General features: G+C 48.1%; 61 protein-coding genes (1 of these 61 running past the window's edge). 7 read left to right on the top strand and 54 right to left on the bottom strand.

Translation table 11 applies throughout. The features are described 5' to 3' along the window. Window positions 1-259: 259 nt before the first annotated feature. The 7 genes from AB1K83_RS09430 to AB1K83_RS09460 all read right to left on the bottom strand — a co-directional run bounded on the left by AB1K83_RS09430 (window position 260) and on the right by AB1K83_RS09460 (window position 7289). Window positions 260-1177: a DMT family transporter gene (locus tag AB1K83_RS09430; RefSeq protein ID WP_413057939.1), complete on the bottom strand. Its 918-nt coding sequence runs from the start codon at window positions 1175-1177 to the stop codon at window positions 260-262. 338 nt (window positions 1178-1515) lie between these two features. Beyond that, complete coding sequence (locus AB1K83_RS09435; protein ID WP_413057940.1) at window positions 1516-2637, bottom strand: polysaccharide deacetylase family protein; 1122 nt, start codon at window positions 2635-2637, stop codon at window positions 1516-1518. Window positions 2638-2724: 87 nt separating this feature from the next. Continuing rightward, window positions 2725-3342 (bottom strand): PolC-type DNA polymerase III, encoded by a 618-nt coding sequence (locus AB1K83_RS09440; RefSeq protein ID WP_413057941.1) that lies wholly within the window; start codon window positions 3340-3342, stop codon window positions 2725-2727. 121 nt (window positions 3343-3463) lie between these two features. Then, a complete protein-coding gene (locus AB1K83_RS09445; RefSeq protein ID WP_413057942.1) occupies window positions 3464-4762 on the bottom strand; it encodes an efflux RND transporter periplasmic adaptor subunit in 1299 nt (432 codons plus the stop codon). Then, the gene (locus AB1K83_RS09450; protein ID WP_413057943.1) at window positions 4759-5451 is read right to left on the bottom strand and encodes a hypothetical protein; all 693 of its coding nucleotides are present in this window, start codon (window positions 5449-5451) and stop codon (window positions 4759-4761) included. The genes AB1K83_RS09445 and AB1K83_RS09450 overlap by 4 nt, the downstream gene beginning before the upstream one ends. A 901-nt stretch (window positions 5452-6352) precedes the next feature. Next, complete coding sequence (locus AB1K83_RS09455; protein ID WP_413057944.1) at window positions 6353-6802, bottom strand: transcriptional regulator; 450 nt, start codon at window positions 6800-6802, stop codon at window positions 6353-6355. 127 nt (window positions 6803-6929) lie between these two features. Then, window positions 6930-7289, bottom strand: coding sequence for a hypothetical protein (locus tag AB1K83_RS09460; RefSeq protein ID WP_413057945.1), 360 nt, complete (start codon window positions 7287-7289; stop codon window positions 6930-6932). A gap of 189 nt (window positions 7290-7478) precedes the next feature. Between AB1K83_RS09460 and AB1K83_RS09465 the strand changes: the two genes are divergently transcribed. From AB1K83_RS09465 to AB1K83_RS09475, 3 genes are all read left to right on the top strand, one after another. Continuing rightward, complete coding sequence (locus AB1K83_RS09465; protein ID WP_413057946.1) at window positions 7479-7928, top strand: helix-turn-helix domain-containing protein; 450 nt, start codon at window positions 7479-7481, stop codon at window positions 7926-7928. A gap of 72 nt (window positions 7929-8000) precedes the next feature. After that, a complete protein-coding gene (locus AB1K83_RS09470) occupies window positions 8001-9575 on the top strand; it encodes a hypothetical protein (protein ID WP_413057947.1) in 1575 nt (524 codons plus the stop codon). Then, a complete protein-coding gene (locus AB1K83_RS09475) occupies window positions 9572-12307 on the top strand; it encodes a DEAD/DEAH box helicase (protein ID WP_413057948.1) in 2736 nt (911 codons plus the stop codon). Before AB1K83_RS09470 ends, AB1K83_RS09475 begins: the two co-directional genes overlap by 4 nt. Here AB1K83_RS09475 and AB1K83_RS09480 read toward each other — a convergent pair. Further along, window positions 12301-12462 carry a hypothetical protein gene (locus tag AB1K83_RS09480; RefSeq protein ID WP_413057949.1) on the bottom strand — a complete coding sequence of 54 codons (162 nt, stop codon included), beginning with the start codon at window positions 12460-12462 and terminating at the stop codon, window positions 12301-12303. The genes AB1K83_RS09475 and AB1K83_RS09480 overlap by 7 nt on opposite strands. 332 nt (window positions 12463-12794) lie before the next feature. Then, window positions 12795-13235, bottom strand: a complete 441-nt coding sequence (locus AB1K83_RS09485) for a single-stranded DNA-binding protein (protein ID WP_413057950.1) — start codon at window positions 13233-13235, stop codon at window positions 12795-12797. 263 nt (window positions 13236-13498) lie between these two features. Here AB1K83_RS09485 and AB1K83_RS09490 point away from each other — a divergent pair, with 263 nt between their 5' ends. Continuing rightward, window positions 13499-13936 (top strand): YwpF family protein, encoded by a 438-nt coding sequence (locus AB1K83_RS09490; RefSeq protein ID WP_413057951.1) that lies wholly within the window; start codon window positions 13499-13501, stop codon window positions 13934-13936. Window positions 13937-14369: 433 nt separating this feature from the next. Here AB1K83_RS09490 and AB1K83_RS09495 read toward each other — a convergent pair whose 3' ends face one another. From AB1K83_RS09495 to AB1K83_RS09600, 22 genes are all read right to left on the bottom strand, one after another. After that, window positions 14370-15320, bottom strand: coding sequence for a nuclease-related domain-containing protein (locus AB1K83_RS09495; protein ID WP_413057952.1), 951 nt, complete (start codon window positions 15318-15320; stop codon window positions 14370-14372). 466 nt (window positions 15321-15786) lie between these two features. Beyond that, window positions 15787-16158 carry a hypothetical protein gene (locus tag AB1K83_RS09500; RefSeq protein ID WP_413057953.1) on the bottom strand — a complete coding sequence of 124 codons (372 nt, stop codon included), beginning with the start codon at window positions 16156-16158 and terminating at the stop codon, window positions 15787-15789. A gap of 124 nt (window positions 16159-16282) precedes the next feature. Beyond that, window positions 16283-16675 carry a hypothetical protein gene (locus tag AB1K83_RS09505; RefSeq protein ID WP_413057954.1) on the bottom strand — a complete coding sequence of 131 codons (393 nt, stop codon included), beginning with the start codon at window positions 16673-16675 and terminating at the stop codon, window positions 16283-16285. 90 nt (window positions 16676-16765) lie between these two features. Next, window positions 16766-17203 (bottom strand): 3-hydroxyacyl-ACP dehydratase FabZ, encoded by a 438-nt coding sequence (gene fabZ / locus AB1K83_RS09510; RefSeq protein ID WP_413057955.1) that lies wholly within the window; start codon window positions 17201-17203, stop codon window positions 16766-16768. Between the two features lie 58 nt (window positions 17204-17261). Further along, a complete protein-coding gene (locus AB1K83_RS09515; RefSeq protein ID WP_413057956.1) occupies window positions 17262-17591 on the bottom strand; it encodes a DNA-directed RNA polymerase subunit beta in 330 nt (109 codons plus the stop codon). Between the two features lie 230 nt (window positions 17592-17821). Further along, window positions 17822-18661 carry a flagellar hook-basal body protein gene (locus AB1K83_RS09520; RefSeq protein ID WP_413057957.1) on the bottom strand — a complete coding sequence of 280 codons (840 nt, stop codon included), beginning with the start codon at window positions 18659-18661 and terminating at the stop codon, window positions 17822-17824. Window positions 18662-18692: 31 nt separating this feature from the next. Continuing rightward, on the bottom strand, window positions 18693-19532 hold the full coding sequence (locus tag AB1K83_RS09525) for a flagellar hook-basal body protein (RefSeq protein WP_413057958.1): 840 nt from the start codon (window positions 19530-19532) through the stop codon (window positions 18693-18695). Window positions 19533-19610: 78 nt separating this feature from the next. Further along, window positions 19611-20603, bottom strand: a complete 993-nt coding sequence (locus tag AB1K83_RS09530) for a rod shape-determining protein (RefSeq protein ID WP_413057959.1) — start codon at window positions 20601-20603, stop codon at window positions 19611-19613. 183 nt (window positions 20604-20786) lie between these two features. Further along, the gene (locus AB1K83_RS09535; RefSeq protein ID WP_413057960.1) at window positions 20787-21056 is read right to left on the bottom strand and encodes a sporulation transcriptional regulator SpoIIID; all 270 of its coding nucleotides are present in this window, start codon (window positions 21054-21056) and stop codon (window positions 20787-20789) included. 155 nt (window positions 21057-21211) lie between these two features. Then, window positions 21212-21874, bottom strand: a complete 663-nt coding sequence (locus AB1K83_RS09540) for a peptidoglycan DD-metalloendopeptidase family protein (protein WP_413057961.1) — start codon at window positions 21872-21874, stop codon at window positions 21212-21214. A 10-nt stretch (window positions 21875-21884) separates the two neighbouring features. Further along, window positions 21885-22853 carry a stage II sporulation protein D gene (spoIID, locus tag AB1K83_RS09545; protein WP_413057962.1) on the bottom strand — a complete coding sequence of 323 codons (969 nt, stop codon included), beginning with the start codon at window positions 22851-22853 and terminating at the stop codon, window positions 21885-21887. A 559-nt stretch (window positions 22854-23412) separates the two neighbouring features. Continuing rightward, window positions 23413-24708 (bottom strand): UDP-N-acetylglucosamine 1-carboxyvinyltransferase, encoded by a 1296-nt coding sequence (murA, locus tag AB1K83_RS09550; protein ID WP_413057963.1) that lies wholly within the window; start codon window positions 24706-24708, stop codon window positions 23413-23415. Window positions 24709-25052: 344 nt separating this feature from the next. After that, window positions 25053-25277 carry a DUF1146 family protein gene (locus AB1K83_RS09555; RefSeq protein ID WP_413057964.1) on the bottom strand — a complete coding sequence of 75 codons (225 nt, stop codon included), beginning with the start codon at window positions 25275-25277 and terminating at the stop codon, window positions 25053-25055. Between the two features lie 145 nt (window positions 25278-25422). Then, entirely contained in the window at window positions 25423-25827 is a 405-nt protein-coding gene (locus tag AB1K83_RS09560) for a F0F1 ATP synthase subunit epsilon (RefSeq protein ID WP_413057965.1), read from the bottom strand. A 187-nt stretch (window positions 25828-26014) separates the two neighbouring features. Next, on the bottom strand, window positions 26015-27430 hold the full coding sequence (gene atpD, locus AB1K83_RS09565; protein ID WP_413057966.1) for a F0F1 ATP synthase subunit beta: 1416 nt from the start codon (window positions 27428-27430) through the stop codon (window positions 26015-26017). Between the two features lie 43 nt (window positions 27431-27473). Then, window positions 27474-28328 (bottom strand): ATP synthase F1 subunit gamma, encoded by an 855-nt coding sequence (atpG, locus tag AB1K83_RS09570; protein WP_413057967.1) that lies wholly within the window; start codon window positions 28326-28328, stop codon window positions 27474-27476. A gap of 45 nt (window positions 28329-28373) precedes the next feature. Further along, window positions 28374-29882, bottom strand: a complete 1509-nt coding sequence (gene atpA, locus AB1K83_RS09575; RefSeq protein ID WP_413057968.1) for a F0F1 ATP synthase subunit alpha — start codon at window positions 29880-29882, stop codon at window positions 28374-28376. A 25-nt stretch (window positions 29883-29907) separates the two neighbouring features. Next, a complete protein-coding gene (locus AB1K83_RS09580) occupies window positions 29908-30447 on the bottom strand; it encodes a F0F1 ATP synthase subunit delta (RefSeq protein WP_413057969.1) in 540 nt (179 codons plus the stop codon). Continuing rightward, on the bottom strand, window positions 30444-30998 hold the full coding sequence (atpF, locus tag AB1K83_RS09585; RefSeq protein ID WP_413057970.1) for a F0F1 ATP synthase subunit B: 555 nt from the start codon (window positions 30996-30998) through the stop codon (window positions 30444-30446). The genes AB1K83_RS09580 and atpF overlap by 4 nt, the downstream gene beginning before the upstream one ends. Window positions 30999-31212: 214 nt before the next feature. Next, the gene (gene atpE / locus AB1K83_RS09590; protein ID WP_413057971.1) at window positions 31213-31437 is read right to left on the bottom strand and encodes a F0F1 ATP synthase subunit C; all 225 of its coding nucleotides are present in this window, start codon (window positions 31435-31437) and stop codon (window positions 31213-31215) included. A 66-nt stretch (window positions 31438-31503) separates the two neighbouring features. Further along, on the bottom strand, window positions 31504-32229 hold the full coding sequence (gene atpB, locus AB1K83_RS09595) for a F0F1 ATP synthase subunit A (RefSeq protein WP_413057972.1): 726 nt from the start codon (window positions 32227-32229) through the stop codon (window positions 31504-31506). Window positions 32230-32259: 30 nt separating this feature from the next. Continuing rightward, window positions 32260-32631, bottom strand: coding sequence for an ATP synthase subunit I (locus AB1K83_RS09600; RefSeq protein WP_413057973.1), 372 nt, complete (start codon window positions 32629-32631; stop codon window positions 32260-32262). Window positions 32632-33121: 490 nt separating this feature from the next. Between AB1K83_RS09600 and AB1K83_RS09605 the strand changes: the two genes are divergently transcribed. Together AB1K83_RS09605 and AB1K83_RS09610 are read left to right on the top strand one after the other, a co-directional pair. Next, window positions 33122-33259, top strand: coding sequence for a hypothetical protein (locus AB1K83_RS09605; protein ID WP_413057974.1), 138 nt, complete (start codon window positions 33122-33124; stop codon window positions 33257-33259). A 200-nt stretch (window positions 33260-33459) separates the two neighbouring features. Next, complete coding sequence (locus AB1K83_RS09610) at window positions 33460-33594, top strand: hypothetical protein (protein ID WP_413057975.1); 135 nt, start codon at window positions 33460-33462, stop codon at window positions 33592-33594. On the opposite strand, the gene wecB is transcribed toward AB1K83_RS09610, so the two are convergent. From wecB to AB1K83_RS09720, 22 genes are all read right to left on the bottom strand, one after another. Further along, window positions 33586-34683: a non-hydrolyzing UDP-N-acetylglucosamine 2-epimerase gene (gene wecB, locus AB1K83_RS09615; protein WP_413058126.1), complete on the bottom strand. Its 1098-nt coding sequence runs from the start codon at window positions 34681-34683 to the stop codon at window positions 33586-33588. The two genes, AB1K83_RS09610 and wecB, sit on opposite strands and share 9 nt — an antisense overlap. 40 nt (window positions 34684-34723) lie before the next feature. After that, complete coding sequence (gene upp, locus AB1K83_RS09620; RefSeq protein WP_413057976.1) at window positions 34724-35353, bottom strand: uracil phosphoribosyltransferase; 630 nt, start codon at window positions 35351-35353, stop codon at window positions 34724-34726. Between the two features lie 511 nt (window positions 35354-35864). Beyond that, the gene (gene glyA, locus AB1K83_RS09625; protein WP_413057977.1) at window positions 35865-37118 is read right to left on the bottom strand and encodes a serine hydroxymethyltransferase; all 1254 of its coding nucleotides are present in this window, start codon (window positions 37116-37118) and stop codon (window positions 35865-35867) included. Between the two features lie 58 nt (window positions 37119-37176). Next, entirely contained in the window at window positions 37177-37728 is a 552-nt protein-coding gene (locus AB1K83_RS09630; RefSeq protein WP_413058127.1) for a TIGR01440 family protein, read from the bottom strand. Window positions 37729-37746: 18 nt separating this feature from the next. Then, entirely contained in the window at window positions 37747-38184 is a 438-nt protein-coding gene (rpiB, locus tag AB1K83_RS09635; RefSeq protein WP_413057978.1) for a ribose 5-phosphate isomerase B, read from the bottom strand. 102 nt (window positions 38185-38286) lie between these two features. Beyond that, window positions 38287-39576 carry a methyl-accepting chemotaxis protein gene (locus tag AB1K83_RS09640; RefSeq protein ID WP_413057979.1) on the bottom strand — a complete coding sequence of 430 codons (1290 nt, stop codon included), beginning with the start codon at window positions 39574-39576 and terminating at the stop codon, window positions 38287-38289. Window positions 39577-39578: 2 nt separating this feature from the next. Continuing rightward, complete coding sequence (locus tag AB1K83_RS09645) at window positions 39579-40019, bottom strand: low molecular weight protein arginine phosphatase (RefSeq protein WP_413057980.1); 441 nt, start codon at window positions 40017-40019, stop codon at window positions 39579-39581. Between the two features lie 57 nt (window positions 40020-40076). Continuing rightward, window positions 40077-40577 (bottom strand): manganese efflux pump MntP family protein, encoded by a 501-nt coding sequence (locus tag AB1K83_RS09650; protein WP_413057981.1) that lies wholly within the window; start codon window positions 40575-40577, stop codon window positions 40077-40079. A 117-nt stretch (window positions 40578-40694) separates the two neighbouring features. Beyond that, window positions 40695-41723 (bottom strand): L-threonylcarbamoyladenylate synthase, encoded by a 1029-nt coding sequence (locus AB1K83_RS09655; protein WP_413057982.1) that lies wholly within the window; start codon window positions 41721-41723, stop codon window positions 40695-40697. Window positions 41724-41783: 60 nt separating this feature from the next. Further along, window positions 41784-42341 carry a stage II sporulation protein R gene (locus AB1K83_RS09660; protein ID WP_413057983.1) on the bottom strand — a complete coding sequence of 186 codons (558 nt, stop codon included), beginning with the start codon at window positions 42339-42341 and terminating at the stop codon, window positions 41784-41786. A 43-nt stretch (window positions 42342-42384) separates the two neighbouring features. Then, a complete protein-coding gene (gene prmC / locus AB1K83_RS09665) occupies window positions 42385-43290 on the bottom strand; it encodes a peptide chain release factor N(5)-glutamine methyltransferase (protein WP_413057984.1) in 906 nt (301 codons plus the stop codon). Next, window positions 43232-44308 carry a peptide chain release factor 1 gene (gene prfA, locus AB1K83_RS09670; RefSeq protein WP_413057985.1) on the bottom strand — a complete coding sequence of 359 codons (1077 nt, stop codon included), beginning with the start codon at window positions 44306-44308 and terminating at the stop codon, window positions 43232-43234. Before prfA ends, prmC begins: the two co-directional genes overlap by 59 nt. A 358-nt stretch (window positions 44309-44666) precedes the next feature. Then, window positions 44667-45275, bottom strand: coding sequence for a thymidine kinase (locus AB1K83_RS09675; protein ID WP_413057986.1), 609 nt, complete (start codon window positions 45273-45275; stop codon window positions 44667-44669). Between the two features lie 488 nt (window positions 45276-45763). Next, window positions 45764-45979 carry a 50S ribosomal protein L31 gene (rpmE, locus tag AB1K83_RS09680; RefSeq protein WP_413057987.1) on the bottom strand — a complete coding sequence of 72 codons (216 nt, stop codon included), beginning with the start codon at window positions 45977-45979 and terminating at the stop codon, window positions 45764-45766. Between the two features lie 167 nt (window positions 45980-46146). Next, window positions 46147-47430, bottom strand: coding sequence for a transcription termination factor Rho (rho, locus tag AB1K83_RS09685; protein ID WP_413057988.1), 1284 nt, complete (start codon window positions 47428-47430; stop codon window positions 46147-46149). A gap of 122 nt (window positions 47431-47552) precedes the next feature. Further along, a complete protein-coding gene (gene glpX / locus AB1K83_RS09690; RefSeq protein ID WP_413057989.1) occupies window positions 47553-48518 on the bottom strand; it encodes a class II fructose-bisphosphatase in 966 nt (321 codons plus the stop codon). A 108-nt stretch (window positions 48519-48626) separates the two neighbouring features. Beyond that, window positions 48627-49904 (bottom strand): UDP-N-acetylglucosamine 1-carboxyvinyltransferase, encoded by a 1278-nt coding sequence (locus tag AB1K83_RS09695; protein WP_413057990.1) that lies wholly within the window; start codon window positions 49902-49904, stop codon window positions 48627-48629. 19 nt (window positions 49905-49923) lie between these two features. Next, window positions 49924-50571 (bottom strand): fructose-6-phosphate aldolase, encoded by a 648-nt coding sequence (gene fsa / locus AB1K83_RS09700; RefSeq protein WP_413057991.1) that lies wholly within the window; start codon window positions 50569-50571, stop codon window positions 49924-49926. Between the two features lie 83 nt (window positions 50572-50654). Further along, on the bottom strand, window positions 50655-51512 hold the full coding sequence (locus tag AB1K83_RS09705) for a class II fructose-bisphosphate aldolase (RefSeq protein WP_413057992.1): 858 nt from the start codon (window positions 51510-51512) through the stop codon (window positions 50655-50657). 108 nt (window positions 51513-51620) lie between these two features. Then, a complete protein-coding gene (locus AB1K83_RS09710) occupies window positions 51621-51983 on the bottom strand; it encodes a response regulator (protein ID WP_413057993.1) in 363 nt (120 codons plus the stop codon). Window positions 51984-52640: 657 nt separating this feature from the next. Further along, the gene (locus AB1K83_RS09715) at window positions 52641-53297 is read right to left on the bottom strand and encodes a response regulator transcription factor (protein ID WP_413057994.1); all 657 of its coding nucleotides are present in this window, start codon (window positions 53295-53297) and stop codon (window positions 52641-52643) included. Beyond that, window positions 53275-55629, bottom strand: a complete 2355-nt coding sequence (locus AB1K83_RS09720; protein WP_413057995.1) for a sensor histidine kinase — start codon at window positions 55627-55629, stop codon at window positions 53275-53277. Before AB1K83_RS09720 ends, AB1K83_RS09715 begins: the two co-directional genes overlap by 23 nt. Window positions 55630-55847: 218 nt before the next feature. Between AB1K83_RS09720 and AB1K83_RS09725 the strand changes: the two genes are divergently transcribed. Then, the gene (locus AB1K83_RS09725) at window positions 55848-56360 is read left to right on the top strand and encodes a DUF2529 family protein (protein WP_413057996.1); all 513 of its coding nucleotides are present in this window, start codon (window positions 55848-55850) and stop codon (window positions 56358-56360) included. An 80-nt stretch (window positions 56361-56440) separates the two neighbouring features. Here AB1K83_RS09725 and AB1K83_RS09730 read toward each other — a convergent pair whose 3' ends face one another. After that, window positions 56441-57671, bottom strand: partial view of a CTP synthase gene (locus AB1K83_RS09730; RefSeq protein ID WP_413057997.1) — the 3' portion only. The gene runs 374 nt beyond the window's last position; only the last 1231 of its 1605 coding nucleotides appear in the window; its start codon lies beyond the right edge, outside the window; it ends in the stop codon at window positions 56441-56443.

The following is a 57671-nucleotide window of genomic DNA, read 5'->3' on the forward strand; positions in this document are numbered from 1 at the left end:
TGCAGGCTTCCAAAAGAATAAACTTATCTTATCTGATCCACGTCTTCTTATGAAGGTGTGGATCTTTTGACGCTTACAAACATTTCTGCACCGCCTCACAACGTTTCCTCTCTACTTCAAAACGTTACCGAAACACTTCATAACATTTGCAGTGGACCTCAAAACGGTTCTGCCCCCCCTCATAACGTTTCCTCTGTACTTCGAAACGTTACCGAAATACCTCGAAACGAAAAAACCGAATTGCCCTCGCTTCCCCAGGTCAATTCGGTTCGATCAATTCTTTCTTCTCCTTACGTTTCTTCCACAAATCCTCTGCGGCGCCTGATCCTAGGATAACGCCTGTGACGATCAATACTAGCCCGACTAGGTGGCGGGCGGTGATGAGTTCGCCGAGGAAGATGGCGGATCCGATCAGGGAGAACAGGGTGTTCAGATTGATGAAGATAGCGGCTTTGGACGGGCCGACTTGTCCGACGGAGTAGTTGTAGAGCATATGTCCGACGGCGGTTCCGAAGATGGCGCTTGCCACGATGCCGAGCCAGAAGACCGGCGGAACCGTGGCGAACGCTCGAATTTCACCGGGTTCCTGGATGAGACTGATCACGAATAGCATCAGGCTTCCGAAAAAAAGCATGTACGCGGTCAGCAGGCGTGGATCCAACGTTTTGGCGGCCTTGGCGATGACCAGGAATGAAAGCACTTGGGTTATGATGGCTATAAAAATGAATGCATCGCCTAATGCGAGTCCGGTTACGCCGCCGCTTGCCAGGACGACGGAGCTGACACCCGCGAGACCGAAGGCCAATCCGAGCCATTGAATTTTCGATGGATAGTTTCGTAGGATCACCGCGACGGAAACGGCAGTAAGAAGTGGCCCAGTCCCCAGAATGAGGCCTGCGTTGGTTCCGGTGGTGCGGACGAGCCCGATGTTCAGGAAATAATGGTGCAGAACAACATTCAATAGCGAGCCGAGGAGGACGAATTTCCATTCGCTACGGGTTGGCAGGCGGACAAGTTTTAAGGCCGACAGGATGATGAATACGGTGATGGCGGCCATGAAGATTCGTAGACTCGTCATTGTTACTGGACTGACGACGGTGATGAGGTATTTGAGGAGCGGCAGATTGAATCCCCATATGAACATGGCGATGGTGAGCAGGCTGTATATTTTCCACATTGGAGGCCCTCCCCCTTTCTAGGTTTGTTGTCTCTTGGTTGATTATACAGGAAAGGTAACTTGGATAGCAGATTCGTGCACCGGGTGTTGAGGAACTTCGAAATATTTTGACTAAACTTCACAATATTCTCGTACTGCCTAGAAACATTTCTACTCAACCTCACAATGTTCTCGCACTTCCTCGAAACACTTCTAGCCAACTTCACAACACACCCACATCACCTCGAAACGTTTCTACCAAACCTCGCAACGCTCAAACACCACTTCAAAACATTCCCTCAAAACCTCACAACATCCCAACCCACACCCTCAACACAAAAACCGCCCTTCAGGCGGTTTCACAGTTTACTGTCCTTATGAAAGTTCTGCATCACATGATGGTCAGGTTCATACTTCTTAATCGTATACCCCTGCGCTTGGAGCCATTCAATAATAGCCGGCAGGGCTTTGGCGGATTGGCTGCGGTCGTGCATTAGGATGATGATGTCGCGGTCACCGGATTTGTAGGCTTTTTCGACGCCGACTTGGACGTTTTTCAGAATGGCATCGGTTTGTTTGTCGGTGTATTTCCAGTCGTTCGAGTCGACGTCCCAGTCCCACATTTTGTAGCTGCGTTTATTGAGTTCCACTCGCATGGCGGGAGTGACGTGAGGTTTGCTGCCGTACGGGACACGCAGCAATTTGGAGTCCTGGCCTGTCATCGTTTGGATGAGCTGGATCCCTTCATTCATTTCCGTCATGAAGCTTTTGGTGGATTTATAGATGTTGTCTTTGTCGTGAGTCATGCTGTGGCTGCCGATGTAATGGCCGCCCGCAGCGGTCGCCTTGACGATCTTTTCGTTGTTTTTCATATGTTTACCAACGAAAAAGAATGTTCCTTGGACGTTGTTCTTTTCGAGTGTCGCCGTGTTAAGGGTCGTGTATTGATTTGGCCCGTCGTCGAATGTCAGGTAGACGTTCGCTTTGATGGCTGGCTTTTTATTCAACAAGGCTTGGATTTGTTTTTCGTAGTCCGTGTGGGACATATGTGGGTAGTCATCCCGATAGATCCGAAGCGTTTTCAGTTTTGGAAAGTACTCGATTTTGAAGCCGACTTCCTTTGCGATATAGATGACACTGATGTATAGCTTGCCATCGACTTCGGTGATGGGCGCCCCTTTTTGTTCCACTCCGTTTTTGGTCGTTTGCTTCGTTTTGTAGTCGTAGCTGATGTCGAAGCCCCGTTTCCGGATGTGCATGGCACCGTCCTCTTCCGATAAGGGAAGATATAGATACTTCGCGATATCTGCCAGCGGGACTTTTGTATTGTTGTCTATGACGCGTACGTCTTCAATCGGCAGGAGACGATCATGCAGTCCGACATACCGGTCTTGTTTTCTTTCTGCCGCCTCGCCCGTCAACATTCCGATACCAAAACTGATGATGAACGCAAAACACATTGCCCACACTCTTTCCTTCATTTCCTAGCCCTCATTTCCCATTGTTATCTCTTTTCTATCATCATAGCATTTGGGGCATCGTCGATAGAATAGAGTATGGGAAATTTTTTAGATATTCCGGCTGAAGCAATATTGATAGATGGCAGCCGTCGCTAGGCAATCCCCTATCGCATCGTGGGCGTCGTGTTCCAGTTGTAGGAATTGGGTCAAGGTCGTCAGTTTGTGGTTCGGTGTTTGAGTAATCGTTTTCCGGGCCAGTTTGACTGTGTCGATCACTCTATACTGCGGAATTTCGACGCCTTCGATGCTATCGAGTGCATACAGGAAGCCCATATCGAATGATGCGTTATGGGCGACAATCGGCAAATCCTCGAGGAAATCCAACAGTTCCGGTAACTTCATTTCAATGGTTGGAGCGAATTTAACCATTTCGTTTGAGATTCCTGTCAATCGGGTGATGGTGTCGGAAATATGGCGTTGCGGATTAATGAAGGAATTGAGCATGTCGACTTGTTCGTGATCTTTATATTTGATGGCCCCAATCTGGATGATCCGATCAGCTCCCGCTCGCAGGCCTGTTGTTTCAAAATCAAGAACGACATAATCGCTTGCCAAAATGGGCGAGTTCGTATATTTTTTATTTCTCGCCGCTCTTCGGGCCCCCCAGTTTTGTTGTAACGGCTTTCTTTCTAATAAATCAATGGCGCGCTGACTTGCATTGGTCATTATTTCACATCCTTTTGTTGGAAAATCTCTTGTTGTTAATAGTTATTCTTTCTATTACCCTACTTTCCTTCCTTTTACCCTCCAATTACGAAGAAAAATCCCCGCGTGAGCAGGGATTTTATTATTTCAGAACCATATACTCAATATAATTTCTCCAGCCGAACGCCTTCCATTCCGACTTGGTCGGGACATCGGTTGGCATAGGGAGGAATATACGCGGGTCGCCTTTATATTTTCGTAATGCTTCTGCGGACACGACAACATCGCCCAACTGGAGTCCTTGTGTTACGACCGCCCGGGATTTCCAACTGAACGGCGTCGTAACATTCACTTTCTTGGCAAAGCCTTCATTGTCGATCACCCATGTGGATGCTTGGCCATTTAATTTATTCACAAGCCAGCTTTCCTTCACGGAAATAGAATCCGGTGCTTCATTCACCATGACGACCGCATTCAGGTTCACCCCAAACGGCGTCGTTTCCAGATCCGTTTCGGCCATGATCCGCACTTCATAGTAAGCAAGCGGATTTTTCACTTTCTCGGAGCCGAGCGCTTGATAGGCATCCAGCCAACGGTTCGGAATGGCAGGTGTTTGGGAGACGGATAGGACCGTACCGACGACTGCGGTTCCGAGATTGCTCCCTTGGACGAGCACCCGGTCCCCCTGCTCGATCTGCTGCCATTCCTCATTAGTCGCATAGGTGACGACCACTTTTTGGGAACTATAAATATCGACAGCGATGGTGGAACCGGTCCGCATCACATGGGATATGACCCCTTCCACTGGACTGACCAACGCCGGATGGGACGGGTTTTGCGCCAGCTGTGTTTCAACAACGACGAGCTGCCTTTCGATGTCCGCCAATTCCTGGTCAGCCGCCGCGATTGCTTGGGCATAAGAGCCATCCTGTTTGACATCAACTTGCACGTCTACGTTCAGTCCGACTTCAACGCTTGTATCTTCATTGCTTTCCTTGGCATTATCCGACCTACGGACATTGGACGAGCTGTCGGATTTAGCCGAATCTCGGTCGGATTCGAGTGAGTTCATCAAGCTTACAACTGCCGACTTTTGCGTCATGAGCGCTTCGCGTTCCGCCTCCCAGACGGCACGCTGCCCTTCCGCTCGTGCAGTTTGCAACGTGGCGATTTCATCACCCGGATAGACGTAGTCGCCTTCCTTCACTTCCCAGGTGTCAACCACCTCGTCTGCACTGACATAGACGGTGTACACTTCCATTGGAGCGACCAGGCCCTCTTTCGCCAGTTTTTCGCTATGCTCCCCGCTTGTCATATGTTCGTATTGATTGACATAGATTGATTTCGGAATGACACTTTTCGAGGAAAACAGCAAATAGAGGTTGCATGCAAGAAATGCGCTGATTCCGACAGCAACTAGAAGATTCATCGTTCTATTCATTCACCGACACCCCTTCCGACGAGCGAGTGGAACCATTCCTCGACCGGAATGAAACCGACGGCTGCTGTAATGAGAGCCATTGCTACATGCAGCCCGATCAGGACGGGCAGCATTCGATACCAGTCGTTTTCACTCGGATAGGAACGGATGAAACGGTACTGGATACCCACGATTGCGGCTCCCGTCACGGTCAATTGGTTCAGGAAATAAATGATGTACCAGTTATCGAGAAAGGTGTTTGCCAACGGCCCGAATGACAGAAATGACACTGAGGTCGTCTCTCCTTGCAATGCGAAGACCAAAAACACGAGTAATTTTTCAATTAACAGGAGTCCCGTCGCGAGTAATTGCAAGGGCAACAGCTGTTTGAATGGGATCGAGGTGATGCGGTGAAGTATGTATGCGACTCCCCAATAGTGGAAGGCCATGTAAAGAATGGCCCATAGCAGGATGCCGAACAGTGAAACGTAACGGGCGATCGTGTAATCGACAATTGTCATTGTCGATAGGAGCGCTGTCAGTTTTTCTGTGTTCATTCCCCATATTTCGCGGGTTGCGAACAACAACACACCGAGTAGGAAGACCGCTACGACTCGCTTCCGGTAGCTGTGCATCGTGGAAGTTTGCAACTGGGCCGCTAACTCATGCGGACTCACGAGGTATCGCCAAAATCTGTAATCAAAGAACATGCCATGATCCCTTCCTGCTGCCAATGGGCTAAATTAGTAATTGCGCTCACGTGAGCGATGTTAGTTTCGATATTTCCGCTACTGTCATTCTAGCAAAATATGCAGGATTTGCAATGTTTGCGGGTCGTGGGGCGTATTGGAGGCTATAGGGATTTTGGAGCGATTTTTTTAAGATGAAAGGGTTTTGGCTCGTTTCGGGGTAAGTGTTTTGGAAATATTTTGTAAAGCGAATTTTTGTGCCAAGCTGGTTTACCATCCAAGCTAGTTGGCTATCCTAATCATAGAACACGATTCCCGGGAGATCCCCCCTTTATTTCCCGGGAAATCGACAAAGGGGCGATTTTTTATGAATAAAGACGAAAAGTTCGTACTCACTTGGCAGGATTTCCTGTTCGGTTTGACAGGATCTACGATATTTGTAATAGGATTGCATTTTTTGACGAGATGACGGGGTTTTGAGCAGGACGAGTTTTGGGGTTATGGGCGGTTGATGGGAGATATGAGCGCGTTCTCGAGAGTTATGATCGCTTGTTGATTGTTATAAGCGCTTCTCCGGACTTATCATCGCTGGATGAAAGTTATGGGCGTTTCTTCAGACTTATCATCACTGGATGAAAGTTATAAGCGCTTTTCCAGACTTATCATCGCTGGATGAATGTTATGAGCTGCTCTACAGACTTATCATCACTTGCGGGGAGTTATGGGCTTTTCTTCGGAATTATGTTCGCTCCCACGTATTTATGAGCGGCTGCGGAAAGATATGAGCGCTTCTCTCAAAATATGATCGGTTGAGGAGAATTATAAGCGCCTGCCCCAGTTATGACCCATTTAAAATACAAAAAACAAAACACCTACCGGTAAATTACACGACAGGTGTTTTATTATGGGCTTATTTTCAATGTTACTGCATTCCTTCCGTCAGTTCGTTGAATAGTTGTCGGTCATTGGTTTCGAGTGCGAAGTCGATCATGCGCCATTTGTTTTCCATTTCTAATTGTACGATGATTCCTTCCGCTTCTTTCGCTACTTCTTTCGGCATCACGGAATCTGTTGCGATTTCTACCACCCCCTCGAGTATGGTTGACAAGTGTACGTGGAGATCCGAGATAAGTAGCAACTGATAAAGTGGTAGGCGTATGAAACGGCTTCCCCGTTGGAAGACAAACACTTCTCCCAGGTTTTCGACTTGTAGGCTATTCAGGTTGACTACAATTTCCTTTCCCTCCGACGGTATGAATTGAAAGACTTCTTCCCCTTTCAGGATGGAGAAGTATTGGTATGCAAACACAAGGCGGAGTCGAAAATCCTCTTGACTCATCAGGAATGGCTTCATGCGTTGAACGGTTAGCATCTTTCTCCCCTCCTTCATCGAATATTCCGATTATTAGTATTCTATCACAATTGTGTCCAATGTGTGAGTGGAATCGCTTACAAATCGTTCAATTCGTAGGGATGTCGCGTTGGATTGATGAAGCCTTTTACGTTTTCTCTTCTATTATATGCTGCGGCGGGCGTTCCATGACATATGACATCTGTTTCGGGAGAAAATCCCACTGTAAGGTAGAGAGCAGCTCAAAGATCCAGCGGTGTCCATCTCCTGCACTCCCACTTCTTCTTTGGAACGTGATTTTGTCGTTTTCCAAATCGAAGGACACCAGCTGAAAGTGGACATTGCCGTACGTCAAGGAGCTTATGTATAACCTCTTTTCCTCCGGCAGAAAAACCGCATTCATCTCTGGTAGCATTTCTTTTAAAAGCTTGGCACGCTCCCCTTTGCATCCTCTTTTATTTTCCAATAAATTTCTTAAATTGGGTACATACAGTTCAAATTTTTCCACCCTCTCACTCCTCTTCGCTTGTGAATAAATAATCAATTTAAAATTAAACAAATATACCTACTATTCTTGCATTTATTGGTTATTTTTATTATAAAACCAACAATTCTTTAATTCGACTCAACGATTTGTTGGTTTTACCCCTCTTTCTTTATTTCTTGCGTACGGTTGTGGAAAAAAGGGGATGTCACTATGCATTTCGGACAACAATTCAGAGAATATCGGGAAGAATATTTACACATGCGACAAAAAGAAGCAGCCTATAGATTAAACCTCTCCCCGGAAACCTTATCGAACTATGAACGGAACGAGCGAGGATTTTCAGTAGATCTTCTGCCGGTCGTCCAAAAAACCTTTAATATCCCTACCGATTATTTCATGGCCATGATCATGGGGGAACCCTTGAAATCCGTGCGTGAGGACAAAGAGAACCAACCGATCAAAACGAATGAGCTGAAAGAACGCTATATGGACAGCTTCATCGACCGGCATCGCGAACTTTTTGAGGAGTCCGCTGAGTTGCGGGAGTTTGTAGCATTACTTTCTACGTTGACAGAAAAAGACCGTCGCATTTTCTTGAATTCGAACAAAGCGATGCTTAGTTTGATTTTTAAACGGGATAAAGATCGGAAAGCGGATTAAGTTCTTTTACGGACCATACCGAAAAGCGTTATAATGAAAGGAATGCTTTTCTTAGGGAGTGGTCCGATGCACATGACCGTTGAACGTGTTTCCTATTTACACGAAAAAGAAATTGAAACTTTTCTGGATGAAATCAAACATGCCCTTCGCCCCGATGTCCCGGTAGAAGCGCAAGAAATCCGACGGGCCACGTCCGATGTCCGGCGCAATGCGGTGGGACCCTACCGATTCACTGTAACGCCTGGAGAAATCACTGCGACTGTGACAGAGGAAACGGAAGAACAGGTCCTGCTGTCTTTTCCAAATATGGAAGCGATTTGCACATGCGGACAGCCCGGCTGGTGTTCTCACCGAATCGCCGTCGTGTTCCATCTCTTTTCCCAATTCCATTCGCTCACAGACTGGCTGCACGAATGGCGCGAAATGGAGACGGAGCAAATGGCCTTGTCGGTTTTCGATCGGACGCCGGATGCGTGGATTCAGGTGTTGTCTCGTTTAACCGCCCCGCTTCGTCATTTTGAATTGAAGGAAAATCCCGGGGTCTTCATTCATGAAAGCAATCTTATTGAACAGAAAATGAAGCCGCTCTCCCCTTTTGAATGGGAATGGAAGCCGCTTTTTGAATTATATTACCGACTGCATTTACTGGATGCTGCTTGGCCGTATATTGCCGGACATTTACAGGGGGATAACCTGTCCTTCCATTATGGGAAATGGTATGTGAAAAACTGGTTGTCCGAGCAATTGGAGAAACTGCAAGACTCCGTCCGTTCCATCGGATCCAAACCGAAATTGTTCGAAGCAGATGTATTTCACGACCGATTAAAAGAGATGGTACGGGCGTTTGCTGTGTTCAATGATGAACTATTGAACGAACGTTTTTACGTGTATCGCCTTTTTTGGCAGCAGCTTTTTGTGCAAACTTCTTCCCGCGATGCTGAATTAATAATTCTCCGAAATAACGAAACGGTCGAATCCCGGATGTTTGCCGCGCTATTTTATCTCCTTCAAGGCAACCAGGATGAGTTGAGACAGGCAGTCGCCCAATTGGATGCGGCTCAAGTTCCGGTTTGGCTTCCTTTGGCGGACCTTGCCGAAGAGGAAGAAGAGATCGAGTCGCTGACGATCATTATGGAGGCTTTGCTTCCGCATCTTGGCGAATTTGTCAGCGGCGCCTCCGGTTATGCATACAGTTCTTCCTTCATCCGCCATCTGGACGGCTTATTGGAGACGGCCGATTTTCCGGATGAGGATCGGGAAGCGCTGTTCATCCAATACGGCAAGGCCGGGGTCGATGTCTATGCCGATTTCTTAGTTGAGAGTAATCGGTTTTCGGAATGGGCCGCCTTAATGCATAGATTTCGTGTTACGTATGAGGAGGCCGAAGTGGGCGGTCTAAAGATCGCATTGGCAGAAGATCCTGCTGCTGTGTTGCCCCTCCTTCACACATACGCCATGCGGTTCATTAATGAAAAGAACAGACATAGCTACCGTGCCGCCGTCCGCATTTTTAAAAAGATGAAGGCGGGCTCGAAAAAAAGCGGAAAAGTTGATTTCTGGAACCGCTATATCGATACTGTGCGCGACAAATACCGCCGTCTTCGCGCATTAATGGAAGAAATGGAGAAAGGGAATCTGAATTTATGAACGAAACATTGAACCTTCTACTTCGTCTGGCTATTCAACGGGAGGGGGATCATCTTTTTGCCGTTTCGGCGCAAGACTCGGATGGTTTCGAGGTGGCCTCCGATCAACTCGCATCTTATTTGTTTTTCAATCAAGAGCAAGCTTTGTTTGGTTTGCTCGCCAATGTAACAGAGGACGCGGTCAAAGTTCGGCCAGACCAGCTGCTTTCCACTTTTTCTAAATTGCACCCGTTTGTAAAGGTCGAAGGATTGACAGACAATGACGACGACCTTCTCCATGCCATTCGAGAAGCGGCCTCTGCCTGGTCGAATAATGAGTTATGGGCCCACACTGAAATTGAAGAGGACAAATTCCGAATCCATGCGGAACAGGTCGGGCTGTCGAATGAAGCGGCCGCCTTCATCGAGCTTGCGCTGGAAAGTAAAGTGATGGACCTTGGCATCCATCCCGAACAACTTTCGACCTTACTCCCTCATTTGCAGACATACGGCTGGCCCGATGAATCTACAGGGAATTTGCCGATCCGTGTCGCTTTGCGTTTGACTGAACCGGAAATGGACACCGATTCCGAATGGCTTTTGGAAACCGTTCTAGTGAGTGAAAGAGGGTCGCACTGGGTTCCTGCCGTCCGAAAAAGGGACTCAGCCATTTTGGATGCTCTTCCATCGAAATGGAAGCCGTTTGCGGAGGATATTTTGAAAAGGCAGTCTGAAATGGTGTCCTTCCTCAGCTCAGTGGATGTCTTGCCGGGCGACCGCTTTCTATCATTTGAGATGGCTGATGCCGATGTCCGGATGTTCATTCAAAACGATTTGCCGCTCTTTCAGACGTTCGGATTTCCTGTCATCCTTCCCGCTTGGTTGAAGTCGGTGACTGAATCGAAAATGCGGATTCGGACGACTGCGGGAGTCACTTCTTACAAATCAGCAACCGGTCTGGATGAAGTGCTGTCCTTCGATTGGAGTTTTTCGCTTGCCAACCAGGAAATCGACCGGGAGACGTTCCGCAAGCTCGTCGATGAAAACCGGGAATATATCCGCTCGGGTGATGAGTGGTTCCATATCGATCCCCTTTGGCTACGGAAAATCCGGGAGTTGATGGACCGCGCAGATGCCGGTGAATGGACTGTGAAGGATTTGCTGTTTCAGGAAGTGCCTGAAGAGATCGTCCCCTTGGAAGACGATGACCTTTCGGATGATCCTCTGTTTGCATTCACGATGGGGCAATCGCTTCGCAATTACATGGAAATGCTATCCGATAAAAAGGGATTGCCTGACGCGGGTATTCCCGATGACTTGCATACCAGCTTGCGCCCATATCAAGTGGAAGGTTACAACTGGCTGGTCTTCATGCGTGCGAATCAATTCGGGGCCTGTCTCGCGGATGATATGGGACTCGGGAAAACAGTGCAGCTCATCGCTTATTTGTTGAACGTCCATCGGAAGCAGGAGACGAACTCTCCGTCATTGATCGTCTGCCCGACAAGTGTTCTTGGGAACTGGCAGAAAGAGATCGAGCGGTTTGCCCCTTCGCTCTCGGTCCATACGCATTATGGACCAGCCCGTGCGAAAGAGGACAACTTTAAAATATTATTGGAATCAAAAAAGCCGGATGTCGTGCTGACGACATTTGGGACAGCTTCGCAAGACGGGGAAACGCTCTCCGAAATCGAATTTGCAAGCATCACGCTCGATGAAGCACAAAATATAAAAAACATGCAGACGAAGCAATCGCGCACAATCCGCAAACTGCATGGGCGGCATCATATTGCGTTAACCGGGACACCGATCGAAAATCGGCTGTCCGAACTGTGGGCTATTTTCGATTTCATTCATAAAGGCTATTTCGGAAGCTTCCGCAAGTTCACGGACAATTTCATCATTCCGATCGAGCGGGATGATTCGGAGGTCGACAAACGGAAACTGCGGGCGAAAATCCGGCCGTTTTTATTGCGCCGTACGAAAAATGACCCTGAATTGCAACTGAATTTGCCGAAGAAGCTGGAACAGAATGAGTATTGTCCGTTGACGGCCGAACAGGCTGCGTTGTATGAAAGCTTTCTCGAGGAAACGAAGTTCAAATTGCAGACGCTAACCGGCTTCGAGAAAAAAGGGCTGATATTAAAAATGCTCAGCCGTTTGAAACAATTATGCAACCATCCCGCCTTGTTCCTGAAAGAGCCGACTGCACGCGCGGAACAGCTTCTCGCACGATCGGACAAACTCGACCGGATTGTCACGATGGCTGCCGACATTGCGGATAATGGGGAACAATGCCTCATTTTTACGCAATACATCGGCATGGGGCAGCTGATTCGCCAATGCCTATCGGAACAATACGGCATTGATGTCCCTTTCCTGACGGGCAGCATGCCGAAAGGGCAGCGGGATCATCTTGTCGAGGCATTCCAAAACGGTGAATTCCCCATCTTCCTCTTGTCGTTGAAGGCGGGAGGGACCGGCTTGAATCTGACCCGGGCAAACCACGTCCTGCATGCGGACCGTTGGTGGAATCCAGCTGTCGAAAATCAGGCAACCGACCGGGCCTACCGGATCGGCCAAACAAAGTTCGTACACGTCCATAAGTTTGTGACAATTGGAACGATCGAGGAGAAAATTGATAAAATGCTTGCTGAAAAAGCGGAGCTTTCCGCAGAATTGATCCAGTCGAGCCAGTGGTTGACCGAGCTTTCCGATACTGAGCTGGAGGATCTCTTGTCCTTTGATCATTGACGTCGGGCAAGCGGAATCTTATGTACAGTGGCCGGCCTGTTTTTCCGTCTCTCGTCTTCCAAGTGGCCGATCCGTTCATTGAGGTTTGCGATGATGTTGATCAATTGCCCGATCTGCAGTTCCATCCGAAGAACTTCCTTTTCGATTGTACGCATTTGATACACCCTTCCATTAGTGCCGGATTGGCTGACGGGGGAAGCAGTCTCCCCCGCCAGTTTGTCCGGTTTTTTATTGGCGGAAATACCGCCCCTCTTTGATATAAGCTGTTGTTACCCATTATCACCATGATTCGGACCCCTGATAGTCACGGTTCATGGCGTTTCTAGTTGGCCTCGTCAGATCCCACCCTGTCAAGACCATTTTGTTGCTTATTCCCATCCGTTTCTCTTTCCATTTTCAGTTGTCTTTAACCATACCCGGCTTGCAGACCGGCCCTGCCCTCTCCTTCCTAACGATTCTCGACGACGCTATGTATCTTGGCCGCCGATCAGAAAATCGGTAGTCCTTCCACTTCCTTGTCGGGCAATTGAAAATGTTCTGTTGCATCCTCATTCGTCGACGAAGGCGCTTCGTTAGCATCCGGTTCACCATACAGGTTGTCATGAGTCCGATTTTTTGTCACCAGAAAACGGATATCATCGCCGATAACCTCCGTGACATACACACGTTTCCCATCCGCCCGCTCGTATGTCCTGGACTGGATCCGCCCGCCAACGCCGATCAAAGATCCTTTTCCGCAATGCTTCGCCGTATTTTCCGCTGTCCTTCCCCACACGGTGCACAGAACAAAGTCCGTATCCACCTCTCCCTGTTGGTTCTTAAAATTTCGATTGATGGCTAGCACGAAACTCGTCTGCAGCCGCCCCTCCGAAAATTTCCGCAGGATGGGGTCTTTCGTAAGGCGTCCCACGAGTGCAACCTGGTTCAAGTAAGTCCCTCCCTTCTTTGTGAACTGCCTTCATCATAAGCGGTGAGGCTTCATTCACGCAAAGTCCCATAACGGCGTTTTGCCCCGCTTTTCACTAGCAAATCAGGATTTTGAATGTCGCTTTTTTGGAATGAATTAGCGTTCCATCATACTCTGCCGCCTTTCGCCAATTTTTTCGCTTTATCAGATAATTCGACTTTCGCACATTTTCCTTACCGGATTGGGAGCTATGGTATACTGTAGAAAAAGAGGAGGTGGCGACAATGAAGACGTTTAAAATGTTATCCGTCAGTATTTTGGACGACGATCAAGTGAAGGATTTCCCACTGATTGACGGGATCATCATAAATCAGGAGAACAGCCACCATATGTGGGTCCTTGAATTGTTCATTGATGAAAAATATCAGGAAACGTTTGAAAAGTGGAAGGCCGCCGATGAACTACTGGAAGCCAAAGTGGTCATTTCCTATCCGGAAAACGAGCCGGCTGCCTTCCGCGTTGCCGTGGAAGCGGTCAAAAAAATTGGCGACAATATTTCGGTTTTATTGAAAGGCCGTCTGAAACGGGCCCGCTCCCAATATGCCGAACAACTTCTGGAAGAGCTGATTAGCGAAGGCCTCAACGGCAGCGAACTGCTCCGCCGCTTCGAATCCGACATGCGTTCCCGTCCGCGGTTGAAGAAGGATAAGGAAAAGTTTTGAGATCGTAGTGACCGCCTGGGGAAGGCGGTTTTTTTGTGGGGTGGGAGATTGATAGGGTAAGGGGATGGCGCGGTTATGAGCGGTGGATCTGAGATATGAGCGCTGGGCGGAAGGTATCGACGCTTGAACGGAAGTATCAGCGCTTGAACGGAAGTATCAGCGTTGGGCGGGAGATATCAGCGTTAGAATAGAAGTATCGGCGCTGGATAGAAATTATCAGCGTTAGAACGGAAGTATCAGCGCTGGGCGGAAGTTATCAGCAATTGAATGGAAGTATCAGCGGTGGAAGGAGGTTATAAGCGCTTGAATGGAGGTATCAGCGCTGAAATCGAAATATCAGCGTTGTGCGGAAGTTATCAGCTCTCACGAAGTGGTTTGCTGTTAATTTTAAAAAACGCTTCACACGGAGTGAAGCGCCGAATTATGAGGAGTTTTATTCTTCCAAGACGTAGTGCGCGCCGCGGCGTTCGCCTTTTTTGGAAAGGCCTGAGCCTTGTAACAGCCTTTTGGCGATGTGCGAACTTTCGACGCATGCGAAATTACGGAATTCGCTATTTGTAATTCGTTTACTGACAAGGCAGTTCCAGTCGGCCAATGTATCAAGATGACAAGCCGTACTTGCATAATTGCAATGCGGGCACTGCCATTTCTTCTGAGTCCATTTCATTTCTCGGAAGCCGCAAGAGGGGCAGATGACTCCCGGCAACATATCGTCCCGTGATAAGCTTAGCGTCTCGATCATTGGAAAGGGATCATACTCCTGATGATGATTTCTTAATGAAATAGCTAATCTTTGAATCTCATCTTTGTTTATTAATTCATTTTCCACAGGAATTGTCCTTAGATGATTCGGTACTTCATTCGTAAATAAAATTTTAGTTTCCAGCTCTTCTTCCATCATTAATTCGTTCGTAAAGGCGAAGGCTACTAGTGTTTTGACAGGCAGTTGGATTTTCCTCTCGGCTAGCCAATTTGTAAGTAAGAACTGTTTGCGTTCCAACTCAACGATGGGGCTATTCATCACTTTCCGCTCACCCGTCGGCAACTCGCGGATGAATTGAGTCGGTTTGGACTTGATCAAAATCTTCCCGCCAAAATTTTTCACTTCAAAGATGTAAATAAAGGCAGGGGTAATTAAAATGGAATCCATTTGGAAATAGATTCCTTCCTGTTTTAAGCAAATGTCATGCAGGATGGCGTATGGATAATGGGGTTTGAATTCTTTCATATGCTTGTCAAAATCCTGCTCTCCCCCAAAACCCGCTTTTGAGTTGCGATAGCTTTCCCGGAGCGGTTGATATTTTGCATGATCCGGGTGAAGCCGCCTCATTAAGGCAGCTTGACCAATTAATTTTTTTGGCATCGTTCTTTCTTTGTAAATCATTCTCATCCCTCCCCCTCGAGGTTATCAGACAAGTCTGATATTTAATATGGTTTTCCTCAAAATTGAATTTTGAGGGTTTTACTTATGATCGCTTGACAATAGGTATGAGCGATGGTAGTAACTTATGAGCGGCTGCGGCAAATTATGAGCAATATGCGAGGGGTTATGAGCGGTGCTTCGGAAGTATGATCGCTCCGCAGAACTTATCAGCTGTCGGGACAACTTATGAGCGCCTCTTTCAACTTATGAGCGCTTGCCAAGAATTATCAGCGGTTCTCCGGATGTATCATCGCTCCGCGGGATTTATCAGCGGCCGGAACAACTTATAAGCGCTTCTCTCAACTTATGAGCGGCGAACGGGAATTATGAGTGTTGCAAACGATTTATTATCGCCTCGCTCCAAGTCAACACATACAAAAGGCTGTTCCTCATGATTTCGAGGAACAGCCTTTTGGTCGGCTTGCGGTTAGCGGTTGTTGTTGCCGTTCATGTTGCCACGTGGGGTGGTGGTCGTGTCGCCGTTATCGATGATGCCGTCACGTACCCGGTTGTCATTGCCGTTATCGATGCCGTCGAGGTCAGGTCCAGTTTGGCCGTTCATTCCGTTGTTTCCATTGTTTCCGTTCATTCCATTGTTTCCATTGTTACCATTCAGATCGGGTGTCCAATCTCCTGTCCGGTCATCCAGGTTTTCCATCGGTGTTTCGTTGTTATTCGGCACTGCCCCGTTATTTCCGTTATTTCCGTTCATCCCGTTATTGTCATCATTCCCGTTTAAGTTACAAGCACCGAGGACAAGTCCCGACATGAGAACAAGCGGTAAGGCTTTTTTGAACATGAAAATTCCCTCCTTTCCACAAGCCGTTTATCATACAGACCGTATGATAATTGTAGGTTGGCTCGAAAAGAGGGAATTATCCATCCTTCTGCTGATATTTGAATGAGCGGCCGTCGCAGGCGGCTCAGCGATTATTTTGCATATGGTTTTTCAGTAGGTTTTCCACGTATAATGCTTCGGCTTTACACTCATATTCATAGTGTGTGCCGAGTTCTTCCTGCATGATTTGAATCGTTGCAATTTGTTCTTCGGACGGCGGTTCACTTAAGATGCGCTCGATGATTTCGTTGATGCGGTTGGCCAGGTCTTCATGGAATTTGGGATCCCGTTTCATGGAATCCGGAATTGTATTGTACCAGAGCGCTCTCGTTGTGATGTATTCGCGCCAATTGGCGAAGTAGTCATCGACGCTGAACCGCTCCTCGCTCCATTCGATATCGCTCATATATTGTTCAAACGTTTGTGTAATGGATCTCGTGATACTGCTTTTAATATTGGGAGATAAATCTTTGAACATCCAGTTGTACCCTCCTACTATAAAAGTCGTTGCCTCATAGGCACGACACTGCATTGACCATTGTAACGAAATTTCAAGTTCCTTGCAAATTTAGTTCCCGCTGGCTGGTCCGAGTGCGAATGTCATTTCCGTTTCGCAGGCAATTTCCCCATCGACTGTTGCGACTGCCTTACCTTTTCCGATCGATCCACGCAGCCGGACGATTTCCACTTCCAACCGCAATGTATCACCGGGCGTCACTTGCCGTTTGAAGCGGCAGTTGTCGATTCCTGCGAAAAAAGCGAGCCGTCCTTTGTTTTCCTCTTTTTGCAGCATGGCGACTGCCCCAACCTGTGCAAGCGCTTCCACGATGAGAACTCCGGGCATAACGGGATAGCCTGGGAAATGGCCGTTGAAAAAGTCTTCATTGACAGTCACGTTTTTCAATCCGACCGCCCGTTTGCCTTCTTCGATTTCCAGAATCCGGTCCACAAGCAGGAATGGGTATCGATGCGGAATGATTTCTTGTATTTGACTTGCAGTAAGCATGGCATTTCCTCCTGAGCGTGCGTTATGTATAAAGTTTGTCCAAAAACGAAAGAGCCGTTTACGACTCTTTACCATTCATTATATCAAAAATATGTGTCCATGTTTCTTTTTTAAGCACATCGCTTGGTTGGCCATCTCCAAGATAGCCATAACCGATCATCGCTCCTAGAATGGCTGCGCCCGCCAATAGCAAAAGGACCAGAATGATGCGTAGCCAAATCGGCAAAATCCGGATCTGGACCCATTTCCGGGTCTCCGATGCCTGCTCGGGCTCTTCTATCTTTTTCCGTTCATGACGGGATGCGCGTAACGACCGTTTCGCCGGTGCTTCGGTTTCCAGCCGCTCCCGCTTGACACGATTGGAACCATTCCGTTTTTCATCTGTCATATCCGATACTCCCTAGTTCTCTAATCTCTGGCTGCCGGTAACCGGACATTGCCGAGACCCATCATCCGGGTCATCCGGTCCAAGCATCCCGATGTCTTGGACCGCCACTCTATCGTAACAGACTTTCGCTACTTTTTATTGAAAAATGACTATTTACCTTTATTTAGCGGAAAACTCCCACCTCTATGCAAATACCCAAAGTTGAATCGATGCTTTTGGAAATAAAATGCTTATCGGATGCCGTTGATCAAACCGAGCATCTGGTCTGCCAGCGTCACCGTGCGTGCGTTGAATTGATAGGAACGCTGAACTGAAATCAAATCGGTCATTTCCTTCTCATAATTGACGTTGGATGCCTCGAGTGCCTGGTTTTGCAATCCGATTCCGTTCCGGGCCGCCCCTTGGATCTCAGTGAGGATGTCTGCTTCGGCAATTCCCATATCCGCCAAGTTTTCCGGAAGGGCAAAAGTGGTGGCAGACAGGCGCGTCATGACATTGGGCCGCTCCATCACGGTGACGCCAAGCTCCACTTGTCCTACCATACCATTCACGAACGTCATTTCAAGGATGCCGCCCGGCTGGACTTTGTAGCTTTGGACATTATCCGCAAACGTGATCGGCTGCCCCGCACTGTTTGCGACCGGATAGCCTTCGCCCGTGACGAGCATCAATTGGCCGTTTCCAACCGGAGACACATAGAAATTCCCTTGCCGTGTATAGACAGTCTGAGTGTCCCCGTTTTCCCCGGGCATCAGAATATTAAAATGCTGTTTCGGCTCCGTCAGTGCAAAATCGAGCTCCCGGCCGGTCATTTGCAGAGAGCCGATTTTCCAATTGATCTGCGCTTGTCCAAGGACCGCGCCCGTTCCATAGCGTATGCCAAGCGGCGATTGCCGCGGCGCATTGTCCGCTTTGTCGTTGTTGAATTGCTGATAAAGGAGCTCATGGAAACTTGCATCGCTTGCTTTATAGCCATTTGTATTCGAGTTGGCCAAGTTATTTCCGATAATATCGATTTGATGCTGTAATTGATTTAGCGTATTGGTCGCTGTTGCCATCGTACGGATCATGCGTTAGGACCCCTTTCCATTAAGAAGACATTCACGTGACTCGCCCGACTTCCGTCACGGTCTTTTCCATGCTTCGGTCATAGGCTTGCAGGATCTTTTGATTCGCCTCGAACGCTCGATAGGCAGCGAGCATATCTGTCATCGCCCGGGCCGCATCTACGTTGGAAGCCTCTACATACCGTTGCTGCATCGAGTAAGTGACGCCCGCGACGCCATCCGCAGCCGGCAAATTGCCGCCGCCCTCTTGTACGAATGTTCCGTTACCGAGCTTCATAAGCGTATCAGGACGCTGGGCAAATGAAACACCGAGTGTCGCCACTTCCGTGTTCCCCTCCATGATAACACCTTCACTTGTAATGTGGAAATCATCATTCTGCAGAGCGATGCGCTGACCGTTTTCATCTAATACATAGAATCCATTTGGATGCGTCAGAAAACCGTTCGGACTCAGCGCAAAGTTGCCGTTTTTCGTATAATGCTCCGTGCCGTCCTCGTTCTCCAACCGGAAGAAGATGGCCCCAGGGATCCCTGTCTCCTCATCGGTCGGCAGCTGCCCGTCAATCAAGGCCACATCCGTATTCAACCCCGTTTCCCGCAATTGGCCTTGCGCGAAAAGCGGAAGGGTTTCCTGCATATAGACCCCTGTCGAAATCGAGCCGACCGGCGAGAGGCCTTTCATTTGAAACCCGTTTTTCGTTGGAATCCGGGCCGTTTCAATGCTGGACATGAACATTTCCGGAAAGGACCGGATGACTGACTGATCCGCCTTAAACCCTGGCGTGTTCGCATTTGCAATATTATTCGCCAGCAATTCCGTCTTCCGTTGCTGGGCTATCATCCCCGAACCGACTGTATAAAATCCGCGAAACATAAGCCTGTCCTCCTATTCAACTTGATTCAGCAAGTCTCCAAATTCTTTAAGAGACTCAGTACGCGGAGGCGTAAATGATTAATATGCTGAAACCTTATCCATATTTTCTAATAAAATGCCTGTCCCGATTGCCACGCAATCCAATGGGCTTTCGGCTATGAATACCGGGACTCTCAATTCTTCCGCCAACAGCTGATCAATGCCGTGCAACAGGGCGCCGCCGCCTGTCAAGAAAATTCCGCGGTCGATCGTGTCTGCCGATAGCTCAGGCGGTGTCTTTTCCAAGACATTTTTGGCCGCTTGGACGATCATGTAGACCGATTCCTTGAGCGCTTCCCCGATTTCTTTGGAATTGACCGTGATTGTGCGGGGTAGACCTGTGACTAGATCGCGTCCGCGGATATCCATCTCTTCTTTCCGCCCACCTTGGAAAACGGTGCCGACATTGATTTTGATGTCTTCTGCTGTTCTTTCCCCAATCAGTAATTTATATTCCTTTTTAATATAATTCGTAATATCCGTGTCAAATGTATCTCCTGCCACTTTAATAGATTGTGAGGTGACGATGTCGCCCATCGACAGAACGGCCACATCGGTAGTACCGCCTCCGATATCGATGACCATATTGCCGCTCGGCTGGAAAATGTCCATTCCTGCGCCGACCGCCGACACTTTCGGTTCCTCTTCGAGATAGATTCGTTTCCCACCTGACTTCTCCGCAGCTTGCCGGATCGCCTTCTGTTCGACACTTGTAATATTAGTAGGGCAACAAATGAGGATTCTTGGCTTTGATAAAAACCCTTTGACATTCAATTTATTAATAAAGTGACGAAGCATAGCCTCCGTCACGTCAAAATCTGCAATGACTCCGTCTTTCATCGGCCGGATCGCCACGATATTCCCGGGTGTCCGTCCGACCATCTGTCTTGCCTCTTCGCCCACAGCCAGCACTTTGTTTGTCTTTTTATCTACGGCTACGACCGAGGGTTCATTCAACACAATTCCTTTTCCCTTCACATGAATCAGGACATTGGCTGTGCCAAGGTCTATCCCGATATCTTTTGAAAACATTCCTCATTTGTCCCCTTCCGAAATTCCCGTATATGTACTCTCTTAACAAATAATTTTACCATAGTTATCCGGTAGTGAACATACTTTGGTACCAGTAATCAAGAAAAACTTTGGATATTCACCATTCATTTTTCATCCAAAGCAAAAGGACGGTCGGCACAGTTCACGACACGTCCTTTTTTCCTATTCATCACCTATCTTTTTCGTTTCGTTCATCCATTTGATGCGTGTCGCCTCACCGCCGCGTAGATGTCTGACAGACTTATGGTAGGCCAATATTTTTGCGACTTCCTCCGACAAGGCCGTATCGACATTGGGCAAACGATCCGTGAGATCCTTATGAACCGTGCTCTTGGAATACCCAGTGGCTTTTGCCAGCGCCCGCACTGTAAGTCCCGTTTCTAGCAACATGTTTCCGAGGCGCACGCATCGCCTCCGTATTTGCTCGTGCACGCCCTCTTCCTTTCCTGTCAGCCGTATCTTCCTTCATCTTATGCGGCGAATAGGGCAGGTATGCGGGAATGATGGGATTTGCGGGCGTCATCCGGGGAGAATTTGCAGAAAAGGAAAAAGCCACTCCATTTTTCAATTGGAATGGCCTAGCCTGGTCATTGGAACCCGAGATACGTACGTGGATTCTTCGTCACGCCGTCTTGCTTCACTTCAAAATGTAGGTAGATGCCCGCTTCCGGGTTCCACTCATTTTCAGTTGCTGTTGCGATAGGTTGTCCTTGCACAACTTCCTGATCCGGTTTGACGAGAATACCAGTTAAGGAACCATACGTCGTCTCCATACCGTCAGAGTGGGTGATTGTCACTTCACTGCCCTTGAAAGGATCGTTGATGACTTCTTTTACTTTTCCGCTCATGGCAGCGACCACTTCAAATGGCTCACCCGCCACCGAGATGCACAAGCCTGAATTCGTTACGTATTTTTGATCGAAAACAAGAAGTGCACTTTCCCGCATTTCTTCATCCGCTCCAGCATCATAATATTCATGTAGAATAACTGCGTCATCGAGTAATGTTTCGGCGAATGGGTATTTGAGTGTTTCCTTTCCGGCGTTCGTTTCGACTACGACGGAATCGTTCGGATCTTTGCCCGCCAGGTCGGCTTGATTGGTGGAGTCGTTTTTCATAAATGCGTTATAACCCCAGATCATTCCGACGAAGACAACCGCGATGGCTGAATAAAGGACGGGCCAGAACCAATTGTTTTTCTTTGAACTTTTGTTCTTTTGAGAAGGGGATTTAGGTTTTTCTTCTCGCATTGTCATCACCTCACTTGCTATTATTTGCAAGTGCAGGAGTTTTTAAACACTCGGAATCATCTAAGTTGAATTTTTTTATTTCTGTCCCGGTGTAATAGTGTTGAAGAATCGCTTCCGCTGTCCATCCTTTCTGCGCGTATGCTTCCGCGCCGTATTGGCTCATACCGACCCCATGACCGTATCCTTTCGTGGTGACATGGACGATTTCATTCGTCACGTCATAGGCGATATCAAAATCGGTCGAGGCCAGTCCTAATAAATCCCGCATTTCTCTGCCGCTGATTTCATAACCGGTGGTGACCGCTTTCTGGACGCGACCTGTCGGATTCCGGACTAATTGGAGAGCACGGAAATGGTCGGCACTCCATTGATTGCCCATCGCCCGATTCCATTCGGCAAGTGGCAATTCGGTTTGTCGCTCGAATTGCGGTGCGACAATTTCCTCTCCCACGCTCTCCACGCTTTGCAAGTACGGGATATCGTTGCCGCTAAAATTTTTAGCAGCTTCCGTCTTGCCGTTGGACGTGGAAAAGAACATGGCGGAAATCATCTGATCTTCATATGTCACGATTTCCCCCGCCGTGGCTTCGACGGCGGCGCGCACCTTTTTCTCATTGCGCTTAAACTCTTTCTTCCATCGATCTTTGCGTTTCGCCTCCGTAGCATACACTTGCGCAGACACACCAGCGGCAATTGGCTTCTTTCCGCTCTCCGTCGTGCGCAAGGCATACGTCCTTGCGGCAATGGCTTGCGCTTTCAACGCTTCCGGATGGAAGGTGGCCGGCATCTCCGCCGCCACCACGCCCACCACGTACTCTTCCAAGGGGATCGGTTCCCCAATCCCCTCCACTTGGATGTCGACGGGGCATAATTCTTCTTTCGACTCCTCCGTTAACTGCTTCGTTGGCAACGGCTGTTTCAGTAGAATGGGGATGATAAATAGTATAATGATGAAAAAAACGGTGAGTAGTTTGTCCATGGTTGATTATATGAAATGGGGGTGTGGATTATTCTTTTTGGGAGGGAAGAAGGTTGGGTGTTTGGAGGTGGGGTGGAAGCGTTGGGAGGTTTGGTGAGGACGTTGGGAGGCGGGACGGGAGTTTTGCGAGGTTTGGGGGAAACGTTGGGAGGCCGGATGGGAGCGTTGTGAGGTAATCTTCAGGGTACCTGGTCCCGGTTCAGCGCTCACGCGGGGTTATGAGCGTCTACGTGAAGTTATGAGCGTCTGCGCGGAGTTATAAGCGCACGCACGGAATTATGAGCGCCTGCGCAGAGTTATAAGCGCTTGCGCGGACTTATGAGCGCGTGCGCAGAGTTATCAGCGGGCGCACGGAGTTATGAGCGCATGCGCGAAGTTATCAGCGGCCACGCAAAGTTATCAGCGCACGCACGGAGTTATAAGCGCCTACACAGAGTTATCAGCGCTCGAACGGAATTATGAGCGCTGGCGCGGAGTTATCAGCGCCCACACGGAATTATGGGCGTCCCACGAAGAGGCTCCCTCCCATATAGAAAAAAGCCGCAAGATGCGGCTTTTTTTAAGCGAGTTGTTTAGCTTTTTCTTCTGATGTTTCGGAAATCCGAATGATATCGGCTCCGAGAGCGGCAAGTTTGCCGTGGAAGTTGACGTAGCCACGGTCGAGGTGTTCGAGTTCGGTGACGCGTGTGACACCTTCTGCGACCAGACCCGCCAAAATGAGCGAGGCAGCGGCGCGCAAGTCTGTTGCGGCGACTTCCGCTCCTTGTAATTTGGACGGTCCCATGACGATCACAGAACGTCCTTCGATTTTCACATTTGCATTCATTCGGCGGAATTCCTCGACGTGCATGAACCGGTTTTCAAATACCGTTTCTGTGAGGACACCAGTGCCTTCTGAAGTGAGCATAAGTGCCATCATCTGTGATTGCATGTCAGTCGGGAATCCAGGATGCGGCATCGTTTTCAGATCGACCGCTTTTAATGGATGCTTAGCGGATACACGAATACCTTCATCCAATTCCGTAATGATAACGCCCATCTCGCCCATTTTTGAAATGAGGGCTGCGTTATGTTCCGGAACTGCGTTCTCAATAATGATGTCGCCCCCTGTAATAGCGGCAGCTACCATGAATGTTCCTGTTTCAATCCGGTCAGGTATAATATGATGAGTAGTTCCATATAATTCCGTAACGCCTTCGATTCGGATGGAATCCGTTCCGGCGCCCACCACTTTACCGCCCATTTCATTGATGAAATTCGCTAAATCGACAATTTCCGGCTCTTTCGCCGCATTTTCGATAATAGTCGTGCCTTCAGCCAATGCGGCAGCCGTCATGATGTTCTCCGTCGCTCCTACACTCGGGAAGTCCAAATAAATTTTTGCGCCTTTTAATCCATGTTTCGCTTTCGCTTCGACATGTCCATGGCCAAATGTGATTTCCGCACCCATCGCTTCGAAGCCTTTCAAATGCTGATCGATCGGACGTGATCCGATGGCGCATCCTCCAGGTAAAGCGACTCTCGCAAATCCGTTCCGCGCGAGCAACGGACCCATCACTAAAATGGATGCCCGCATTTTCCGGACATATTCAAAATGTGCCTCTGGCGATAATTCTCCGGATGAATCAATTCTTACCTCGTCATCCTCAGGGGAATACTCCACCTTTGCATGCAGGCTTTTCAACACTTCATTGATCGTGCCGACGTCTGACAAGTTGGGGACATCGCGAATGATGTTTGTGCCTCTCGTGGCAAGTAAAGCTGCCGCAAGAATTGGCAATACTGCATTCTTTGCCCCTTCGACACGGACATTACCTTTCAGTGTCCGCCCACCAGTTATTATAATTTTATCCAAAATAAGCCCCTCCGACTCCAGTGTTGTACATAGACATGATGTCGTCATATATTTCGATTTTTTTCGTCATGATTTTAAGCATAAAAACATATACTATTTTACAGTGCCCTGGCTGAATTAACAAGCTGCCTCCGGGCTATTTTTCCATGTGACTTCTGAGTAGTCTATAATATGTACACATTTGACGATTTGTGTCACCCTTTCAGAAGACATGCCACTCTGTTCCATACATTCCCCAGCTCTTTGAAAAAAAAACCTATAAAATTCCTGCTTCCATACATACCATCGCCCCACATACGGACAGGCCTTTCGTATGTGCGGCGATGCTATGTCCGACCCATTATTCAAATTAAGAATGGAATGCGCCTTGACCAATAGGATATCTCTAAAAAGAAATTCGATACAGCCCAACCGATGGAAATGCTGATTAAGATGAATAAAAGTTGCGCTTGGAAAATCCGGTTTTTCCGGATGATTTTCTCGGGCATAATCGATTGTAGAGCGTAAAACGAAATACCAATAAAGAAAATGTGCGAAACGATTGCCAAAATGGGGTTGTATCCAATCATGCCTGCCACACTCCTTCCACATTTTCCCTCCAATAAAAAGGCGGGCAGAAGATCTACATCCCCTGTCCGCCATGATGAAAGAAATCACTCTGCATTCATCATCCACACTTAAAAAGGTAAGTGTTCTTGGTGAATGAAGATCAATTTATGCTCTCGTTTCGTACACTTTGATTCGATTAATGGCACGCTGTAAAGCAAACTCCATTATTTGGTGTTCTTTTTCATCCGATTTAGCCCGCAGTTTTTCCTCAGCACGTTTAGCCGCCGCTTTTGCGCGTGCTAAATCGATGGAGGCAGCCATTTCTGCACTTTGGGCTAATACGGTAACAACCTCCGGACGGACTTCGATAAAACCGCCGTGCACGGCAACATGTTCTGTCGCACCATCTTTTTTCAGGCGAAGCGCACCGATTTGAAGCGGTGCCACCATAGCGATGTGGCCGGGAAGAATCCCTATTTCGCCCGATTCTGCGGCTGCGATAATCATGTCCGCTTCAGTTTCACAGACAGGGCCGTCGGGAGTGACGATATTGACTTTCATGGTCTTCATTTTTTTTCCTCCTGGTCCCTTTAATCGAAAACGCCTCCGGGTAATCGCGACTGCCGCTTCACTTCCGGTGCAGAAAACAGCATCCCCGGATCAAACAAGGCTATTCCAGCGCGGTGACCGCCAGCCTTGCATGATCCAGGGCAAGTTCTGCCGGAGGCTTTATTAAAAAATTAATAATCTGTTAAAATTAAACTTCTACGCCCATGCCTTTTGCTTTTTCGATAACTTCCTCGATACGACCAACTAGGCGGAACGCATCTTCCGGAAGGTGATCGTAGCGACCGTCCAGAATTTCTTTGAATCCTTTGATCGTTTCAGCAACCGGCACATAGGAACCAGCCTGGCCAGTGAATTGCTCAGCCACGTGGAAGTTTTGAGATAGGAAGAACTGGATACGACGCGCGCGCCCAACGACTAATTTGTCATCTTCACTTAACTCGTCCATACCGAGGATCGCAATGATATCTTGTAGTTCACGGTACCGTTGTAGCGTCGATTGAACTTGACGTGCGACTTCATAGTGCTCTTCCCCTACGATTTCAGGGCTAAGTGCACGGGAAGTGGACGCAAGTGGGTCAACCGCCGGATAGATACCCATTTCTGATAGTTTACGCTCCAAGTTTGTCGTAGCATCCAAGTGAGCGAAAGTTGTAGCTGGAGCCGGGTCCGTATAGTCATCCGCCGGTACGTAGATCGCTTGAATCGACGTAACAGAACCAACGTTAGTCGATGTGATACGCTCTTGCAATTGACCCATCTCTGTAGCAAGTGTCGGCTGGTAACCAACCGCAGATGGCATACGGCCAAGAAGTGCGGATACTTCAGAACCTGCCTGTGTGAAACGGAAGATGTTGTCAATGAACAGAAGAACGTCTGCGCCTTGTTCATCACGGAAATGCTCTGCCATTGTCAAGCCAGTCAAAGCAACACGCATACGTGCGCCAGGCGGCTCGTTCATTTGACCGAATACCATCGCCGTTTTGCTGATAACGCCGGAGTCCGTCATTTCATGGAACAAGTCGTTCCCTTCACGTGTCCGTTCCCCAACACCTGCGAATACGGAAATACCACCGTGTTCTTGTGCGATGTTGTTAATCAATTCTTGGATTAGAACTGTTTTACCTACTCCCGCACCACCGAAGAGACCGATTTTACCACCCTTGATGTATGGCGCAAGCAAGTCAACCACTTTAATACCTGTTTCCAGGATTTCAACTTCTGTTGAAAGGTTTTCGAAAGTTGGTGCAGAACGGTGGATCGGATCACGTTGCTCAGAAGCAGGGATCTCCTCACCTAAGTCAATGATTTCACCTAGTACGTTAAATACGCGTCCTAGTGTAATGTCACCTACTGGAACCGAAATGGCAGCACCTGTATCTTCAACTACGGAACCGCGTTGTAGGCCGTCTGTCGATGACATCGCAATCGTGCGGACCGAATCGTCACCAAGGTGTAACGCGACTTCTAGTGTCAACGTTTCAGCTTCGGCATTCGGACGTTGGATTTGGACCTTCAATGCGTTATAGATTTCCGGCAAATTTCCGCCGTCGAACTTAACGTCAACAACCGGACCCATAACTTGAAGAATATGTCCTTTACTCATGCTTTTCCCTCCTGTCTTACTCGTTTCCCTGCCTGTTCCGCTCTTACTCCAGAGCGGCGACGCCACCGACGATTTCCGTAATTTCTTGCGTAATCGCAGCTTGTCGGGCACGGTTGAATGAAAGTGTTAAAGAATCTATTAACTCAGAAGCATTATCTGTAGCGGTTTGCATCGCTGTCATACTGGAAGCATGTTCGCTCGCTTTTCCATCGAGCACCGCGCCGAAGATGAGGCTTTCCGCATATTGCGGCAGAAGAACTTCCAGGATCGCTTCTCCTGAAGGTTCGAACTCATAGGACGCGGTAGGCGCCGATGTGATATCTGTGAGCGGAAGCAATTTCTTTTCAGTCGCTTCGCTTGAGATGGCGGAGACGAAGTGGTTGTAGTACAAATACACTTCATCGTAGACGCCTTCTGTGAACATGCCAACAGCACGGTTCGCGATTTCTTTGATTTCACCGAAAGTAGGATGGTCGGACAAGCCGATGAGACTTTCAACGACATTGAAGCCCATCCGATTAAAGAATTCAAAGCCTTTACGACCGATCGCGATGATCATCACTTCGTCCTTCGACTTGTGACGGGATTCGATGGCGCGTTTCGCAACCCGCAGGATGTTAGCATTGTAACCTCCTACAAGTCCGCGGTCCGATGTGATGACGACGTATCCTGTTTTCTTGACAGGTCGTGAAGTCAACATCGGATGACCGGAATCGCTTGTCCCTGCCGCGATTGAGCCGACCACTTCCTGGATTTTTTCCATGTAGGGAACGAACGCTTTTGCATTCTGCTCAGCACGCGTCAGTTTCGAAGCGGAAACCATCTGCATCGCTTTTGTGATCTGGCTCGTCTTCTTCGTCGATTTAATACGAGTTTCTATATCGCGTAATGATGCCACTGGCAATTCACCACCTTATCGTTTTTTATACTGTTCTACAGTCAATTATTCGGACGGTACAAAAGTTTTCTTGAACGCATTGATCGCGTCAGCCATTACGTCATCAGACGGAAGGTCTTTTGTCGTACGGATATGTTCCAAAACTTCAGTGTGGTTAGATTCGAGCCATGTGTTAATTTCGCTTTCGAAACGAAGGACGTCTTTAACTGCGACATCATCCAGGAATCCACGTGTCAATGCGTATAGGCTGACAACTTGGTGTTCCACCTTAAGCGGTTTGTTCAAGTCTTGTTTCAATACTTCAACCGTACGTGCTCCGCGATCGAGTTTCGCTTTTGTCGCAGCGTCGAGGTCGGAACCGAATTGCGCGAACGCTTCAAGCTCACGGTATGCCGCCAAGTCAAGACGTAGCGTACCCGCAACTTTCTTCATCGCTTTGATTTGCGCTGAACCACCTACACGGGATACGGAAAGACCGGCGTTGATCGCTGGACGTACACCCGAGAAGAAGAGGTCGGACTGAAGGAAGATCTGCCCGTCCGTAATGGAAATGACGTTCGTCGGAATGTAAGCGGAGATGTCCCCTGCTTGTGTTTCAACGAATGGCAATGCAGTGATTGAACCTGCACCTAACGTATCATTCAATTTTGCAGCACGCTCGAGTAGACGGGAGTGCAAGTAGAATACGTCACCAGGGTAGGCTTCACGGCCTGGAGGACGACGTAGTAGCAAGGAAAGTTCACGGTATGCAGCCGCTTGTTTCGATAGGTCATCGTATACGACCAATACGTGTTTTCCTTGGAACATGAATTCTTCCGCCATTGTAACGCCTGTGTATGGCGCAAGGAATAGAAGCGGAGCCGGTTGTGAAGCAGATGCTGTAACAACGATCGTATAGTCTAGAGCACCGTTTTTACGTAATGTTTCAACAACACCACGGACAGTGGATTCTTTTTGACCGATCGCTACATAAATACAGATCATGTCTTGGTCAGCTTGGTTGAGGATTGTGTCGATTGCGACCGATGTTTTACCCGTTTGACGGTCACCGATGATCAATTCACGCTGTCCACGACCGATTGGAACCAATGCGTCGATCGCTTTGATACCAGTTTGCAGCGGTTCGTGAACCGATTTACGCGCCATAACACCTTGTGCCGGGCTTTCAATCGGGCGAGTTTTCGTTGTGGCAATCGGACCTAGACCATCCACTGGTTGGCCGAGCGGATTCACAACGCGTCCGATCAATTCTTCACCGACTGGAACTTCCATGATACGGCCTGTACGACGTACTTCATCGCCTTCTTTGATATCTGTGTATGGTCCAAGGATAACGATACCGACGTTGTTCGCTTCCAAGTTTTGCGCCATACCCATGACACCATTAGAGAATTCCAAAAGTTCTCCAGCCATGACGTTGTCGAGGCCATGAGCACGTGCGATACCGTCACCGACTACGATAACTGTACCAACTTCGCTCACTTCCATTTCAGATTGATAATTTGCAATCTGCTGTTTTATAAGAGAACTGATTTCCTCAGCTTTGATGCTCATGTATGTCACCCCTCAAAATTCAGATTTATGATCCGATCAAGTCCCGTTTCAAACGGTTAAGCTTCGCGCTCAAGCTGCTGTCGTAGATCTGGTTGCCGATTTGAAGGCGGATGCCCCCGATTAGGCTCGGATCAATGATATTTTCAATTCGTAAGGAAAGCTTGCCGACTTTTTTTGCAAATGCTGCAGAAATCGATTGGCTTTCGCTTTCGGTCAACGGACGGGTAGAGTATACTTTTGCATCTGCCACACCCGCTGCATCATTGGCATAGTCGACAAACTCGTCGACGACTTGTACGACTTCGTTAATACGCTTCTTTTCAATTAAGACGAAAAGAGTGTTCAAAATATACGGGCTGGCCGCTTGGAATGGACCCGCCAATAAATTCTTTTTCGCTTCTTCGGAAAGCTTCGGGGAATTGAGCAATTCACCTAGCTTTTCATTGGCCAGGAACACCTTCTTCACTTCGAGAAGTTCTTCCCGTAGTTGTCCAGTGAGTCCTTTTTCTTGCGCTAGTTCAAACAATGCGAGTGCATAGCGTTTTGCCGCTACTGATTTACTCATTGCGCATCGCCTGCTTTCACAATCGTCTCCTCAATCAGTGCGCGGTTCTCCTCCTCGGATACTTCTTTACCGAGTACTTTCGACGCAGCCAAGATGGAAAGTGAGACGAATTCTTCGCGGACTGCAGCGATCGCCTTTTCTTTTTCCGTTGCAATTTCCATTGCAGCCGATTCTTTCATGCGGCCGACTTCTGCACGAGCAGCTTGCACGAGCTCTTCACGTTGAGCATCCCCTTGCTGGCGGGCACTCTCTACGATTTGCTGCGCATCTTCACGAGCAGTTTTCAAAAGATTGCGTTGTTCTTCCAATAGCTTTTGGGATTCTGCACGGCTTTTTTCAGCCTCTTCAATTTCTTTTGCGATCAATTCGGCACGTTGGTCCATGACGCTCATCAATGGGCCCCATGCGAATTTTTTCAGAAGAATCATCAGAATCGTGAAAAATGTAACCGTAACGATAATATCGCCAAGGTTCAATCTGTCGTTCAAACTTGCTAAAAATCCTGAATTGGGTGCATCTGCAGCCAATAGGACGAAGCTATCCAAAAACACGATTGTTTCACTCCCTTCAAGTGCTTCTACCTCTATCGAGCATGCTCCGGTATCTAGTAGCTACCGAAGACTTCTGTCAGGTTCAGCAGAATGCGCCGGAACCTTTTACTTATGGAATTCGTTCATTATTTGCATAATCAGGGTATTCATATACATAAAGGAATGGCGAAGGAACATAGTGCGCACTTCGCCATTATAAAGTGGAATGTTGTTATTATTTGTTCAATACGATGAACGCCACAACTGTAGCGATGATCGGTAGGGCCTCAACTAACGCTACCCCGATGAACATTGTCGTTTGAAGAACACCGCGTGCTTCTGGTTGACGAGCGATACCTTCTACTGTTTTAGAAACGATCATACCGTTACCGATACCTGCACCTAGTGCACCAAGACCGATTGCGAGTGCTGCTGCTAAAAGACCAACTGAACCTACCATAGTTTTATTTCCTCCTAAATTTTCTTGTTTTTTTGTTATTTGCCCGGAAAAACGGGCATTATATGTTTAATGATCTGTATTGACCTTGTGCGCCATATAGACCATCGTCAACATAACGAAAATGAATGCTTGGATGGCTCCAATGAAGATGGAGAATCCTTGCCAAGCCAGTGCGGGAACCAATGCGCCGGCAAAACCGAAGATACTGGAAGCCCCTAATGACGCGAGTAGTCCGATCAGGATTTCCCCCGCATAGATATTTCCATAAAGACGTAGACCGAGAGTTAACGTATTCGCAAACTCTTCAATGATTTTTAGCGGAGCCAATAATGGAATCGGCTTAATGTACCCTTGCAGATACCCTTTCATGCCAAGTTGTTTCACCCCGTAGTAATGGGTAAGGACAACGACCATCGTGGCAAGCGTCATCGTAATGACCGGATCGGCTGTTGGCGATTTCCACCAAAGGACATGATCCCAAGTAATCGCAAATGGTAGCCCTAGGACGTTTGCTACGAAAACGAACATGATAAGCGTAATTCCTAGAACATGGAATCTTCCGCCCGTTTTCCAGTCCATGTTGTTCTTGATGATCCCTTTAACGAAGTCCATGATCCATTCAAAAAAGTTCTGCATCCCTGTCGGCTTGACTTGCAAGTTTCTTGTTGCGGCAATCGCGATAAAGAAGACAATGAGACAAGTAATGAATAGCATCAGAACGTTTGATAAGTTGAAAGTCATTTCAAAAGCCGTTCCTTTGAAAGCCGTCCATAACGGATTTTCATGGTTCAAGTTTCGTTCACCTCCCTTTGACAAGTCGGATTAATGATGTCTTGCATGGAAAATTATCCTGTCTACCAATAACAGGACATAAGGAATCATAAGACCGATCACCGTACTGACCAAGTCCACTTGTTCCGGTAACGAAATCGCGATGGCAGCCGCGGCTACTCCTGAGGCGAAACGCATCGCAGTCCCAATTGAAGCTCTCCCTTTCCCCTCCGCAATCGTACGGTCAAATCTTTCCATTCTACGGACAAGAATCCAGAAATTATACAATCCGAACAAAGAACCAAGGATTAATCCTGCAAAAATTTGCGGAAATCCAGTAAACGCCCATCCAAGAATGAACAATGCGAGCAAAAAAAAGAGCACTCTCTTTTGCCTTCTATGGATTTCTTGGAGTGTTTGCATGGTTGGTCGGTCTCCTGAATTCTTATTTTGGGATCGTGTGGAGCTTGTCCACATGCAAAGTCATGCAAGTGAACACAAGGGATAGCGGGGTGGTTCCCGTTTCGCTGTCCAGCCTGTTGCCGGCAAAGACTCCGAAAAGGATGGAAACCTGAAAATTGCTAGGGCATTGTCGATTCAGTGTCTAGAAGTGAAGCACAGTTGCAGTGAAAGCGACACCCGACTTTCCGCACCAATCGACGAATTGGGATGTGATGATCGAAACCTCGACGGTTCGGTAGCGGTTCATTTTTATATAGATGAAACCCTATCATTCTTATCCTTTGTTAGCATACAATAGCGCAAAATTGATGTCAATTGATTCCCGTGAAAATCTTCACATAGCGACAACTTTGTCAAACAAACGACAAATTTAAGAAATTCAAGTGAAATGGTGGCGTTGGGAGGGGGTTTTTGAGGTGGAGAATGGGAATTTCGGCTGGAGGCATGACAGTTGGGTGGATTGCCATGTGAGTTCGATCGAGCCATGACAGTTTCAGCGAGAGACATGACAGTTCTCGATATTGCCATGACAGTTCGACCGAGCCATGACAGTTGGGCGGAGTGCCATGACAGTTCGACCGGGCCATGACTGTTTTCGCGATGGACATGACAGTTCCCGAGATTGCCATGACAGTTCGACAGAGCCATGACAGTTTTCGCGTGGGGCATGACAGTTCTCGATATTGCCATGACAGTTCGACAGAGCCATGACAGTTTTCGCGTGGGGCATGACAGTTCTCGATATTGCCATGACAGTTGAGCGGATTGCCATGACAGTTTGACCGAGCCATGACAGTTTTTGCGTGGGACATGACAGTTACCGATATCGCCATGACAGTTGGGCGGATTGCCATGACAATCCGGCCTCCTTTATTCAATAAAAAAACAACCGGGAAAGTCCCGGTTGTCAAGGTTTTATTGTGAAGCTAGATAGTCTTTCAAGGCGGTCACGATTCGCTCGGAGGCATGGCCGTCTCCGTAAGGATTGGATGCGTGGGCCATTTTGTGATATTCCTCTTCATTACATAACAAAGTGTCCGTCAAATCAAAAATGGTATCTTCGTCCGTTCCGGCCAGTTTCAACGTTCCCGCTTCGATCCCTTCCGGCCGTTCTGTCGTATCCCGCAAGACAATCACCGGTTTTCCAAGTGACGGAGCCTCCTCCTGGATGCCGCCAGAGTCGGTCAAAATGATATGGGAGCGCGCGGCAAAGTTGTGGAAATCCAGCACTTCTAGCGGTTCGATCAGATGGACGCACGGGTTATCGCCGAGCAGTTCATCCGCCACTTCCCGGACCGCCGGATTCATATGGACCGGGTAAATCACTTGGAGATCCGAATGCTTGTCCAGCAACCGGTTAATGGCACGGAACATATTACGCATCGGCTCGCCCAAATTCTCCCGTCGGTGGGCGGTCAATAACAGAAGCCGGTCGGTACCCAACTGGTCGAGAACAGGGTGAGAATACTCGTCGCGCACCGTAGTCCGAAGCGCATCAATCGCCGTATTTCCCGTAATATGAATTCGGTCTTCCCGCTTTCCTTCATCGAGCAAATTACGGGCGGATTTCTCAGTCGGTGCAAAATGAAGATCCGCAATTACTCCTGTCATTTGGCGGTTCATTTCCTCCGGATACGGGGAGTATTTATCCCATGTACGGAGTCCCGCTTCGACGTGGCCGACCGCTATTTTATTGTAAAAAGCCGCGAGACTTCCAATGAAAGTCGTCGATGTATCCCCATGAACGAGTACAATATCCGGCTCCGTCTCTTTCATGATGCGGTCGAGGCCTTCCAGCCCACGCGTCGCGACATCCACCAACGTTTGACGATCCTTCATGATATTCAAATCATGGTCCGGCTGTATTCCGAATGTCTCGAGGACTTGGTCGAGCATTTGTCGATGTTGGGCAGTAACCGTCACGATCGATTCGATATCCTCTGCATGCTTTTGTAGCTCCAGCACGAGCGGGGCCATTTTGATGGCTTCAGGCCGCGTGCCGAAAATTGTCATTACCTTCCATTTGCGTTTCAACGTGTTCACGCCTTCCAGATCATTTTGTTCCGAAAAGTCTGTCCCCCGCATCTCCGAGTCCAGGAACAATATACCCTTTTTCATCTAATTTTTCGTCAAGCGCCGCAATGAAAACATCAACGTCCGGATGCGCTTCGGTCATCGCTTTCACGCCTTCCGGAGCAGCGATCAAACACATGAATTTTATATTTTTCGCTCCGCGTTTTTTCAAGGAGTTCACGGCCTCGATCGCCGATCCCCCTGTCGCCAACATTGGATCGACGAGAATGAAATCACGCTCTGACACATCACTCGGCAACTTTACATAATATTCAACCGGCAACAACGTCTCCGGGTCACGGTACAATCCAATATGCCCCACTTTCGCAGCGGGAATCAAGTTCAGGATTCCATCGACCATCCCAATGCCTGCCCGCAGGATCGGCACTATGCCGAGCTTCTTCCCTGCCAGCACGTTGGACTTCGCTTTACGGACCGGCGTATCAATTTCTACCTCTTTCAAAGGCAATTCACGGGTGATTTCATACGCCATGAGTGTGGCCACTTCATCCACAAGCTCGCGAAACTCCTTCGTGCCCGTGTTCGCATCACGGATATAGGTCAACTTGTGCTGGATAAGCGGGTGATCAAAAACATGTACTTTCGGCATAACTATTCGCTCCTTTTCGGAATGTCCTGTCCATTATAACAGATTCAAATCCGTTCGGGGTCAAATGAAAGGCCGGGATTTGAGAGCATTGTTTGAACATAGGCTGGAGTGTTGTTGAGAGGGGGAGATTGTTGGCTGTTTCGGGAGTGGTGGTGTGGAATTTTGGGCGGTGGCGTGGGGTTATGAGTGCTTGGGCGAAGATATCAGCGGCCACGCAAAATTAGCAGCGCTTGCGCGGAGTTATAAGCGCCCGCGCGAAGTTATAAGCGCCCACGCCAAGTTATCAGCGCTTGCGCAAAGTTATGAGCGCCCACACAAAGTTATCAGCGGCTGCACGAACTTATCAGCGCCTGCCCGAAGTTATAAGCGGCCGCGCGGAGTTATCAGCGCCCGCGCAAAATTATCAGCGCCTGCCCGAAGTTATGAGCGGCCACGCGACGCAAGTTAGACGGGATGCCCGCGCATACGAGCGCAAAAATCGCCCCGAGTATACACCCGGGGCGATTTCCAATTAGTTGTATAGTGGGAATTTGTCGGTTAGAGCCGCGACGCGTTGGCGTGCTTCTGCTTTGACCGCTTCGTCCTCGTGGTTTTTCAGAAGTTTGGCGATGATCAAGCCGACTTCTTTCATTTCTTCTTCCTTGAAGCCACGTGTTGTAACAGCTGGTGTACCGATACGGATTCCAGATGTGACGAATGGGCCTTCGGTATCGAATGGAACTGTGTTTTTATTCACCGTGATGCCGACTTCATCTAGCACATGCTCTGCCACTTTCCCTGTTAGGCCAAGGGAATTTAGTTTCAATAGAAGCAAGTGGTTGTCGGTTCCGCCGGAGACGATGTCGACGCCTTCCGCCACTAGTGTTTCACCAAGCGCTTTTGCATTGAGTTTCACTTGTTTGGCGTACTCTTTGAATTCTGGTTGTTGCACTTCTCCAAATGCCACTGCTTTCGCTGCGATGACGTGCATGAGCGGGCCGCCTTGGATACCAGGGAACACCGATTTGTCGAGTTTCCGGCCGAATTCCTCTGCGAACTCTTCATTCACCAAGATCAAGCCACCGCGTGGGCCGCGAAGTGTTTTATGGGTCGTGGATGTAACGAAATGTGCGTACGGCACTGGATTCGGATGCTCGCCTGCCGCGACAAGGCCAGCGATATGCGCCATGTCCACGAATAGGTAGGCTCCGACTTCATCCGCGATTTCACGGAACTTCGCAAAGTCGATTTCGCGTGGGTAGGCACTCGCACCCGCTACGATCATTTTCGGTTTATGCTCCAATGCTTTTTGACGGACGTCTTCATAATCGATACGCTCGTCCTCTTTGCTCACGCCATAGTCTACGAAATTGTACAATTCACCCGAGAAGTTGACCGGGCTTCCGTGCGTCAAGTGACCGCCGTGCGACAGGTTCATACCAAGAACAGTGTCACCCGGTTTCAGAACCGTGAAGTATACAGCCATGTTCGCCTGTGCACCGGAGTGAGGTTGAACATTTGCGTACGCAGCGCCGAAAATTTCTTTCAAGCGATCGCGGGCGATGTCCTCTACAACGTCAACGTGCTCACAACCGCCATAATAGCGTCGGCCTGGGTATCCTTCCGCATATTTATTTGTCAGATAGGAGCCCTGTGCTTCCATGACAGCTTCTGTTACGAAGTTTTCCGAAGCGATTAACTCGATGTTGGAATTTTGACGGTTCTTCTCCGCCATGATCGCCTCATATACTGCGGCGTCGTTGCGTTGTACGTTGCTTAAATCCATGTCCTATTTCCCCTTTTCATGTAGTTGTGTTTCTTCAGGTTGAATGAAAAGCCGGTTTTCACTCGACTCGGTAGACTGCCCGTTCCCCGCCGATCAGTTTCGGACGGGTGGTCGCGACGGTGACGACTGCATCGCCGATTTTCTGGATCGATGTACGGAGCGGGACGGCTACCGGACGCAGATGCATACCGATCATCGTCTGGCCGATGTCAATCCCTGCATGGGCACGAAGGGATTCGACCATAACGGGATCTTTCATCTGTTGATAGGCTGAAGCGGACATAGATCCGCCCGCACTAACGACCGGGATGACCGATACCAGATCCAATCCAAATTTCTCGCTCGCTTTCCGTTCGATCGTCAAAGCCCGATTGATATGCTCGCATCCTTGGAATGCGAGGAAGACGCCATATTTGTCTGCAAATGCCTGTAACGTTCCGAAGAACGCCTCCCCGACTTCCAGTGCGCCGCCTGTGCCGATCCGTTTGCCAGCGACTTCGGAAGTGGAACAGCCGATCACGAAAAATGTCCCTCGTACCGGCGGAGCTTGTTCAGCCATTTCATCTAACAGTTGTTCCAGTTGAAGCTTCCATAAATGTAAAGCATCCACTTTCGACACCTGCCTTCCTTACTCCTCGAGCTCCATCAGCTTGCCGATCCGACGCTCGTGACGCCCGCCTTCAAAAGGCGTTTTTAACCAAGTCGTCACAATCTCTCTCGCCAAGCCAGGGCCGATTACTCGTTCACCCAGTGCCAACACATTGGAATCGTTATGCTGGCGTGTCGCCTTGGCACTAAATACGTCATGGACGAGCGCGCAGCGAATGCCTTTCACTTTATTTGCAGCAATGGACATACCGATTCCGGTTCCGCAAATTAGAATGCCACGGTCAAAGTTCCCTAAGGCAACACCCGTGGCGACCGGCTCGGCAAAATCCGGATAATCGACGGAATCATCCGTATCCGGTCCGAAGTCAACGTATTCCATGTTTAATTCAACTAGTAATTGAATGATTTCATGGCGTAACTTGTTCCCGCCATGGTCTGAAGAAATCGCGATTTTCACTGCGTCCCTCTTTTCGTAATATACTCAAACTTATTCTACCATCAATTCGACAAAAAAAACACAACCCAGTTGAATTTACCAGTTGTGTTTTCTGAATATATCTTACTGTCGATCGAATTGCTGAATGACCCCATAGAGGGCTTCCGCTTGTTTTTTCAATTGGGCGGCCAGTTCGTCTGCCCGTTCAATTGAATGGACTTGCTCTTCCGTAGCTGCCCGTACTTCTTCCGCACCTGCCGAAGTTTCTTCAGCGATGGCGGATACATCCCTCGATTGACGTGCCGTCGTTTCGATGCCGGCTAGCTGATTCTCGACGAACTTCGTGATTTCCACGACCGAGTCCGCCATGCCATGCACTTTTTCGGTCATCGCCTGCATGTCGCTGCTTGTTTCATTCGCGCGATCGGCTTCGACTATCGCGGTTTTCACTTGTTCTTCGATTTCTTGGACCACTTTCGTGACATCTGCCTGGATTGTGGAGACCAACGTTGCAATTCCATGGACGGCCCTCGCGCTCTCGTCAGCGAGCACTCGGACTTCCTCTGCAACGACCGCAAAGCCTTTTCCGTGTTCTCCTGCCCGTGCCGCTTCGATGGATGCGTTCAATGCCAACAAATTCGTTTGAGCGGCAATATTACCTACCAGTTGGACAATTTCGCCGATTTTCTGAGCGTTCTCGTCGAGTTGCCGGATGGTGCCTAGCGATTGTTCACTTCGGTTGGCCATGTGGCGAATCCCTTCTACAAGGGATCGGAATGTCTCGGTGGTGTGGGCCAATTCTGCCAGCATTTCCTGCGAGCGTGTCGTTGAATCTACCGCTCTGCCATTCACTTCGACAGCCAGCACTCTCACTTCTTCAATTGCTTCCGCCGTCTCTTGTATCGAGACTGCCGACTCCTCCGCTCCAGAGGAGATTTCCATAATTGTCGTTGCAACAGCATCCGCTTGCCTTGCAGCCTCGCCCGTTTCTCTGGATAAATGTTCAACCGTACTCGCTGTCTGCTCAAAATTCTCTTCAATCTGGCCGACGATGGACCGCAAATTCACGACCATCTGCTGGAACGCCTCCGCAACGGACCGAATTTCATCGGAAGACTTCGGCAACTCCACTTCCGTCCCGATTTTTCCGTCTGCAACCCGAATGGCAGCCGCCTCCAGTTTTTGCAGCGGCTTCGTTAAGATCGTGCTGAATAAAGCCGCCAATATAGCCGACCAAGCGATTCCCAGTCCGAATGTGATGACTGCGAACCAGAACGGTTCAAAGTCCGGGAAAAAATTTGGTTGTAATACATAGATGAAAAATGCACTTGTCGAATACGTGATGATGGCCAAGATTGCTACGAAAAGGACCAATTTCTTGCGTAACCCAAATTTTCTCCCGTTTCTTGTCATGTTCATCCCTCCGTCAATTTCCGCTCCAGCTCGTCCATAATTAGCACCAACTCATTAAAAGTATGGCGGTAGATTTCAAGACTTCCACCAAATGGATCTTGTACATCTTCCATTCCATCGAGTTGGACAAATTCTCTTATCGTAAATATTTTATGTTTCATAGCGGGATAGGCTTCGTGTAAAACAGTGCGATGCGCGGCTGTCATCGTCAGAACAAGGTCAGCCCATTCCAAGTTGTCTTCCGAAAGGGAATTGGAAACCGGCGTATAAGGCATGCCCGCTTCTTCAATCAGCTGTTGGGCATTTGGTGAAATCCGCACGCCATCCAAAGCATGAATGCCTGCCGAACGGACTTCCACACCTTCCAACCCTTTTTCTCTTAAAATCGCTTCTGCCATCGGGCTTCTGCATGTATTTCCTGTACAAATCATGTAAATATTCATCAAATCACCATCTCTCTTAAGAATACCCAATATCCATGAATAAAGAAATAGATATTTTCAACTAAAACATGACATTATCCCCATAACTGTCAAGATTACACCTGCTATAATCCTTAAAACCTTTCCATTTTTTATACCAAGCTTTGTCCGAAGCACGAGGACGGCATACGAAAAGAACAGAGCAAAGAAACCGGAGGCAGCAATATATAGAAATTTATTCATTTGAAGCATACCAAATGAAACACTAACCGAAAAGGAATCCAGACTCACCGCCAAGGCAACCAAGAACGGAGGCACTTGTTTCGTCTGAGGGCTGCTATCATCCTGTAGAAGCATATGTACGCCAATCAACGCCAGCAAGATTCCTGAGAGCAGACTGCTCCATTCCGAAAAGAGATGCGCCGAAAACTCTCCCATTTCAAAACCGATAAAAGGGAGGACTATATTGAGAAAAGATGTCCAAAATGCAAGGAGCAATCTACCCCGTCTCACTTGTAAAAGCGCGTAAACGATCACGATGTCAATTGTCGTCACGCCTGCCGCAAATAGTTCCGCCAATTGAAAACCTCCTTGGAAACCGCGTCCGTCCATCTTATGCGGATACCAAGGAGGTCATACGTATTCAGTTAATCAAACCAACAACTTTCAAATTAAGAGGATGTCTCCAGATCAAGTTCAATCGTTGTATTGTTTGCCATCGGCCGCTTTCGTCAGCCGGTTCATCACAGCTACACCAACACCGCTCAAATCCGTTTCCACGGCAAGGATGACGTCCGCTTTCGTCATATCACACTGACGGAGGGCCCGGTATAAGTTGGACGCCATCGCTTCATGGTCATGGAGCGAACCGATCGAAAAATACCAATCCGCCACTTCCGTTTTCATTTCATCGGGTCCGACAACAGCAACCTGCTTCCCTTCGCTTTGCAACGTTTGAATCGCACCCTCTATTTTCCGGCTGTCAGGATGAATGACGAATAAAGGGGCCTCTGGCGCGTAATGGGTATATTTCATCCCCGGGGAACGGGGTGCCCGCTCGATGCTACTGCTGCTCTCGATTTGAACCGGGCCGATTACTTCTTCGATCATTTCACGAGTCGTGTTGCCTGGCCGCAAAATAGTTGGCGGCACTGTCGTCATGTCCAATACAGTTGATTCGACTCCCACTCCGGTCCGCCCCCCGTCCAAAATCATCGGTATCCTTCCATCCAGATCATCCAGCACATGGGATGCCTCTGTCGGGCTCGGTTTACCGCTTCGGTTCGCACTCGGTGCGGCTAACGGGTCGCCTAAGGTACGCAATAAGCGGAGCGCTACCGGATGGTCGGGCATCCGGATACCAACGGTTTCCACGCCAGGTGTCACACTTGGGGCAATCAAGCCCGGTTTCATATCAAACACCAAGGTAAGAGGGCCTGGCCAAAATGCTTCCATTAACTTTTTTGCATCATCCGTAATGCCTGACGCAAATTTCTCGACCTCTTCGGCATTTCCTATATGTACAATTAGCGGATTATCGGAGGGACGGCCTTTCGCCTCGAAAATCTTGCGGACGGCCGCTTCGTCAGTCGCCACAGCTCCCAGCCCGTACACAGTTTCGGTCGGAAACGAGACGACTCCCCCATTTTTCAATATATCCACAGCTTGTTTATAAATTTTTTCATTATCCATAGAGTTATCCACGGAAATAAGAATTGTTTCCACTCTACCAACCCCCTTTTATACACAACTCAATCTACTTATCCACATTTATTGTTGATAAACTTAAGAAAACAACTTTTTTATCCACTCCCATATAAAGAATACAACTTTTTCATCTTCCGCTTCTTCTTTATCAGGAAAACAAATTTTCGGAAATAATGCACACCACCAATTATCCCCACGTCCGCTGCCAATCGTCAATACATACGCGTCATACCGCGCTTGGGGATGAATGAAATATCCGGATCGTTTCGGTGGAAATAAAGCGTCCGTTCTCATGAGAGAAACCGCTCGACCATCCGATAATCCGTTTGCGGCTGCAATAATGGCCGGTTCCAATGCTTTCAAGTTATCCACAAGCTCCGCTTTCGAACCCGAAGTAGCCAGCGCCTTTTCAATCATCGGTGCGATCTCCTGTTGGATGTCCTCCTTGATCTGTTGATCGGACGGTGCGTCGGAATGGGCCAATACGCGGAAACGGATCGTCTCCTCCTCTTCCGGCGCCATCGTTAATAAAGTGACGACCGCTTGGACGATGATGAGCAATAGAATCATTTCGATGAACGGTAGTATTTTATCCACAATCGGTTTTTTTCTCGTAATCACGTAATCTGGCAACATATCTTTCCCCTCCTACCTGCATTGTTACCAGGGGAGGAGAAATCTATTCACCAATCTTGCAAAATATCATCCGGTCCTTACCGTTGATATCTTTTATCAATTCAATCATCGCCGCAGGGAATGCTTTTTCGAATAACGCGCAGACGGCAGGTCCTTGCAAATGACCGATTTCCAGTCCAATCAATGCGGGCTTGTTCATCAACGGAGGCAGGCTTTCAGCAAGCTTCCGATAGAAGAACAGGCCATCCTCATCTGCAAATAAAGCGCCATGCGGTTCGTAACCGAGGACGGTATCCGACATTTCACGCGCTTCTTCATGGGCGATATACGGCGGATTGGACAGAATGATATCCCATGTACGATTGATGATGGGTGCCGCCATATCGCCTCGCAGAAACGTCACATCCGCCTGGTGACGTGCGGCATTTTTTCGCGCTACGGCCAGCGCTTCTTCGCTTATATCCGTAGCGGTCACCTTCGCTTCAGGCCACTCTTTTTTTAAAGTGATCGCAATCGCTCCGCTTCCTGTCCCGATATCCGCCATTTGAATCGTTTTGTCGCGGAACAGCGAATTCCCGCGGTTTATTGCACCCAGTACAAGCTCTTCCGTCTCCGGACGTGGAATCAACACATGTTCATTGACAAGAAAGGAGCGCCCATAAAAGTCTTCTGTGCCGATGATATATTGGACTGGTTTCCCTGTGAGCAATTCCTCGGTTTGATTCCAAAATAATTCAGATTGTTCGGGTGTCAACGGTTCGCGCAAGTCGGCAAGCAGCGCGGCGCCCGGTTTGCCGGTCACCGATTCCATCAACAGGTGTGCAGCATGCGTTTCAAGACCGCGCTCTTTCAATAAAGAAGAGGCGCGATGCAGCGCCTCGTGAATTTTCTCAGTCATGGCGATCCAAGCTTTCCAGCCGGTACGCCTGCTCTTCCATGATGAGCGCATCGATGACTTCATCCAGTTTCCCTTCGATGATCTGGTCCAGTTTCTGGATCGTCAAGCCGATGCGGTGATCCGTCACCCGGTTTTGCGGGAAGTTATACGTGCGCACGCGTTCGGAGCGATCCCCTGTTCCGACGGCGGACTTCCGCTTTTCATCGTATTCCGCTTGTGCTTCCCGGGTAAATTTGTCGTAAATTCGGGCGCGTAACACTTTCATCGCCTTCTCTTTATTTTTGATCTGCGATTTTTCATCTTGGCACGAAACGGTGATGCCCGTCGGAAGGTGAGTCAGCCGAACAGCTGACATCGTCGTATTAACGGACTGACCTCCGGGACCGGATGATGCGAATGTGTCGGTCCGGATGTCTTTTTCATGGATATCAATTTCGACTTCCTCCGCTTCCGGCAAGCAAGCGACCGTCGCGGTGGACGTATGGATCCGGCCGCCCGATTCCGTTTCCGGCACACGCTGCACCCGATGCGCCCCGTTCTCAAACTTTAATTTGGAATAGGCCCCCGTGCCATTTATGAGAAAAATGATTTCCTTGAAACCACCTAGCTCGGTCGGCGACGAATCCATTACTTCCACTTTCCAATTGTTATGCTCGGCATACCGGCTATACATGCGGAACAAGCTAGCGGCAAACAACGCTGCCTCATCCCCGCCGGCCGCACCCCGAATTTCCATAATAACGTTCTTATTATCATTCGGATCTTTCGGCACCAGCAATAGTTTTAATTTGGCCTCCAGCTCCTCAATACGGTCGGATAACTCCGATACCTCCAGCTTGACGAGCTCTTTCATCTCGTCATCCAGTGATTCATTCAACATTTCTTTGGCACTATCCAATTCGGAGGTTGCGCTTTTATAAGCACGATACGTCTCCACGGTCTCTTGCAACCCCGATTGCTCTTTCGAATACTCCCGAAGCTTCGTCATATCACTGACCACCTCAGGATCGCTTAGCAATTCATTCAGATGATCATAACGATCCTCTACTGCCTGCAGCCTTTCAAACATTCTAGTACACCTCATCTTTAGGACTGTTTTGTACGTTCATTGTACGGGAAACGGAGGTGGAAATACAGTGGTTTCTGTGGCAACGACGGGGTCCCGGAATCAAGACGGGGATTTTGCAACATTTCCCCGGGACTTCATTATGCTTTTCACCAACTTCAAAACGTTTTACACCAACTACACAACGTTCGCGAGACCTCAAAACATTTCCCCGGCACTTTACAACGTTTTCCATGAACCTTGAAACGTCTCACACAGACCTCTCAACATTCCACACTGACTTCCAAACGTTTCTGCCCCACCTCACAACGTTCCCTATACCGAAAAACCGCCCGGCGACTGCCGGACGGGAATGCACTTTCTATTCTTTTGCCGCCACTGAATTAACGCAAGCGCCTTTGGGGACTTCGTGGTGAAGTCTGCAGCGGGGTTCATACGCCTCGGAAGCACCGACTAATATGACAGGATCGTCATAGCCGGCGGGCATGCCATTGATAAGCCGTTGTGTCCGACTGGCAGGCGAACCGCATACCGTGCAGACAGCCTGTAATTTGGTTACATGTTCGGCGACCGCCATGAGTCTCGGCATCGGTCCGAACGGTTCCCCACGGAAGTCTTGATCCAAACCCGCAATGATGACGCGGAACCCCCGATCTGCTAACTCCATTACCGTGTCGACTATGCCTTCATCAAAAAATTGAGCTTCGTCGATGGCAATGACATCATAGTCATCGCTGACAAATTCCTCAATATGACTCGAGCTCGCAACTGGATTGGCGATAACAGTTGTCCCATTATGGCTCACGACCGCCTCATCACTATACCGATCATCAATCTCCGGTTTGAACACCGCAATCTTCTGCTTGGCAAATTGGGCGCGCCTGACGCGGCGGATCAATTCCTCAGATTTCCCTGAAAACATGCTGCCGCAAATCACTTCGATCCAACCGCCCTGCATTGTGACATACATATTGATTCCCCCCTTCCGCTTTTCATAATTAATAACCGCGAGTTTTTATATGTATTTTTATTATCTGCTCATTAGTCTGGAGAGCCAAGACATGACAGTTTGAGACAGGGCCCTTACAGTTGCCCCATTTGCAATGACAGTTCGCATAATTGCCGTGACAATTTGGCCGGAACATGACAGTTTCAGGCGGAGCCCTTACAGTTGCCCCATTTGCCATGACAGTTGGAGAAATTGCCATGATAGTTTGACCGGGACATGACAGTTTCAGGCGGGGCCCTGACAGTTTGCCCATTTGCCATGACAGTTGGAAAGATTGCCATGACAATTTGGCCGGGCCATGACAGTTTCAGACCGCGCCCTGACAGTTTGCCCATTTGCCATGACTGTTAGATAAATTGCCATGACAATTCCAAAGATGCTCCCGCCCAAGGCCCAATTAAATGAAATACCCGCCAGGCGCGTTGGCACCTGACGGGTATGTGAAAGGCTTACTCTTGGACTTCTTCTTTGAGGCCGTATTTTTTGTTGAAGCGGTCGACGCGGCCGTCCGCAGCAGCAAATTTTTGGCGTCCTGTGTAGAACGGGTGGCACTCAGAGCAAACTTCCACGCGGATGTCCTCTTTGACAGAACCTGTTTCGAATGTGTTGCCACATGAACAAGTAACAGTTGCTAGTTTATAAGCTGGATGAATTCCTGCTTTCATCAATCTCTCTCCTCTCGCCCTGAACCATCTGGAACAGAGTTGTTTTATAAGACTGATGCCTTACACGACCCGAATATGCCAGTCGTATATGCAGCAGATGGTATATACCATACCTAAAGCATTATAGCAAATCCATCCTCCCTACGCAACATTTTTCTCTGCGCTTTTTACAAGAGGCCTTTCCCTTTCCGGTGCGCTTTCATCTCTTCATTTAACACATCAAAGAACTCGTCATTCGTTTTGGATTGGCGTAGTTTTTTCAAGAAGCGTTCCGCGAAATCAGGCGCATCGGAGAACGTCTTGCGGATCGCCCAGAGCTTTTCCAACTGGTCTGCCGGGATAAGCAGTTCCTCTTTCCGCGTTCCCGAGCGGCGGATATCAAGCGCAGGAAACACCCGGCGTTCTGCCAGATGACGGTCCAAATGAAGTTCCATATTGCCCGTCCCTTTGAACTCTTCATAGATGACTTCATCCATCCGGGAGCCCGTATCAATCAGAGCCGTCGCCAGAATCGTCAAACTACCGCCTTCTTCTAGATTGCGAGCCGCTCCGAAAAACCGTTTCGGGCGATGGAAGGCAGCCGGGTCGATCCCCCCGGATAACGTCCGTCCACTTGGCGGAATGACCAAGTTATACGCACGCGCCAACCGAGTGATGGAGTCCATCAAAATGACGACATCACGCTTATGCTCGACCAGGCGCATTGCCCGTTCCAAGACAAGCTCCGCCACTTTCACGTGATTTTCCGGCACTTCATCAAACGTCGAACTGACGACATCGGCTTTGACGGATCGTTCAATATCCGTCACCTCTTCCGGCCGCTCATCAATCAATAGAACGATCAACTCTGTCTCCGGATGGTTGGTCGTAATGGAGTTAGCGATTTCTTTTAACAACATCGTTTTTCCGGCTTTCGGCGGTGCGACAATCAATCCACGTTGTCCGAAGCCAACCGGTGAAACCAAGTCCATGATCCGGGTGGATAATTTAGTTGGGCTTGTTTCCAGCTTAATATGTCGGTCCGGATAGAGCGGCGTCAATGCTGGGAAATGCACTCGTTCCCGTGCGACTTCCGGATCTTCGCCGTTGACCGCCTCCACATGGAGCAAGCCGTAATATCGTTCCGATTCTTTCGGAGGCCGCACCTTCCCGGTCACTTTATCCCCATTCCGCAAGTCAAAACGTCGAATTTGCGAAGCGGAGATATAAATATCCTCCGAACTCGGTGAATAGTTGATCGGTCGAAGGAATCCGTACCCTTCCGACTGAATAATTTCCAGGACACCTTCCATGAAGAAATAGCCTTCCTGTTCTGCCCGCGATTTCAGGATGGCGAAAATCAATTCCTTTTTCGTCAGTTTGCTGTAATAGGAAATCTGATATTGTTTCGCAAGGGAATATAACTCTTTCAGTGTCATATTTTCCAGCGCCGATATCGTTATAATTGTCATATGATGGCACCACGCTTTATCTTAATGGATTGCAAAATGAGGTTTATTTCAAAAAGGTAGGTCGTACGATTTTCTAAAGTAGAAGGTGCCCGGTCAGAAAATTGGCCGGGCGATGAGGTAAATCAATCCTGCATGACGAGTAGAGGTTTTTTCTTCATGCTGTGGCGGCCTTCAACAAATCGAATTGTGCCCGATTTGGACCGCATAACAAGTGAATGGGTTTCACTATACGCACCTTTGAATTGTACACCACGGAGCAACTCTCCGTCTGTCACGCCAGTCGCGGCAAAAATGGCGTCGTCACCCTTGACCAAGTCCTCCATACGAAGCACTTGATTGACATCGATTCCCATCCTTTTGCAGCGTTCCACTTCTTCTTCATTGGACGGAACAAGACGGCCTTGAATCTCTCCGCCTAGACATTTCAACCCAACAGCCGCAATGACGCCCTCCGGAGCTCCGCCCATTCCAAAGAGGATATCTACGCCTGTTTCGTCGAATGCCGTGTTGATGGCAGCCGCCACATCACCGTCATTGATCAGTTTAATGCGTGCACCTGCAGCACGGATTTCTTCAATGATCTTGGCATGGCGCTCCCGGTTCAAGACAGTTGCCACTACATCTTCGATCGCTTTGTTTTTCGCCTTAGCTACAGCTAACAGATTATCCGTCACGGACGCATCGATGTCGATTTTTCCGACCGCTTCCGGGCCAACAGCGATTTTATTCATATACATATCCGGCGCGTTCAAGAGGTTGCCTTCGTCCGCAATGGCGATAACCGCCAGCGCATTCCAGCCGCCTGCTGCTACGATGTTCGTGCCTTCCAGCGGATCAACGGCAACGTCCACTGCCGGTCCTACGCCTGTCCCAAGTTCTTCGCCAATATAGAGCATCGGCGCTTCGTCCATCTCCCCTTCACCGATGACGACGACTCCTTGCATCGGGATTGTATCGAATACGGTGCGCATCGCTGTAGTCGCGGCATCGTCCGCTTCATTCTTCAATCCGCGCCCCATCCAGCGTGCCGCCGATACGGCAGCCGCTTCTGTGACTCGGACCAATTCCATCGATAAACTGCGTTCCATTCAAGTTCCTCCTGTTTTACGGGTTCAGCCAGAGTGTTCTCCGCTGACCGATTTCGGCCGTAAGATTTGCTTCTTCAACACATTATAACATATAGATTGCCGTACGGTTCAATCCCCTACGACAGCAGTATGCGGGATGGTCACTTTCCGTATATCTGCTCCGATGCCCTGGAGCTTTTCGATCATATTGCTATAGCCTCTTTCAATATGTTGGATTTCTTGGACTTCCGTTTCACCGTCCGCAATCAATCCAGCAATGACAAGAGCTGCCCCCGCTCGCAAATCGGATACGCGAACCGTCGCCGCTTGCAAGGGAGTTGGTCCAGACAAGATGCCTGATCGGCCTTCGACCCGGGCATCGGCATTCATTCTCCGCAATTCATCGAGATGCTTGAATCTTGCTGAATAGACGGTATCCGTGATGACGGACGTTCCGGCCGCTTGGGTGAGCAGTACGGAGAACGGCTGTTGGAGGTCTGTCGGAAAACCGGGATAAACGAGCGTCTTAATATCGACAGCCTGCAAGTCGGAGGATTTTGGAATGAAAATCTTCTCTTCACCTTCCATGACGTTGACGCCCATTTCCCTTAATTTCGCGGTTAAGGATTCGACATGTAGAGGAATGACATTGTCAATGGTCACTCCATCACCCGCCACGGCCGCCATGATCATGAACGTGCCGGCTTCGATCCTGTCAGGTATGATCGTATGCTTCGTGCCATGCAGCTTTTCGACCCCTTCGATCCGGATGACATTCGTCCCGGCTCCTTTGATGTTGGCGCCCATATTGGACAATAAAGTCGCCACATCGATGATTTCCGGTTCTTTCGCGGCATTCTCGATCGTCGTCCGCCCTTTTGCCAACACGGCTGCCAGCATGATATTAATCGTTGCACCAACGCTTACGACGTCCAAATATATTTTCGCACCGCGCAATTCCTCGGCACGCAAGTAGATGGCGCCATGCTCGTTCGTCACTTTGGCGCCAAGCGCTTCAAATCCTTTAATATGCTGGTCGATTGGTCGGGGGCCCAGATGACAGCCGCCCGGAAGCCCGATGACTGCATTTTTGAATCGTCCAAGCATCGCTCCCATCATGTAATAGGAGGCGCGAAGTTTTTTCACGTTGCCGTTCGGAAGCGGCATCGACACCATTTCGGATGGATCGATTGTCATCGTCCCGGCTTTAAAATCCACTGTCCCCCCGATATCTTCCAATAGGGCTTTCAGTGTCAGGACATCGGATATTTCCGGAAGCCCTTCAATGGTTACCGTTGAATCTGCCAAAATTGAAGCGGGAATGAGAGCAACGGCGCTATTTTTTGCACCGCTCACTTTGATGGTCCCGCGTAGAGGGTTGCCACCTTTGATTTTATAAACGTCCATTTCTGTCTCCTTTGGCACGTCACTTGTTCTTTCTAGATTCCCAATCCGCAAGGAACGCTTCGATTCCTTTGTCTGTTAGCGGATGGTTGAATAGCTGTTGCAATACTTTGAATGGCGTTGTGGAGATATGGGCACCGTTCAATGCAGCATCGGTAATATGTTGCGGATGGCGGATCGAAGCAGCGATGATTTCCGTTTGGATGTCATGGATCGTGAAAATATCCGCGATCGTGCTGATCAATGCCATACCGTCATGTCCGATGTCATCGAGCCGTCCGAGAAACGGAGAAACATATGTCGCCCCTGCTCGAGCCGCCAACAATGCTTGGTTCGCACTGAAGATCAAAGTGACATTCGTTTTAATGCCTTCATCGGCAAAAACACGGCATGCTTTAAGCCCTTCTGGCGTCATCGGCAATTTCACCGTGATATTCGGCGCGATTTTTGCCAACTCCCGCCCTTCTTCAATCATGCCTTCCGCGTCTAGCGCGATGACTTCCGCACTGACCGATCCCGGGACAAGCGCCGTGATCTCACGGAGGCGGTCATGGAACGATACATTCTCCTTTGCCACGAGGGAAGGGTTGGTCGTTACGCCAGAGAGGATGCCCCAACTGTGCGCTTCTTTGATTTCTTCAAAATTCGCTGTGTCAATAAAAAACTTCAATGCAATGTCCTCCTAATCATATCGTATGGAAAAGAAGGAGAACCCATCCGTTTACAGAGGTTTCTCCTTTATCATGTTCAGTATTATGCTTTTTGAGAGCTTCCGAACTCACGCATTTTGCCGATCACCGTTTGTTTGATAGCTTCCCGCATTGGAGCCAGATATTTACGCGGATCGTAGACGTCCTGATCGGATGCCAAAGTTTCACGGACCGCTTGCGTCCCTTCAATTTGGTTTTCCGTATTGACGTTGATCTTTGCAGTTCCTAGTGAAATGGCACGCTGAATATCTTTTGTCGGAATTCCCGTACCGCCATGGAGGACAAGCGGCAAATCGGATTGGCTTGATATTTCCTCCATCTCTTTGAAACCGAGATTCGGCTCGCCTTTATACGGGCCATGCACAGAGCCCAACGCTGGTGCTAGGCAATCAATATCGGTCTTTTCGACGAGTTCTTTACATTCCGCTGGATCTGCGTAAATGACTCCGTCGGCGATGACATCGTCTTCTTGGCCGCCAACCACGCCAAGCTCCGCTTCAACGGAAACGCCACGCGCATGTGCGTATTCCACGACTTGCTTTGTAATTTCAATGTTTTCCGCGAGCGGCTTGGATGACGCATCGATCATGACTGACGTAAAGCCGGCATCGATCGCTTCCTTACATTTTTCAAAACTGGAGCCGTGATCCAGATGAATGGCGACCGGCACAGTGATTTGATAGTCGTGCATTAGACCTTTCACCATATTGACGACTGTCGTAAAGCCGCCCATATATCGACCAGCACCTTCCGAAACCCCAAGAATGACAGGAGATTGCTCTTCTTGTGCTGCTTGTAAAATAGCTTGCGTATATTCAAGGTTGTTCAGGTTGAACTGCCCAATGGCATAACCTTCTTTTTTCCCTTTGATCATCATTTCTTTCATGGAAACGAGTGCCATGCGAATTCCTCCTCCAGATAGTGAAAATGGACAATTTCAGCTTAAATTTCTCTTCATTTTACCCTTATACATCATATCAAAGACAGACAGTGTTTTCCACTGCCTGCCTTAAGCGCGGGCAAATAGTCCATTTACAGCGTCCCGGATTTCATAAATGTCAAAAGGTTTAGCAAAATAGAGGATTTCGCCTGACTTGTCCGTCCCTTCCGGCAGCTCACTTTCTTCATAGGCTGTCATCATGATGACAGGAACTTCCGGGCAAATGATTTTCAGTTGTTGAAGTGCTTCGATACCATCCATGCCCGGCATTTTCGTATCAAGCAGAATACATCCCGGAATTTCCTCCTGGACAGCTTGGAGCGCTTCAATTCCATTTCCGGCAAGCCTTGTCCGATATCCCTCTTTACGGAATAATTCGTCAAGAAGTAGACGAATGCCTGCTTGGTCATCAACGATTAAAAGTGATTTCATCTGATAACCTTCTTCCCTGTTTTTTGCAGCAGTTAGATATATAATATATATTATACTGAATAGTGATTTATCCTTTTTTTATTTCTATAAATTTATTTTAACGGGATAAATACCAACTTCCCATGTATCGCAGACCCCTGTAAAATTACCATCTTCTCCTAGTGAATCCCAATAAATATTCAACAAACAAAAATATGGGAACGAGGGGCGATTTTAGAGTCCAACTCGAATAATCATTGGATTTAAGCCATTTACTCGGATACACAAACTATTACACGTCTGGCAGATCCTCTTTTCCTCTCATTACATCAAATAATAGCTAGATAATTTTTTTGAAAAACCAAGTAAAACAGCGACATTTGAATTACCAATAATTACCCCTTTAAAAATAAATCCCTTGCTGCTCGCTCTACAATAAAACATTATTATTCGAATAATAAATAAATGGCATATGTTAACTGTTAAAATTTATCAGTTTACGAATTCATATTAACTTTTCTTAGATATTACTATCTATTTTCACATAAAATCTTATTATTTTCACCGTAATTCAAGTTACGGCTTTCCGCATCCTCTTTGCGGTATCGGTTCTTTTTCTCCCACCTAACTTCTTATTTTGAAAAGAGAAAAGACCAGCACTATGCCGGTCTTCTCCCTTCACCCTATATCTTGCAAGGACAGCAAGCCGTATTCCTTCGCTTTCAGCAAGGCTTCTGTCCGTGAACTGACTTTCAGTTTTGAAAAGATTTTCGTCAAGTGGTATTCAACGGTCCGTTGGCTCATAGAAAGATTGCTGGCAATCACTTTATTCGTCAATCCTTTGGAAATCCCTTCCAAAATCTGTTGTTCCCGGTTAGTCAATAAGATATTGCCTATATTCAGCTGCCCTTCGTCTGTAGAAGGCAGGGTATCGATTCTCCTGAGTTGCTTTACCAGATGGAGTGGGAGTACAGCTTCGCCCCGAAGTGCGCAGTGAATGGCTGTCGTCAATTGCTCCCCGGTGGCCGTTTTACTAATAAACCCTTTCACCCCTGCATCAACGAGCACGTTAAAATGTGTCACTAGATCGAACCCCGTGTAGATGAGAACCGTCGCTTCGGAATTTTCTTGTAAAATCAGTTTTGTCATCTCGATGCCGTTCATGTTAGGCATGAATAAGTCAATAAGATAGATATCATAAGTTTGCTTTTTGATCTCCTGTATCGCTTCTTCCATATCAGTGATGATGGTCGCTTCCCAATCTTGTTCTTGTTCAATCATCGAACGGGTCCCTTCCCCGACAACCGGATGATCATCCACGATTAATATGTTCACTTTGATTGGTCCCTCCCACTTTCAATTCGATCTGCACTTCCACCCCTGCTCCTACTTCCGTCTCAATCGACATCCTGCCTCCCACACTTTTTACCCTCTCCCGCATGCCGGATAAACCCATTGTTTTGAAAGAGTTGGTCATAGCCTCCTTATCGAATCCGATCCCGTTGTCTTTGTATTGTAACCTCAAGACAGGTCCCTCTTTCCGCAATGAGAGTTTCACTTCAGATGCTTCGGAATGTTTCATAGCGTTATTTAACAATTCCTGTACTACCCGATATAAAGTCATTTCCAAATCATGATCCAACCGCTGAATGGCCGGATCCAACTCGTCGTCCAGCAGAAAATCGCATCGTAGTTTTGTTTGGCCGATCAAATGATGGATCGACTGGATCATCCCTATTTCATTCAAAAAAGGAGGCCGCAGCTCGTAACACGCCTCTCTGATTAAATGGATCATGTCAAGCATTCGTTCTTTAACATCTTTCAACTCTTTTTTAATGATGAAATTCGACTCATTGATAATAATTCGATCAATCTCTCTCAATAGTTGAAGTTGGTCTTGTAAGACAGTATTGTGTAAATCGATCGATAAATTAGCGCGTTCCTTTTCCGACAAGGCAAATAAGAGCCGGGACAGCCAAAGCGGATGATTCTCCTCCGATTCATGCTCCAACTTGTACTCTTCAATTTGCTTGGCGAGTCCCTCGATCAACTGGAAGTTTTCAAGCAGGATACTCGACACGTAGGCCAACGTCTCCAGCCAAATTCTCTCTTGCACATTCAACCGCGCGTTCGTTTTCTTGCATCCGAATAGGATCATTCGTTTCGTATCGCGTGCTCCCCCGATGACCATCGCCGTCCGATCGGCCACTTCCACTAACGTCCCCGTTTGTACCGTCTCCCAAGGCTCCCTTTGGAGTTCCTCAGCAATTGCGGAGCTGATATGATCCTGATTGTTGAATCTCCATCTAGATTCTCCATCTTTCAAAACCAATTCAACGTATTGAATCTCTTTGACCAACAGAACATCCCGGATTTCATTCATAAGATTTTGGATCAAGCTCGTTACCTCGGTCTCATATTTCGCTTTTTGAAAGAATTTGTACAAGCTCTCTTCAAATTGATTTTTCTGTGAGAATAAATGATGCCTTAATTCGTAATCCAATATTTCCTTTATATATAAAGATACAGTCGTACAAAAGAAAACAATAATAAAGGTGAGGAGAATGACAGGAAGCGATCGCTCCATATCAAGGAGAATGATTAACAAGGCACCAATCATGAAAGTATATGGGAAGGCCACGAGTGAATAATATCTCAACCGGCTCAGGAAAAACTCGATATCAAACAGTTTTTTAGCCAGTTGTAAATAGACGAAAGCAAAAGGAATGGATATGATAAAGACCGTCGTGACTTCAATAGGAATCCATTCTTTCCCGGTCAGCGAAATCGGGAGTGCCGAAAATAAAACCAACGGACCAAAAGCGAATAAAAGTGTCATTCCCAGAATGGCAATTACCGCACTGCCCTCCGTTTTTTTATGTTTCAAATAGAATCGGATCAACAGAGTCAGCAAAAAAATGGTTAGCATCGAGAAAAAGAATAGAACGAATCGTTTCGTGTCAAACCTGTTATGAATCAATTGGTTGCCGATTGTCACCACTAAAAACATCGAGTTCAGTATATATAAACCGATTAATGTCTTTTTATTGATAAAAGTCTTCCCGAGAGCTTGAAAATATTTTTGCGAAAAATGCGTAAATAGGATTAATGAACTTGATAAGGTACTTAGTAAGATGATTCTACCAAGCACGTCTCCTCGCGCGGTCACAAAAATACTGATATAACAAATGCCGATGGACAGCAGGAAATAAGATAATATTCTTGCCGATTTTTCGTTATTTGCTTTTCGATAAAGAAAGAAGCTCAGCATAATGGAGGTGGCGCAAAATAAAATGGGTAACACTACGTAAAAAATGGCTTTCTTATTAAATAACGTATGGGTCACTTTAAACGTACGGGCCAGTCCATTACGACTTGCCAGCGTAATCGTTTTTACCTTTTCGACACTCCGGTAGCGATTTACAGTATAATGATGATCCGGTGTTTCTCCATTCACAAGTTGCACATGATCCCCTCGTTGAATGGCTTGGTTGTAAGCCCAACTATATTTTATCACGTTCGAAACTATCCAACGGTCTTCGATTTTTTCAACGCCCAATCCAGTAACGGGATACTTCAGAATGAGGAACGTGAAATATCCGAAAAGGATAACGGATAGGACAACTGGCAGCAAGTAGATGGCCGGCACTTGGTAGTATCGTTTCATGATGGTCACGCCTTCTCCTAAAAACCATTGGATATTCTTTTCACTCTTTCGTCCAAGCCAGATGGTTTTTGAAATATTTTACAGTCATTTATCCTTCTAGCATACCATAAAAACTATTTTCCTAGGTTGTTAAATATTTCTAACTCTTCAGTCACGTTCAAATCATAAATACGGTTTATTTGTCTTATTGAATTTATAATGAAATAGAGGTGATGAGCTTGAAAATATTATCGACACAGGTGAGTGGCCTGCTGCAACGAATTGTTTCGAATGAAGAGGAAGCAATTGAAGAAACGGCCCGTCTGTTGGCACAGGCGGCCGTCGGGGAAGGCCGGGTGATCCTGGCGGCCTTCGGCGAGATGGAGGCGGTGACTTTCACTGCCCTGGACGGGGTTGAACCGTTTTCCGGAGCCGTCCGGTATGAATCGGGCATGGCGATCGAATCAGCTGATCGAGTGTGGCTGTTGACACGCAGCGTGAACGACCCCTCCGCTTTGGAGCTTGCTCGAAGCCTTGCCGAGCAATTCATCCCATTCGGAGCACTTGCTGCGGAAAAACCGGACGAGGACAATGAACTTGCTGATTTGGCATACACGTATATTTCAACAGGTTTATTGAAAGGACTCTTGCCCGGAGAGAATGGCGAACGGATCGTCCAACCCCATGCGCTTGCAGCCTTATTCATTTATGAAGCCGTGAAATTAGCTTACGATGAAATGCTGGGCGAGTAACAAGTGCATCGTATTACAAATCTGAGCTTTAAGAATGCAAAAAAACGTAGAAGCTTTTTTCGGCCTCTACGTTTTTTTTGTTATTCAGATTGATGAGCTAACGCCGCACCGACAAAATCGCGCAATAATGGTTGCGGACGGGTCGGACGTGAAATGAATTCAGGGTGGAATTGGCAACCGATGAAGAATGGATGCTCTTGCAGCTCGATAATTTCCACAAGTTCATCATCGGGGCTCACTCCAGCCATGATCATGCCAGCTTCTTCAAATTGATTTCTATACTCATTATTGAATTCATAACGATGACGGTGGCGTTCATGTACGAGTTCTTCTCCGTATGCTTGGCGCGCTTTCGTTCCTTCCTTCACTTTGCACGGATGGGATCCCAGACGCATTAGACCACCGGATTCGCTAGATGCTGTCATATCGGATTGATTTTCAAATAACGGATATTCAGCTTCCATGTTGAATTCAGTGGAATGGGCATCTGTCATGCCAAGCACGTTGCGGGCAAATTCCACCGCAGCCAGCTGCATGCCAAGACCAATTCCGATAAACGGAATTTTATTTGTGCGGGCGAACTGAATTGCTGCCATTTTCCCATCGATCCCACGATCCCCGAATCCGCCAGGCACCATGATACCATCGACTTCTCCCAAGATGTCCGCTACGTTCTCTTCGTTCACTTCCTCGGAGTTGATCCATTTCACTTCGATATCTGTATCAAATTGATAGCCCGCGTGACGAAGCGCTTCTACTGCAGAAATATAGGCATCTTGCAGTTCTACATACTTCCCGACAAGTCCGATGCTTACTTTCTTCGAAAGGGATTTCACCAAGTGGACGAGGTCTTTGACATCCGAAAGATCAGGCTCTTTCGTTTCCAATCCGAGGAAGTCCACTACAATTTTGTCCATATGCTGCTCATGAAGTCGGAGAGGTACTTCGTACAACGTCTCCGCATCCAGGGCTTCAATCACTTCTTCCGGCTTAATGTTACAGAACAGAGCAATTTTGTCTTTCATCTCCTGTGGAACCGGATATTCACTGCGTACAACAATCATATTCGGCTGGATGCCGAGGCTTCTTAATTCCTTCACGCTATGTTGGGTCGGTTTTGTTTTCATTTCACCCGCCGCATGGAGATACGGAATGAGCGTATTATGGATATACATGACGTCGTTTTTCCCAAGGTCGGTCTTCATCTGGCGGATGGCTTCCAAATATGGCAGAGATTCAATATCCCCTACGCTGCCCCCGATTTCCGTAATGACGACATCTGCATTTGTTTCCTTCCCCGCACGCTTGATC

This window comes from Sporosarcina sp. 179-K 3D1 HS (assembly GCF_047228905.1).
GTDB lineage: Bacteria > Bacillota > Bacilli > Bacillales_A > Planococcaceae > Sporosarcina.

Excerpts from the sequence above, each read along its gene's own strand:
- AB1K83_RS09440 (WP_413057941.1), bottom strand. The coding sequence starts at position 3,342 with ATGACCAATGCAAGTCAGCGCGCCATTGATTTATTAGAAAGAAAGCCG.
- AB1K83_RS09695 (WP_413057990.1), bottom strand. The coding sequence starts at position 49,904 with ATGGACGTTTATAAAATCAAAGGTGGCAACCCTCTACGCGGGACCATC.
- prfA (WP_413057985.1), bottom strand. The coding sequence starts at position 44,308 with ATGTTTGAAAGGCTGCAGGCAGTAGAGGATCGTTATGATCATCTGAAT.
- AB1K83_RS09705 (WP_413057992.1), bottom strand. The coding sequence starts at position 51,512 with ATGGCACTCGTTTCCATGAAAGAAATGATGATCAAAGGGAAAAAAGAA.
- AB1K83_RS09560 (WP_413057965.1), bottom strand. The coding sequence starts at position 25,827 with ATGAAGACCATGAAAGTCAATATCGTCACTCCCGACGGCCCTGTCTGT.
- AB1K83_RS09430 (WP_413057939.1), bottom strand. The coding sequence starts at position 1,177 with ATGTGGAAAATATACAGCCTGCTCACCATCGCCATGTTCATATGGGGA.
- AB1K83_RS09610 (WP_413057975.1), top strand. The coding sequence starts at position 33,460 with ATGACAGTTTTTGCGTGGGACATGACAGTTACCGATATCGCCATGACA.
- rpmE (WP_413057987.1), bottom strand. The coding sequence starts at position 45,979 with ATGAAAGCAGGAATTCATCCAGCTTATAAACTAGCAACTGTTACTTGT.
- AB1K83_RS09505 (WP_413057954.1), bottom strand. The coding sequence starts at position 16,675 with ATGTTCAAAGATTTATCTCCCAATATTAAAAGCAGTATCACGAGATCC.
- atpD (WP_413057966.1), bottom strand. The coding sequence starts at position 27,430 with ATGAGTAAAGGACATATTCTTCAAGTTATGGGTCCGGTTGTTGACGTT.
- AB1K83_RS09675 (WP_413057986.1), bottom strand. The coding sequence starts at position 45,275 with ATGTATGTCACAATGCAGGGCGGTTGGATCGAAGTGATTTGCGGCAGC.
- upp (WP_413057976.1), bottom strand. The coding sequence starts at position 35,353 with ATGCCGAAAGTACATGTTTTTGATCACCCGCTTATCCAGCACAAGTTG.
- AB1K83_RS09450 (WP_413057943.1), bottom strand. The coding sequence starts at position 5,451 with ATGTTCTTTGATTACAGATTTTGGCGATACCTCGTGAGTCCGCATGAG.
- AB1K83_RS09720 (WP_413057995.1), bottom strand. The coding sequence starts at position 55,629 with ATGAAACGATACTACCAAGTGCCGGCCATCTACTTGCTGCCAGTTGTC.
- AB1K83_RS09455 (WP_413057944.1), bottom strand. The coding sequence starts at position 6,802 with ATGCTAACCGTTCAACGCATGAAGCCATTCCTGATGAGTCAAGAGGAT.
- fabZ (WP_413057955.1), bottom strand. The coding sequence starts at position 17,203 with ATGCTTACTGCAAGTCAAATACAAGAAATCATTCCGCATCGATACCCA.
- AB1K83_RS09540 (WP_413057961.1), bottom strand. The coding sequence starts at position 21,874 with ATGCGAGAAGAAAAACCTAAATCCCCTTCTCAAAAGAACAAAAGTTCA.
- AB1K83_RS09475 (WP_413057948.1), top strand. The coding sequence starts at position 9,572 with ATGAACGAAACATTGAACCTTCTACTTCGTCTGGCTATTCAACGGGAG.
- atpE (WP_413057971.1), bottom strand. The coding sequence starts at position 31,437 with ATGGTAGGTTCAGTTGGTCTTTTAGCAGCAGCACTCGCAATCGGTCTT.
- AB1K83_RS09470 (WP_413057947.1), top strand. The coding sequence starts at position 8,001 with ATGACCGTTGAACGTGTTTCCTATTTACACGAAAAAGAAATTGAAACT.
- prmC (WP_413057984.1), bottom strand. The coding sequence starts at position 43,290 with ATGCGCTCATCATGGAAGAGCAGGCGTACCGGCTGGAAAGCTTGGATC.
- spoIID (WP_413057962.1), bottom strand. The coding sequence starts at position 22,853 with ATGGACAAACTACTCACCGTTTTTTTCATCATTATACTATTTATCATC.
- glpX (WP_413057989.1), bottom strand. The coding sequence starts at position 48,518 with ATGGAACGCAGTTTATCGATGGAATTGGTCCGAGTCACAGAAGCGGCT.
- AB1K83_RS09500 (WP_413057953.1), bottom strand. The coding sequence starts at position 16,158 with ATGTTCAAAAAAGCCTTACCGCTTGTTCTCATGTCGGGACTTGTCCTC.
- AB1K83_RS09515 (WP_413057956.1), bottom strand. The coding sequence starts at position 17,591 with ATGACAGATGAAAAACGGAATGGTTCCAATCGTGTCAAGCGGGAGCGG.
- AB1K83_RS09520 (WP_413057957.1), bottom strand. The coding sequence starts at position 18,661 with ATGATCCGTACGATGGCAACAGCGACCAATACGCTAAATCAATTACAG.
- AB1K83_RS09495 (WP_413057952.1), bottom strand. The coding sequence starts at position 15,320 with ATGATTTACAAAGAAAGAACGATGCCAAAAAAATTAATTGGTCAAGCT.
- AB1K83_RS09530 (WP_413057959.1), bottom strand. The coding sequence starts at position 20,603 with ATGTTTTCAAAAGATATCGGGATAGACCTTGGCACAGCCAATGTCCTG.
- AB1K83_RS09710 (WP_413057993.1), bottom strand. The coding sequence starts at position 51,983 with ATGAAATCACTTTTAATCGTTGATGACCAAGCAGGCATTCGTCTACTT.
- AB1K83_RS09435 (WP_413057940.1), bottom strand. The coding sequence starts at position 2,637 with ATGAAGGAAAGAGTGTGGGCAATGTGTTTTGCGTTCATCATCAGTTTT.
- wecB (WP_413058126.1), bottom strand. The coding sequence starts at position 34,683 with ATGACAATTTTCGGCACGCGGCCTGAAGCCATCAAAATGGCCCCGCTC.
- AB1K83_RS09640 (WP_413057979.1), bottom strand. The coding sequence starts at position 39,576 with ATGACAAGAAACGGGAGAAAATTTGGGTTACGCAAGAAATTGGTCCTT.
- AB1K83_RS09580 (WP_413057969.1), bottom strand. The coding sequence starts at position 30,447 with ATGAGTAAATCAGTAGCGGCAAAACGCTATGCACTCGCATTGTTTGAA.
- AB1K83_RS09480 (WP_413057949.1), bottom strand. The coding sequence starts at position 12,462 with ATGCGTACAATCGAAAAGGAAGTTCTTCGGATGGAACTGCAGATCGGG.
- atpA (WP_413057968.1), bottom strand. The coding sequence starts at position 29,882 with ATGAGCATCAAAGCTGAGGAAATCAGTTCTCTTATAAAACAGCAGATT.
- AB1K83_RS09525 (WP_413057958.1), bottom strand. The coding sequence starts at position 19,532 with ATGTTTCGCGGATTTTATACAGTCGGTTCGGGGATGATAGCCCAGCAA.
- AB1K83_RS09660 (WP_413057983.1), bottom strand. The coding sequence starts at position 42,341 with ATGTTGCCAGATTACGTGATTACGAGAAAAAAACCGATTGTGGATAAA.
- glyA (WP_413057977.1), bottom strand. The coding sequence starts at position 37,118 with ATGGATTTAAGCAACGTACAACGCAACGACGCCGCAGTATATGAGGCG.
- rho (WP_413057988.1), bottom strand. The coding sequence starts at position 47,430 with ATGACAATTATAACGATATCGGCGCTGGAAAATATGACACTGAAAGAG.
- AB1K83_RS09445 (WP_413057942.1), bottom strand. The coding sequence starts at position 4,762 with ATGAATAGAACGATGAATCTTCTAGTTGCTGTCGGAATCAGCGCATTT.
- AB1K83_RS09600 (WP_413057973.1), bottom strand. The coding sequence starts at position 32,631 with ATGCAAACACTCCAAGAAATCCATAGAAGGCAAAAGAGAGTGCTCTTT.
- AB1K83_RS09465 (WP_413057946.1), top strand. The coding sequence starts at position 7,479 with ATGCATTTCGGACAACAATTCAGAGAATATCGGGAAGAATATTTACAC.
- AB1K83_RS09490 (WP_413057951.1), top strand. The coding sequence starts at position 13,499 with ATGAAGACGTTTAAAATGTTATCCGTCAGTATTTTGGACGACGATCAA.
- AB1K83_RS09555 (WP_413057964.1), bottom strand. The coding sequence starts at position 25,277 with ATGATTGGATACAACCCCATTTTGGCAATCGTTTCGCACATTTTCTTT.
- AB1K83_RS09645 (WP_413057980.1), bottom strand. The coding sequence starts at position 40,019 with ATGAATATTTACATGATTTGTACAGGAAATACATGCAGAAGCCCGATG.